Here is a 57,671-nt window from a genome sequence, read left to right as displayed (position 1 = left end):
CGCCGGGTTGTCATCCCACAGCACGATGTCGATACGCTCGTTACCACCCAGTTCGTTGGTAACAGCCTGAACACGCGCACCACGCATACCAACACAGGCACCAACAGGGTCGATACGCTTGTCATTGGTCTTAACGGCGATTTTCGCACGTGAACCCGGATCACGGGCAGCACCCTTGATCTCAATAACGTCTTCAGCAATTTCCGGCACTTCAATGCGGAAAAGCTCAATCAGCATTTCCGGACAAGTACGGCTCAGCATCAGCTGCGGACCACGATTTTCCGGACGTACCGCATGCAGAATGGCGCGAACACGATCACCCATACGCATGATCTCACGACCAATCAGCTGATCTTTTGGCAGCAGACCTTCAGCGTTATTGCCGAGGTCTACAATAATGTTGTCACGTGTCACTTTTTTAACAGTGCCGTTAACCAGTTCGCCAACGCGATCTTCGTACTGATCTACGATCTGTGCGCGCTCTGCTTCACGTACTTTCTGCACGATAATCTGCTTCGCAGCCTGGGCAGCAATACGGCCGAAATCAGGGTTATCAATCTGCGTCTCATAGGTGTCACCAGGTTGCAGATTGGTATCGATTTCGTGTGCTTCCTGCAGGGTAAGCTCGTCACCCAGGCCCGGAACCACATCGTTGCTGACAACCAGCCAGCTACGGAATGTCTGGTAGTCACCGGTGCGACGATCGATATCAACGCGAATGGTAGCTTCTTCGTCTTCGTAACGCTTCTTGGCGGCCGCGGCCAGGGCTGACTCAATCGCTTCAAAAATAATTTCTTTTGAAACACCCTTTTCGTTGGAAACCGCTTCTGCGACCAGGAGAATTTCTTTGCTCATCTTCTAGCCTCGCTCTGCACCTTAGTCCTTGAATTGTGGAACAACATTAGCCTTTTCAATCAGCTCAATGGGCAACAGATATTCGTGATCGTCGACGACGAGTACGACATCTTCCTGCTCAACACCGATTAATTGGCCTTTAAATTTACGACGCCCGTCGAAGGGCATACGCAGACGCAGCTCTACAATGTGATTTGCATACTGCTGAAACTGTTCGAGTGTGAATAAAGGGCGATCCATCCCAGGAGAGGAAACCTCAAGGGTATATTCCTGAGCGATAGGATCTTCAACGTCCATTACGGCGCTAACCTGACGGCTCACCTGAGCGCAGTGGTCAACATTAATACCGTCGGCGTGATCAATAAAAATACGCAACATAGAGCGTTTGCCCTGCGGCATAAACTCGAGCCCCCAGAAGGTGAACCCCATGGACTCAACCACTGGTGCAATAAGTTCGGTCAACTGCGAATTTTTAGACAAATAATTACCCTCTCCACAAACAAAAACTGGGCAACAATGTGCCCAGTCCGCTACTGCCTGACGCAGACCGGAATCAACGCCTGCGCTGATTCCTTGTCAGCCGCTCCACCCGGGAAGCGACTACTAAAAAGCCCCTGACATGAGGGGCTTTTTACAGTGCTCTATAAAAGCACGCGCATTATAGGCGCTTTAAACAGAAAAAGCGAACCATGTTCGCTTTTCCGTAATAATTGGTGCGGATGGCGAGACTCGAACTCGCACGAGCTTAGCTCACCACCCCCTCAAGATGGCGTGTCTACCAATTCCACCACATCCGCACGACTACTGACTGAGCTTAGTTGGCAGGCTTTTCGACTGCTGGCTCGTCAGAAACAGATGCATCCAGTTCAGGTGCATCTGAAGACGGCGCGTATTCTTCCACAACTGGGGTGTCCTGCTCAAGCTTTTCTATCACTTCTTCGCTTGGAATACCCAGATCAGTAACGCTTTTTGCTTTCTGACTGGCATAAACCGCCAGCGCCAGGCTGGTGATAAAGAAAACGGTTGCCAGAATTGCCGTGCTACGGCTCAGGAAGTTGCCGGAGCCACTGCTGCCGAACACGGTCTGGGACGCGCCACCACCGAAGGAAGCACCTGCATCAGCACCTTTACCCTGCTGCAGCATCACAAAACCAATGATGCCTAAAGCCAGCAGAATGTGAACAATCAGAATAATAGATTCCATAACGTACCTTACGCCTGACAAATTCCTGTAAATTCATTTGCGTCCAGGGAGGCACCGCCCACCAGTCCGCCATCGATATCCGGCTGAGCAAACAGCTCGGCCGCATTGGCAGCTTTTACACTACCACCGTATAAGATACGGGTTTTCTCAGCCACCGCGGCGCTAACCTGCTGCAGTTGACCACGAATAAAGGCATGAATTGCCTGAGCTTGTTCCGGTGTTGCTGTTTCACCAGTACCAATAGCCCACACAGGCTCATACGCCAGAATAATGCGATCCCATTCATTTTCGCTCAGCTGTTCAATCAGCAGTGCGAGCTGCTGAGAAACAACAGCTTCTTCACGACCGGCTTTACGCTCTTCCAGCGTTTCACCAATACAGACAACAGCCGTCAGGTCATTAGCCAGCAGCTGACGCGTCTTCTGCAGCACAACAAGATCGGTTTCACCGTACAGGGTACGACGCTCGGAATGTCCGACAAGTGCCATAGAACAACCGACATCAGTCAGCATGGGCGCAGACACTTCACCGGTAAAGGCACCCTGATCATCAGTGGCAACATTTTGTGCACCAACCTGAACAGGAGTCCCCTTCAGCTGCTCAGCAACCTGAGCGATATATGGGAATGGAGGAAACACCGCCATATCACAATGATCGTTTAGTTGCGCGGTGACGTCCTGCAACAACTGTGCGGCAAATTCCGCAGAGCCATTCATTTTCCAGTTACCGGCTACTAACAAACGACGCATGAGGGTCCCCAAAATTCAAAGAGCGCAGATACTATCTAAGAAGCCATGCCGAAACAAGCGCACAGACCATCATCCGATGGCCTTGCCAACCACCTCAGACAGTTCTTCTGCAACATTCTGAATCAGTGCGGCATCCTCACCTTCAACCATGACCCGTACAACCGGTTCGGTTCCCGATGGGCGCAGCAGAATACGACCGCGCCCTTTCAGCAGGTCTTCTGCCTTGCCAACAGCCGCCTGAATACCGGCATCGGTGGAGACATCCACCTGGCGGTTACGGCGAACATTGATCATAACCTGTGGCATTTTCATCATGCGCGACTGCCACTCGTTCAGCGACACACCGCTGTCCTGCACTGCCTGCAGAACCTGCAGGGCGGCAACAATGCCGTCGCCTGTCGTGTTGGCGTCCAGACACAGTAAATGGCCGGAAGACTCACCACCGTAACGCCAGCCATTTTCATGCAGCATCTGATGTACGTAGCGGTCACCAACCTTGGCACGCAGGAAGTCGATGCCTTTATCTTTCAGACCCAGCTCAAGGCCAAGGTTGCTCATCAGCGTACCAACAACCCCGCCATTCAGACGGCCCTGTTGTTGCGCATGAACCGTAATAATGAACAGCAGCTGATCGCCATCGAGTAAGTTACCCAGATGATCAACCATCATTACCCGATCGCCATCACCATCAAAGGCAATCCCCAGATCAGCGCCCACTTCAAGCACTTTATTGCGCAGCGCTTCCGGTTCCGTTGAGCCAACACCATCGTTGATATTGAGACCATCCGGCTGGGTGCCCATCGCGATCACGGTCGCACCAAGCTCGCTGAATACTGCCGGCGCAATCTGATAGGTCGCACCATGAGCGCAGTCCAGCACAATCCGCATGCCACGCAGGTTCATGGTATTAGCAGTAGCCTTACAGAACTCAATGTAACGACCCGCTGCATCATTAATACGACGCGCCTTACCCAGCTCAGACGAGCCGACACAGGTCATTGGCTTATCCAGCCACTCTTCAATGGCCAGCTCAGTCGCATCCGGCAGCTTTTCGCCGACACCGGAAAAGAATTTAATGCCGTTATCGTAATACGGGTTATGAGAAGCACTGATCACAATACCAGCGCTGGCTCGGAAGGTTCGGGTCAGATAGGCAATACCCGGTGTCGGGATAGGCCCCAGCAGACCAATATCAACGCCCGCTGCCGACAGGCCTGCTTCCAGTGCCGATTCGAACATGTAGCCGGAGATTCGGGTATCTTTACCGATCAGAATCTGGCTTTTGCCCTGCTCGGCAAAAACCTTACCGGCCGCCCAGCCAAGCTTCATTACAAAATCCGGAGTAATCGGATACTCACCCACGCGGCCGCGAACACCGTCCGTGCCAAAGTACTTTCTAGTCATGACCTTCCCTTAAGGTGGCATGTGCAACTTTAATGGCTTCCGCCGTTTCTTTTACGTCGTGCACACGCAAAATTCTGGCACCCTTCATCACGCAGATAACGGCGCCGGCCACACTGCCGGTCACACGCAACGCTGCGTCACTGATGCCGGTTGCTTCACCGATCATTCGCTTGCGCGACAGGCCCGCCAGAATTGGCAGCTCCATACTCAGCAAAGCATCCAGTTGATTTAACAGTCGGTAATTATGCTCGTGATTCTTGCCAAAACCAAAGCCCGGATCGATAAGAATGCGACTCCGGTCAATACCCGCCTGTATACATTCGTCAATTCGTTGCTCAAGGTAGAGGATGACAGCCTGCTCTATGGGTTCATCATAATGCGGCGCGTTCTGCATGACCTGCGGCTCACCATTCATGTGCATAAGGCAAACAGGCAGCGAGGTTGCGGCTGCAGCGGCCAGCGCTCCGTCGCGAGTCAGAGCACGCACATCATTCAGCAGATGGGCACCCGCCGCTGCGCTGTCGCGCATTACCGCAGGTGTACTGGTATCTATCGAAATAGTGACATCAAATTCTCGCGCCAGCGCCTCAACAGCAGGCACCACCCGCTGTAACTCTTCCTGCTCAGAGACAGGTTCAGCCCCCGGACGGGTCGATTCTCCGCCGACATCAATGATGGTCGCGCCATCCGCAATCATCTGCTGCGCATGGCGCAATGCCGTATCCAGCGAATTAAAACGACCACCATCAGAGAAAGAATCCGGGGTGACGTTAAGAATACCCATTACATGGGGGGTTGATAGGTCCAGCTGGCGGTTACCACAAGTCAGCTTCACACAAGTCTCCGGGTAGTGCGGAATCAGTTAACGAAAAAAGCGGCCGAAGCCGCTTTAGTAGTCTGAGCAGGGGGAGTTATGAGTTCTGCTCTCCGGCGGCATCACCAACCGAATCATCCTGCCCATTGTCAGCCATGTCGTGGCTGGCCTCTGCCGGCGCCGCCGGGCCAGAGCCGTTACTGTCAGACCAGGACTTCGGCGGACGAGGCTTGCGCCCTTCCATAATGTCATCAATCTGACTGATGTCGATGGTCTCATATTCCATCAGAGCATCTTTCATCAGCTCCAGCTTATCGCGGTTGTCTTCCAGCAACTGCGTAGCGCGCTGATAGCAACGATCCAGCAGATCCTTAACCTCAGAGTCGATCAGACGTGCAGTCTCATCCGACAGGTGAGAAAGCTGACCACCACCTGAGCTGCCCAGATAACCGTTCTGTTCCTCTTCGGTGTACAGCTGAGCACCGAGTCGCTCAGACAGACCCCATTTGGTCACATAGTTACGGGCATACTTGGTTGCACGCTCAATGTCGTTGGAGGCACCCGTGGTGACACCGTCTTTACCCAGTGTCATTTCTTCAGCAATACGACCGCCGTACAGCGAGCAGATGTTACTCTCGATACCGCGCTTGCTGATGGAGTGACGATCTTCTTCCGGCAGGAACATAGTCACACCCAGGGCACGACCGCGCGGAATAATAGAAACCTTGTAAACAGGATCGTGCTCCGGCACCAGACGACCAACAATAGCGTGACCCGCTTCGTGATAGGCCGTGTTCTCTTTTTCTTTCTCGGACATCACCATGGTCTTACGTTCGGCGCCCATCAGGATCTTATCCTTGGCCTTCTCGAACTCTTCCATGGTAACCAGATTACGATTGGCACGAGCCGCAAACAGTGCAGCTTCGTTCACCAGATTCGCCAGATCGGCACCGGAGAAACCCGGTGTACCACGTGCGATAACCGAAGCATTCACATCGTCCGCTACCGGCACTTTACGCATGTGAACACCCAGAATCTGCTCACGACCGCGAATGTCTGGCAAACCAACCACGACCTGACGGTCGAAACGACCCGGACGCAGCAGCGCAGGGTCCAGTACGTCCGGACGGTTAGTTGCAGCAATCACGATGATGCCGTCGTTAACCTCAAAGCCGTCCATTTCAACCAGCAGCTGGTTCAGGGTCTGTTCACGCTCATCGTTGCCACCGCCGATACCTACACCACGGGAACGACCTACAGCATCGATTTCGTCGATGAAGATAATGCAAGGAGCCTGCTTCTTAGCCTGATCGAACATGTCACGTACACGGGATGCACCAACACCAACGAACATCTCAACGAAATCAGAACCGGAGATAGAGAAGAAAGGTACGCGCGCCTCACCAGCGATCGCTTTTGCCAGCAGCGTTTTACCAGTACCCGGCTGACCTACCATCAGTACGCCGCGCGGAATCTTGCCGCCTAAGCGCTGGTATTTACCCGGATCACGCAGAAACTCGACCAGCTCTTTAACGTCTTCTTTGGCTTCATCACAGCCCGCAACGTCTTCGAAAGTGGTTTTGATCTGATCTTCGCTGAGCAGTTTGGCTTTACTCTTACCAAACGCCATAGGGCCGCCCTTACCACCGGCTCCGCCCTGCATCTGACGCATAAACAGCATAAACACGGCGATAATGATCAGGATCGGCAGAGAGGCCAGTAACAGCTGGGTAAAGAAGCCCTGCTTCTCTGGTTTTTCACCCACTACCTGAACCTGATTGTTCAGCAGCGTATCCATCAGCTTGTCGTCATAGACCGGCAGCACCGTTTCAAAGCTTTCACCACTGCTGCTCTGACCGGTAATGGACTGCCCGGAAATGGTAACCCGCTCAACCTGACCGCTTTCTACAGCGGTAATAAATTCAGAGTACGACAGCTCTTTACCACGGCCGACGTTCTGAAAGTTGTTGAACACCATCATCAGGACAGCGGCAATCACTGCCCACAGTATGAAATTCTTTGCCATATCCGGCACTACCTCACTGGCTTGGTCGTCTGCTGCCCATGTGCGGCAGACCCTTTAATTCATTAGCTTAGCAAGCATTGGCTAAGCGCGGAAACCTTTCCCGACCACATACACTTCCCGCGATCTTGCCCGGGAAGCCTTGGGCTTACGGATCAATACCTTAGAGAAGGATTCACGCACATCACGAATGTACTCATCGAAGCCTTCTCCCTGAAAAACCTTAGCCACAAACTGACCGTTAGGTTTTAACACCTGACGAGCCATATCCAGCGCCAGTTCCACCAGATACATGGATCCGGGCTGATCAATTGAGGCTACTCCACTCATATTGGGGGCCATATCGGAAATTACAAGGTCTACTGGTCGACCATCGACCACCGCCATGAGTTCATCGAATACTGATTCTTCCGTAAAGTCGCCCTGAATGAAATTCACATCAGCTATCGGATCCATAGGCAAAATATCTGAGGCAATAATCACACCGCCGCCATCGAGCTTGCGAGCAACCACCTGAGACCAGCCACCCGGTGCGGAACCAAGATCAATAATGGTCATTCCCGGCTTGATCAGCTGATCTTTCTCGTCCAGCTCAATCAGCTTATAGCTGGCGCGGGTACGGTAGCCATCCTGTTGGGCTTTGTGGACATAGATGTCGTCAACATGCTCGCGCAACCAATCTGCGCTGCTTTTTGAACGCGCCATGCAGGCTCCTGCTTCAGGGTGAGGTATAATGCCGGAAAGGTCACTGCAAAACCGGCAGAAAGACCCATTCTATCACTGAATATACGAGCTACCGAACCAATATGGCGCTGACAAACGAACAGAAAAAGGCCTACCGGGCCATTGGTCATACCCTGAACCCGATCGTGACCGTTGCAGGTAACGGCCTGAGTGAAGGCGTTATTGATGAACTGAACCGCGCACTCGATGACCACGAGCTGATCAAAATTAAGATCTCAGTGGGCGACCGTGAGGTTAAGAAGGCTGTGATTGCTGAAATTCTGCGTATCACTGGTGCTGAGATGCCACAGCAAATTGGCAATACCGCCCTGCTGCTGCGTAAGAACCCGAAAGCCAAGGCTAACCTGTCTAACCTGCAGCGCTAAGCCCCTCAGGTATCGGCTATGCCCGGTACCTGTCCTTTCGCACAACCAGCGCCGGCGCCTTCCACAGCCAGATGACGCCCAGTACAGACATCGCGTGCACCACGATCATCTGTAACTTCCACCAGGGCAGCAGCCCGAAATAGCAAAACGACAGCAGCACCATAACCAGTAGTAGCTGCAGCGGCGACTCAGACCAGAGCAACGGCCCCGACATACGTGCCAGCAGGAAAATCAGAATTCCGCATACGGCACCAATCCCCACCACAGCATGCATGACCTCCAGCCCGTGTTGAGGAAAGAATCCCCGGTGCTCAAGCAGGGGCCGCACCAGGTAGGCTGCACTCCACAAGCCACCCAGCCAGAATGTGCGCAGCAGTATCAGATACTGACGAATCATGCTTTCACTCTCCGCAGAACGGTTTCAGCTTACACCAAGGTTGGCTGACAGGAAGACCCGTTTCCGGTAATAATGAGGAAAACAGAATCGAGTGCTGAAGCGGCGACTTCTGCACCATGCCAGTCACGACAAAGGTTTTATCATTCATGTCCAACATTGTTATCTCAGGTACCGGCCTTTTTATTCCTCCTCATGTTATTACCAACGAGGAACTGGTCGCAGCGTTTAACCAGTATGTTGATAACTTCAATGAAAAGAATGCAGCAGCTATCGAAGCGGGCGAAGTCGAAGCACTGACGCATTCCAGCCCTGAGTTCATCGAGAAAGCGTCTGGCATCAAAGCACGTTACGTCATGTACAAAGACGGTCTGGTAAACCCTGACATCATGCACCCTGTATTTCCGATGACCCAGGAAGGCTCGACTCCGGAAATGGTAACCATGGGTGTTGCAGCCGCACGTAAAGCAATGGAACAGGCAGGAAAAACAGCGGATGACATCGACATGGTCATTGTCTCCAGCACCTTCCGTCAGCGTGACTACCCTGGCATGTCGGTTGAGATTCAGCGTGAACTGGGCATCAACGGTTTTGCTTACGACATGGGCATCGCCTGCTCATCCGCGACCTTTGGCCTGATCAACGCCTATACAGCACTGAAAGCTGGCACAGCAAAATGTGTGTTATTCGTTAACCCTGAGTTCACCACACCGGGTCTGAACTTCAAGGATCGCGACAGCCACTTCATTTTTGGTGATGTGGCCACAGCGGCGATTCTGGAGCCGGAAGAAACAGCAAAGCCAGAGCATGCATTCCGCATTCTGAACACCAAACAGTTCACTCAGTACTCCGACAACATTCGTACCGATCAGTCTTACGCTGATTACTGCTTTGACAACGTGCCGGAAGACCGTTACGCGTTTAAACAGCGCGGCCGTAAAGTATTCAAGGAACTGCTGCCACTGGTGACCAATTTCCTCGAGCAGCAACTGAGCGAAACACATCAGGATGCTGCGGCCCTGAAACGTATGTGGCTGCACCAGGCAAACGTTAACATGAACATGTTTGCCGTGAAAAAACTGCTCGGCCGCTTACCGGAAGCTCTGGAAGCTCCGGTTGTTCTGGACGAATTTGCCAACACAGCCTCCTCTGGCTCTGTGATTGCATTCCACCGCTATCAGGATGACTTCCAGTCCGGCGACCGGGGCATTATCTGCTCCTTTGGTGCGGGTTACTCCATCGGCAGCCTGCTGGTCGAGAAAGTCTGATTGCCTGTGGGTGCCGGCTTCTGCGGCACCCATTTGTTCCCCCAGTTCAAAAAACCTTCATTAGCCAACCCAGTGCAAATATGTCACTGTGCAGGCATACTCACTACTGACAGATAAAAAGACAGAGGATCGCATGACCCGCCAAAGCAGTTACACCCGCGAAGAATTACTGGCCTGTGGCCGTGGCGAATTATTTGGCGAAGGCAACGCCCGTCTGCCACTGCCTAACATGCTGATGATGGATCGTATTACCCTCATCGCAGATGAAGGTGGTAAGTACGGCAAAGGCGAAATCGTTGCAGAGCTCGATATCAACCCGGACCTGTGGTTCTTCGCCTGTCACTTTGAAAGCGACCCGGTAATGCCTGGCTGTCTGGGTCTGGATGCCATGTGGCAGCTGGTTGGTTTCTACCTCGGCTGGCGTGGCAACCCAGGACGCGGCCGTGCACTGGGCAGCGGCGAAGTGAAATTCCGTGGCCAGGTACTGCCAACAGCGAAAACGGTTACTTACCGCATCAGCATTAAACGCGTAATGGAACAGAAGCTGGTAATGGGCATCGCCGATGCCGTTATGGAAGTGGACGGCAAAGAAATTTATTGGGCAAATGACCTGCGCGTTGGTCTGTTCACCTCAACCGAAGACTTCTGATCAAATATCGGACAGTATCGTCATATTTGTCCTGTTTCATGCAAAGAAGCACCACGATGGTGCTTCTTTTTTTCATTTTAAGTCATCAATAATCCGTTAGAATACGCCCCTGTTAGCCCTCATACCCCAGGCCATCACCCGGCCCGGAAATGACATTCCCAACCAGCCGATACACGGGCAAAACCCGATTCTGGTTCAGAGGTAAAAGCGCAATGCAAAGTATTCAAACCGAGATGACTGAACTGGTCACTCCGGATATGGCCAATTTTTCAGGGAAGATGCACGGCGGCGAGTTACTGAAACTGCTCGATAAGGTCGCCTACACCTGCGCAATGCGCTACAGCGGTTTTTACGCCGTAACCCTGTCTGTGGACAACGTACTTTTCAAAGAGCCTATTTATATCGGAGAGCTGATCAGCTTTCTGGCGACGGTTAACTTTACCGGCAACACCTCGATGGAAATTGGCATCAAGGTCGTTGCTGAAAACATCAAGAATAAAACCGTACGCCATACTCACTCCTGTTACTTCACTATGGTGGCGATGGGTGATGAAGGCCGACCAGTAAAAGTACCGAAGCTGGAACTGCGTGACGAAGATCAGATTCGTCGCTGGAATAAAGCCCTTAAGCGTCGCGAAGCTCAACGCAAACTGCAGGCCATGCTCAAGGCGATTGAACAGGATGACGACAGCGATGATTTCGATTTTGACGACCTGCCGCTGATTCCGTGTCCTTAAACACTAAACAACGGCCATAAAAAAACCGCGCAAAGCGCGGTTTTTTTATGGCTGATACTTAAGATCAGAGGTGCTGAACCTCATCAATTTCGTATTCAACAACGCCACTCGGAACCTTAACAGCAACCACATCACCCTCTTCTTTACCAATCAGCGCACGCGCAATTGGTGAAGACACAGAGATACGATTGTTTTTAATATCCGCTTCATCATCACCCACAACTTTGTACGTAACGCTTTCGTCCGTATCAAGATTGATGATGGTTACAGTGGTACCGAAAATCACTTTCCCCGTATGAGGAATAGCTTTGATATCGATAACCTGAGCGTTAGACAGCTTGCCTTCAATTTCCTGAATACGGCCTTCAATAAAACCCTGCTGTTCACGCGCAGCGTGATATTCAGCATTTTCTTTCAGGTCACCGTGTTCACGGGCCTCTGCAATTGAAGCAATCACAGTGGGACGCTCAACAGTTTTCAGGTGCAGCAGCTCGTCTCGCAGAGCTTTTTCACCTTCAACTGTCATTGGAAACTTCTGCATTTCACTCTCCTGTTAATTAACACGCGACTTATACAGTCGCGTGTAATTCCTGCAGACGACGAACTTCTTTCAGACCTTCTGAACGCAGTGCTTCAACAACAGCTTCTGCACCCGCCAGCGTGGTGGTGTAGTAAACCTTGTGCTGCAGCGCGCTGCGACGAATATCCGCTGAATCAGAAATCGCCTGTGGACCTTCTGTCGTGTTAACGATCAGAGAGATCTCATCGTTTTTAATCATGTCGACGATGTGAGGACGACCTTCAGTCACTTTATTCACACGCTCAACAGCAACGCCTGCTTCCTGCAGCACCTTACAGGTACCTGCGGTAGACACCAGGCTGAAACCACATTCGATCAGACCCTTAGCCATAGCCACTACGCCCTGCTTGTCAGCGTCACGCACAGAGACGAAGGCAGTACCGCTGGTTGGCAGACCCGCACCGGCACCCAGCTGAGCTTTGAAGAAAGCCTCACCAAAGGTTGCACCTGCGCCCATCACCTCACCGGTGGATTTCATTTCAGGGCCCAGAATCGGATCCACAGTCGGGAATTTATTGAACGGGAATACCGCTTCTTTCACCGAGTAGTAAGATGGAATGACTTCACTGGTAAAGCCCAGTTCAGCCAGAGTCTTACCGGTCATCACCTTGGCTGCAATCGCCGCCAGAGAGGTACCGATACACTTGGACACGAACGGTACAGTACGGGATGCACGAGGGTTAACCTCAATCACGTAGATTTCACCATCCTGCCAGGCCAGCTGGGTATTCATCAGACCGACAACACCCAGTTCTTTTGCCATGGCTGCAACCTGCTCACGCATCTGATCCTGCACGTCTTTCGGCAGGCTGTATGGTGGCAGAGAGCATGCGGAGTCACCGGAGTGGATACCCGCCTGTTCGATGTGCTGCATGATGCCGCCGATCACAACCTGCTCGCCATCACAGATAGCGTCGATATCGACTTCTACTGCGCGATCGAGGAAGTAATCCAGCAGAACCGGAGAATCGTTGGATACCTTAACGGCTTCGGTCATGTAACGACGCAGTGCAGTCTCATCGTTAACAATTTCCATCGCACGGCCACCCAGTACGTAGGAAGGACGCACAACCAGCGGGTAACCGATTTCAGCTGCTTTCACCACCGCTTCCTCAGCGGAAGTTACGGTCGCATTCTGAGGCTGCTTCAGGCCCAGACGCTGAATCATCTGCTGGAAGCGCTCACGGTCTTCCGCACGGTCAATCGCTTCCGGAGAGGTACCAATGATAGGCACACCGGCAGATTCCAGTTCGTCGGCCAGTTTCAGTGGCGTCTGGCCACCGTACTGTACGATCACACCTTTTGGCTGCTCTTTGTCGACGATTTCCAGCACGTCTTCCAGGGTTACTGGCTCGAAGTACAGACGATCGGAGGTGTCATAGTCGGTGGATACGGTTTCCGGGTTACAGTTAACCATGATGGCTTCGTAACCTTCTTCCTTCGCCGCCAGTGCTGCGTGTACACAGCAGTAGTCGAACTCGATACCCTGACCAATACGGTTAGGACCACCACCCAGAACGATGATTTTTTCACGATCGCTTGGATTCGCTTCACACTCTTCCTCATAGGTTGAGTACATGTAAGCGGTATCGGTGGCAAATTCAGCCGCACAGGTATCCACACGTTTGTAAACCGGACGCACGCCCAGCTTCTGACGGTGCTTACGGAATGACTTCTCAGTGATACCCAGCAGTTCAGACAGGCGCGCGTCAGAGAAACCCTTACGCTTCAGACGGAAGACGGTATCGTAGTCCATCGCTGCCAGGCTCAGCTCAGCAACGCGCTGCTCGTCTTTCACCAGATCTTCGATCTGCACCAGGAACCAGCGGTCAATCTTGGTGTAGTTGAATACATCTTCAACGGTCATACCCAGACGGAAAGCATCGGCAACGTACCAGATACGTTCAGCTTGTGGCGTTACCAGCTGTGCAATCACAGTGTCACGAGCCGTTGCGTCAGCCGGATCCACTTTAGGGTCGAAGCCAGTCGCACCAACTTCCAGACCACGCAGAGCTTTCTGCAGGGATTCCTGCTGAGTACGGCCAATCGCCATCACCTCACCAACAGATTTCATCTGAGTGGTCAGACGACCATCAGCCTGTGGGAATTTTTCGAAGGTGAAACGAGGAATCTTGGTCACAACGTAATCGATGGACGGTTCGAACGACGCCGGGGTTGCACCGCCAGTAATGTCATTCTGCAGTTCATCCAGGGTGTAACCCACTGCCAGCTTGGCCGCTACTTTCGCAATCGGGAAACCGGTTGCTTTGGATGCCAGTGCAGAAGAACGGGATACACGTGGGTTCATCTCGATCACGACCATACGGCCAGTGTTCGGGCAGATACCGAACTGCACGTTAGAACCACCGGTTTCTACGCCGATTTCACGCAGTACCGCCAGAGAGGCGTCACGCATGATCTGATATTCTTTGTCAGTCAGAGTCTGAGCAGGCGCCACAGTGATGGAGTCACCAGTGTGGACACCCATCGGATCGAAGTTTTCGATAGAACAGATGATGATGCAGTTGTCGTTCTTATCACGCACAACTTCCATCTCGTACTCTTTCCAACCGATCAGGGATTCGTCGATCAGCAGTTCATTGGTTGGAGACAGGTCCAGACCACGAGTACAGATTTCTTCAAACTCTTCTTTGTTGTAAGCAATACCGCCACCGGAACCACCCATGGTGAAGGATGGACGGATGATGCAAGGGAAACCCAGAGTTTTCTGAACTTCACGAGCTTCTTCCATGCTGTGCGCGATACCAGCACGAGGACATTCCAGACCAATCGCTTTCATGGCTTTGTCAAAGCGATCACGGTCTTCTGCCTTGTCGATAGTGTCGGCATTAGCACCGATCATCTCAACGCCGAACTCTTTCAGTACGCCAGCGGATTCCAGACCCAGCGCACAGTTCAGTGCAGTCTGGCCACCCATGGTAGGCAGCAGCGCATCAGGGCGTTCTTTTTCGATGATTTTGGCAACCGCTTCCACTGTGATTGGCTCGATGTAAGTGGCATCGGCCATGGATGGGTCAGTCATAATGGTGGCTGGGTTAGAGTTCACCAGAATTACACGGAAGCCTTCTTCACGCAGGGCTTTACAAGCCTGGGCACCGGAGTAGTCAAACTCACAGGCCTGACCGATAACAATCGGGCCAGCGCCGATAATCAAAATACTTTGTATGTCAGTACGTTTTGGCATAACTCAGTCAGTCCTGTTATTGGCCAGCTTTGGCGGCTGTCATCAGATCAATAAAACGGTCGAACAGTGGGGCTACGTCTTTCGGGCCCGGGCTGGCTTCAGGGTGACCCTGGAAGCTGAACGCTGGCTTATCAGTACGTGCGATACCCTGCAGAGTGCCGTCGAACAGTGACTTGTGGGTAGCTTTCAGAGTGGCTGGCAGCGTTGCTTCATCAACCGCGAAACCGTGGTTCTGAGAAGTAATCATTACCTTACCGCTTTCCAGATCCTGTACCGGGTGGTTACCACCGTGGTGACCATGTGGCATCTTCACAGTTTTTGCACCGGAAGCCAGCGCCAGCAGCTGGTGACCCAGGCAGATACCAAACACAGGGATATTGGTTTCCAGAACTTCCTGGATAGCCTTAATGGCGTAACCACATGGCTCCGGGTCGCCAGGGCCGTTAGACAGGAACACACCATCGGGATTCATTGCCAGAACGTCGGCTGCCGGTGTCTGTGCAGGCACAACCGTCAGATCACAACCACGCTCAGCCAGCAGGCGCAGAATATTACGTTTTACACCGAAGTCATAAGCAACGACTTTGAATTTCGCGTCAGTCAGCTGACCGTAACCCTGACCCAGAACCCAGTCAGACTCAGTCCATTTGTAGGATTCTTTGACAGTCACTTCTTTCGCCAGATCCATGCCCTTCAGACCAGGGAAACTCTTGGCTTCAGCGATGGCCTTAGCCACGCTCTCTTCAGAGTGCGCATCAGCGGCGGCGATCAGACAACCATTCAGAGAGCCTTTCTCACGCAGAATGCGGGTCAGGCGACGGGTATCAATATCGGCAATACCCAGAATATTGCGCTGTTGCAGGTAGGCATCGAGAGCCTGTTCGCTGCGGAAGTTGGAAGCAACCAGTGGCAGGTCGCGAATGATCAGGCCTTTGGCATGAATGCCATCAGACTCTTCATCTTCGCTGTTGGTACCGTAGTTACCAATATGTGGATAGGTTAAGGTAACAATCTGGTTGGCATAGGATGGATCGGTCAGGATCTCCTGGTAACCGGTCATAGAGGTGTTAAACACGACCTCTCCTACGGACAGACCTTCAGCACCAATACTGGTACCTTTGAAGATGCTGCCGTCCTCAAGCGCTAGAATGGCTGGCGTAGACAAAGCTATATCCCCGAACAAAGAACAAACTGCGAGTTCGGCACCGGTAAGAAGGGACTCTGCAGTCGTAAAAAAGCGGAATGGCGACTAAGAGACTCCATCCCGCTTCATTTCGTGCTGATTCCGGCGGCAAAAAAAGGCCGCTCCGGTGCGTACTTAAACTAACCCTAAATGATACTGAAAACAGGGTCTTATGTCCATTGAACTTACCGCCAGATTGTTCCTTTATGCCCAGCTCGCCTCCACCACCAGAAAAAGTCAGGAATAACTCACACTTTGAGGCCAAACCCGACTCTTTACAGTCTGTTACGCTTGGTTACATACAAAATAACACTTAATATCACTTCACTCAGCCGCCATTGCAGCTTTTCATGTCTTACTGAGAAGGTAATCTACTAACAAGCCCGTTTGTAGTGCACATTATTCTCAGAGAGAGCTGTCATTTTCACCCTGCGGTGGGTGCTGAAAAGCAACAGATCGGAATAAGAAAGAAAAGAGCCAGAGAGGTTTGCTCATGCCTGTAGCCGTAGATGGTCGTCGTCGCCTGCAACCGGAAGAACGGAAACGCCTGTTACTCACCAAGGCGGTAGAAGTTTTTGCCAACCGGGGCATTGGTCGTGGCGGTCACACTGAGATTGCTGAAATTGGCGGTGTCTCCGTCGCCACTGTATTTAACTACTTCAAAACCCGTGAAGCCCTGGTAGAAGCCGTGCTGAGCGAAGTGGAAAGCTATCTGCTGAGCCTGGCAGAGTCGGTGTACGCCGAAGTAGATAATCCGATGGAAGCTATCTTCACTCACATGAAAGCCTTTATGCAGGCCTGTGAAGACAACCCGAACTACATTAAAGTCTGGCTGGAATGGAGCGCCTCAGTGCGTGACGAGACCTGGCCGAGCTACATTGATTTCCAGAACAAGCTGCTGGATATCATCACCAAGCAGATCGATAAAGGCATCAAGACCGGCGTTCTGGAGCAGGGACTGGCACCGCGTGAACGCGCTCGCTGGGCTCTGGGTAACGCCCAGATGCTGGTATCCATGATCTTTGACCCCGCCGGCAAACCGCGCGGCATGGAGAAAATGGTCGAACGCGGCCTGCACCATATGCTGGGCGTCAAAGCCTGACAGCAGCCACAAAAAAGCCGCTCATTGAGCGGCTTTTTTGTAGTCAGCAACGAACTCAGAAGCCGAGTACGTCCTGCATGTCGTACAGACCGTTTGGCTGCTCGTACACCCACAGCGCCGCGCGCACAGCACCTTTGGCAAATGTCATACGGCTCTGTGCCTTATGAGTGACCTCAACACGCTCGCCTTCGGTGGCAAACATGACCGTGTGATCGCCAACAACATCACCACCACGAATGGTTTCGAAACCAATCTGCTTCTGCGGACGCGCACCTGTGTAGCCTTCACGGCCGTACACTGCCACTTCCTTCAGGTCCCAGCCCAGTGTTTCAGCAACGACTTCACCCATACGCAGCGCAGTGCCGGATGGCGCATCGACTTTGTGACGATGGTGCATTTCAACCACTTCAATATCACTGTCTTCACCCATCACCGAGGCCGCCATACGCAGCAGGTTCAGACACAGATTCACACCGACAGAATAGTTAGGCGCGAACACGATACCCATATCGCCAGCAGCGACTTTCATCTCGTCTTTCTGCTCATCGGTCAGACCCGTAGTGCCAATAACAATGCTCTTGCCATTAGCGCGGCACAGTTCGATGTTGGCCATGGTCGCGGCCGGAGCAGTGAAATCAATCAGTACATCGAACTGATCCACTACATCAGCCAGACTGGTGGTTGCAGCGACATTCAGCGCCTTCCCCATACCTGCGATAGCGCCGGCATCGACACCCGCCATCGGGTCATCAGCCAGCACCACAGCAGCACCGAGTTCAGCTTTTTCTGCTGCACATACAGCTTCAATCAGGACGCGGCCCATACGGCCTGCAGCACCAGTAATTGCAATACGAGTCATGAATCTGTCCAGATAAAATCAAAAACGGCGCCTAGGATACCCAATTACACCGCCGATAGGAAAACAAAGCCGGCCGGGATTTTCATCCGGGCCGGCTCGTTTAGTAATTACCCCAAAGAGGAATTACATATCTTCGAAGAACTTCTTAACACCTTCGAACCAGCTCTTCTTCTGTGGCGAATGTTTTTCACCAGTCAGTGAAGCCTGGAACTGCATCAGCAGCTCTTTCTGTTCGCTGGTCAGGTTAACAGGTGTTTCTACCTGCACGCGGCAAAGCAGATCACCAGCCGGACCACCACGTACCGGGGTTACCCCTTTACCACGCAGACGGAACAGCTTACCGCTCTGGGTTTCTGCCGGAATCTTCAGTTTCACCCGACCATCCAGTGTCGGTACTTCCAGCTCTCCGCCCAACGCCGCATCAACAATACTGATTGGCACGTCGCAGTAGAGGTTACGACCGTCACGATGGAACAGGTTGTGCTCACGCACACTGACCTGAACGTACAGATCACCGGCTGGGCCACCCATGGATCCCGCTTCACCCTCACCCGCCAGGCGGATGCGGTCACCGGTATCAACACCCGCCGGAATTTTCACCGACAGAGTTTTCGTTTCTTCTTTTACGCCACGGCCATGACAGCTGTTACACGGATCTTCAATGATCGTGCCCTGACCACGACAGCTCGGACAGGTCTGCTGCACAGAGAAGAAACCCTGTTGCATACGGATCTGGCCCTGGCCATGACAGGTCGTACAGGTTTTAGGCGTCGTTCCGGGCTTGGCACCAGAGCCATCACAGGTCTCACACGACACCAGTGTTGGAATACGGATTTTCTTCTCAACACCGCGCACCGCTTCTTCCAGCGACAATTCCAGCGTGTAACGCAGATCGGAACCGCGTTGCGGGCCACCACGGGAACCGCCACGACCACCACCGCCGCCAAAAATATCGCCGAATACATCGCCGAAAATATCGCTGAAGTTAGCGCCACCGCCACCGCCAAAACCACCGGCCTGACCGTCTACGCCGGCATGACCGTACTGATCGTAGGCTGCACGCTTCTGCTCATCACCCAGTACTTCGTAGGCTTCGGTCGCTTCCTTAAACTTGGCATCAGCATCTTTATCATCCGGGTTGCGATCCGGGTGATATTTCATCGCCAGCTTGCGATAGGCCTTTTTCAGGTCTTTCTGCTCAACGTCACGGCTGACACCGAGGACTTCGTAATAATCTCGTTTAGACATAGGCTTTTGCGTTCATTCACGTAGTCATTTTCTAAACAGATAAGCGCGACCCAGGCCGCGCTTATCTGTACATCAGACAATGGGTCTGACGTCCGACGTCTGACGTCCGACGCAATTACTTGTCTTTTACTTCTTCGAACTCAGCATCTACAACGTCATCATCCTGACCGCCAGCTGCCTGTTCAGCACCTTCGGCACCAGCCTGCTGAGCCTGCGCCTGTTCAGCATACAGACGCTGAGCCAGAGAGCTGGACGCTTCAGTCAGAGCGTTGGTTTTCGCTTCGATCTCTTCTTTGTCAGTACCTTTCAGAGCCACTTCGAGGTCAGCAATCGCTGCTTCGATAGCGGTTTTCTCTTCGTCAGTTACCTTGTCTTTGGCATCTTCCAGAGTCTTCTTGGTTGCGTGAACCAGGCCATCAGCGGTGTTACGCGCCTGTACCAGCTCTTCGAACTGACGGTCAGCTTCTGCGTTAGCTTCCGCATCGTTAACCATTTTCTCGATCTCTTCATCGCTCAGACCAGAAGAAGCCTTAATAACGATGGACTGCTCTTTACCGGTTGCCTTGTCTTTCGCGCTTACGTTCAGAATACCGTTAGCATCGATATCGAAGGTTACTTCGATCTGTGGCATACCACGTGGAGCTGGCGGAATATCGGCCAGGTCAAAACGACCCAGAGATTTATTCTGCGCAGCCTGCTTACGTTCACCCTGAACCACGTGAATGGTTACTGCAGTCTGGTTGTCATCAGCTGTAGAGAACACCTGAGATTTCTTGGTAGGAATCGTGGTGTTTTTCTCAATAACCGCAGTAGCAACGCCACCCATGGTTTCGATACCCAGAGTCAGCGGGGTAACGTCCAGCAGCAGTACGTCTTTCACGTCGCCAGACAGAACCGCGCCCTGTACCGCAGCACCAACCGCTACAGCTTCATCCGGGTTAACGTCTTTACGTGGCTCTTTACCGAAGAAGTCAGCAACTTCTTTCTGCACCATTGGCATACGGGTCTGACCGCCTACCAGAATTACTTCGTCAATTTCACCAGCGCTCAGGCCAGCATCTTTCAGTGCGATGCGGCATGGCTCCAGAGAACGCTGTACCAGTTCTTCCACCAGAGACTCCAGCTTAGCGCGGGTCACTTTAACGTTCAGGTGCTTAGGACCAGTTGCATCTGCAGTAATGTACGGCAGGTTAACGTCAGTCTGCTGTGAAGAAGACAGCTCAACCTTGGCTTTTTCTGCCGCTTCTTTCAGACGCTGCAGAGCCAGCGGATCGTTATGCAGGTCGATACCGCTTTCTTTCTTGAATTCTGCTGCCAGATACTCGATCAGACGCAGGTCAAAGTCTTCACCACCCAGGAAGGTGTCACCGTTGGTAGCCAGTACTTCGAATTGCTTCTCACCGTCAACGTCAGCTACTTCGATGATGGAGATATCGAACGTACCACCACCCAGGTCGTATACCGCGATGGTACGGTCGCCGGATTCTTTATCCATACCGTAGGCCAGAGCCGCTGCGGTTGGTTCGTTAATGATACGTTTTACTTCCAGACCCGCGATCTTACCGGCATCTTTGGTCGCCTGACGCTGCGCATCGTTGAAGTAAGCAGGTACAGTAATTACCGCTTCAGTGACCGCTTCACCCAGGTAATCTTCTGCAGTTTTCTTCATTTTCTTCAGAACTTCTGCAGACACCTGTGGTGGTGCCATTTTGTTGCCTTTCGCTTCAACCCATGCGTCACCGTTGTCGGCCGCTACGATTTTGTAAGGCACCATAGAGATGTCTTTCTGAACCACGTCGTCTTTAAAGCGACGACCAATCAGACGCTTAACGGCGAACAGAGTGTTGTTCGGGTTAGTCACTGCCTGACGTTTTGCAGACTGACCTACCAGCACTTCGTCGTCGGTGTATGCGATGATGGACGGGGTAGTACGATCACCTTCAGAGTTTTCGATAACCCGGGTCTTCTCGCCATCCATGATGGCTACACAGGAGTTAGTTGTGCCCAGGTCGATACCAATAATCTTACCCATGTCTTGAATCCTCATGTTTGCAGTACAACTGCGTGAACATTAAAACCGTTGTATTTGTGTTGCTTTCTATATAAGTCCGGGGAAACAGCTTTCAAGGCCCGGATGCAATTTAATTCAGGCGTTTTCGTTGATCGTAGGTGCGCCTTTACTCACCATCACCATTGCCGGGCGCAACAAACGACCCTGCAGGGTGTAACCTTTCTGCATGACAGCAATGACAGTGTTCGGCGCTACATCGCCGTTTTCCACCATCGACATTGCCTGATGCAGTTCCGGATCGAACGGCTGACTAACCGGATCGACCACTTCTACCTTAAATTTCGCCAGACCTGACAACAGGCCTGACAGTGTCATTTCGACACCTTCGCGAATCGCCTGAGTTGCTTCGTCTCCGGCAGTAAAAGCCGCCAGAGCACGCTCCAGGTTATCCACTGTACCCACCATTTCGTTGGCGAATTTCTCAACACCAAACTTATGGGCCTTCTCGACGTCTGCTTCCGCGCGGCGGCGAACGTTCTGCATTTCTGCCTGCAGGCGCAGCATCTGTTCTTTCAGGTCTGCAATTTCCTGAGTCGCGGCAGCCAGTGCATCACCCTGCGCGTCGCCGGAATCAGCAGCTTCGGCCTCAGCACTTGCTTCAGTTTCCGCTTCTACCTGCTCGTGCAGCTCTTCCTGTACTTTTTGCTCGTCCGACATCTGTCTTTCCTCGGTCAATATCATTGCAACTGGCCTCTATCTGGGGGCGTTATCATGGGTTTCAAGGGCTTTTTTCAAGATTCTCTTGACAGAGTCGGATACTGTATATAAAAACACTGTATATACATTCAGATATGGAGTATCCAATGCTGGCACATCTGTCCATTCATCAGTTTGCGCTCGTCGACCACCTGGAGCTGGAGCTGCACCAGGGAATGTCCGTCATCACCGGTGAGACCGGTGCTGGTAAGTCCATTATGCTGGACGCTCTGGGTCTGACACTGGGTGATCGCGCTGATGCCGAATGTATACGTCGTGGCGCCGACAAAGCCGAAATTGCCGCCACCTTCACCAGTAACGAACGAGCCAGCCTGTGGTTACAACAGCGTGATATTCCCGCCGACCACGACGGCATTATCCTGCGCCGCGTGGTGTCTGCCGAAGGCCGCTCGCGCGGCTACATTAACGGCCGTCCGGCTTCTGCCAGCGACCTGCGTGACATCGGCCAGTTACTGATTGAAATTCACTCCCAGCACGCCCATCAGCGTCTGCTGCAGAAAGATACCCCGCGCCAGCTGATTGACGCCTTTGGTGGCCTGCAACTGCAGGCCGATGAAGTCAGCCTGGTATGGGAAGAATGGCAGCAGGCGGCCCGTCGCCTGGCGCGCCTGCAGGAAGAAAGTGCCGAAATTACCGCCCAACGCCAGCTGCTGACCTATCAGGTGGAAGAGCTGCGTCAGCTGGCACCCGGCGATACCGAACTGGATGAACTGGAAGCTGAACATAAACGTCTGGCTAACGCCGAAAACATGCTGCTTAACGGTCAGTATGCACTCGCCGCCAGCAGCGGTGACGACTCCGGCGAACTGGCTGCTATGCAGCTGACACACCAGGCCATGACGCGCCTGGACAATATCGACGACCAGCACCCACTACTGAACGAAGCGCGCGAGTTGCTGCAGCAGGCACATATTCAGCTGGAAGAAGCAGGCCATTCCTTACAGCGCTACCTTGACATGGTAGACATCAATCCACACCGACTGCAGCAGGTTGAAAGCCGTCTGAGTGATCTTTACAGCATGGCTCGCAAACACCATATATCACCATCCGCCCTGCCCGATTACTGGAAAGAGCAGGAAGCTGCACTGGCTGAGCTGAACCTCAGCGACGATGATCTGGAAGCGCTGCAACAACAAGCAGTACAACTGGAACAGGAATATCAGGCAGTGGCCAGCAACCTCAGCCAGCAACGTCAGGCGGCTGCAGCGCGTATGGATACTCAGGTAGAAGAACATTTTGAAGCACTGGCTCTGGGCCGGGCGCGCTTCGTTACCCAGATTGAAACCGACAGCACAAAAGCCAGCCGTCATGGTATCGACCGCATTGGATTCTACGTACAGACCAACCCAGGTATGCCAGCAGGCCCGCTGGCGAAGGTCGCTTCAGGTGGGGAGCTGGCACGCATCAGTCTGGCCATTCAGGTGGTTACTGCCGCAGTGTGTGATACGCCAAGCCTGATCTTCGATGAAGTTGACGTTGGTATCGGCGGCGGTACTGCCGAACGGGTTGGTCGTTTGCTACGCACCCTGGGTAAAGACAGCCAGGTGCTGTGTGTTACGCACCAGCCGCAGGTCGCAGCTCAGGCCCATAACCATTACCAGGTGAGTAAAATCAGCGGTGACAGCGCCACCCATACGCAACTGCGCCAGCTGAACGACAAACAGCGCTCAGAAGAGATAGCTCGTATGCTGGGCGGTGTGGATATTACTCAGCAAACCCTGGCCCATGCACAGGAAATGCTGTCACTGGTGCGCTGAATATATCCGCCAGCCTGAATGACAGACACAAAAAAGGGCAGCTTGGCTGCCCTTTTCATTGCACTAACGCTTACTTGCGCTTGCGTACGTACAGCACCAGGCTGTGCTCAACCAGATCAAAACCGTGCTGCTCTGCGATGTCGTGCTGCAGTTTTTCGATCTGTTCGTTAGTGAACTCAATCACTGTACCGTCATCCACGTCCACCATGTGATCGTGGTGCTCACCACGCGCCAGTTCAAACACAGAATGGCCGCCATCAAAGTTGTGACGAGTCACCAGACCGGCGGTCTCAAACTGAGTCAGAACTCGGTAAACCGTCGCCAGACCAACGTCTTCACCGGCCTCAATCAGAGACTTGTAAACATCTTCCGCACTCATGTGCGCTTCAGAGTTGGTTTCCAGGATGCTCAGAATTTTGACACGTGGCAGTGTTACTTTAAGACCAGCTTTACGCAATTCCTGGTTCTGATCGGACATGGGCTTCCTCGAAGATTTCACAGTAACTTGAATTATCGGTATTATCGCCGCTCTAAGCTGTAGCGCAACGTATAGGACCAAAAAGTTGATTAAAAGAGCGTCGATTCTGACTGTTTTGCTCGGATTTGCAACCCTGACGGGCTGCTCATTCCCTGGCGTCTACAAGCTTAATGTACAACAGGGCAACATTGTGACGGCCGATATGCTGTCTCAGCTAAAGCCCGGCATGACCCAGCGCCAGGTGCGCTACGTCATGGGAAACCCGGTGATTCAGACTCCGTTTGACAGCAACCGCTGGGATTACATCTACACCCTGGAGAAACGCGACGAGATCGTCGAGCAGTACCATATCAGCGTGTTCTTTGATGCTGCAGGGAACTACAGCCACTACACTGGCAGCCTGCCAGCAGACAAGGCGACTGAAGACGACACATCATCAGTGCCACAGGAAGAACGCTCTAACGACAGTGTCGTGAACCCGGAATCCTGAGCAGTCGCCAGAACGCAAAAAAGCCAGCATCATGCTGGCTTTTTTATTGGCTTAAGAAACGCTTACCTGGCCGCCTTTGCCGCGCGATTAGCCCGCGCCTGCTTAGGGTCGATGATTAACGGGCGATAGATTTCCACCCGATCACCAGCGCGCAGCACATCGGTTTCCGGGGTGCGGGTCGCTTTACCAAAAATACCAAATTTGGCTTCCGCCAGATCCAGCTCGGGGAACTCCTGCTCAATACCGGAAGCTTTGACCGCATCCAGCATGGTGGTGCCTTCCTCCACTTCCACGGTAAGAATCTTCTGCTTTTCCGGCAATGCGTACGCTACTTCTACTTCAATCATGTCAGCCATAAATCTCTTTCGCCCGCTTTACAAAGGAATCCACCATCATGCCTGCCACCTGCTTGAACACTGCCCCCATGGCAGCGCCAGCCAGCTTGTTGCCCATTTCGAATTCCATATCGAGTGAGACCTTACAGGCTTCATCAGACAACGCCTGAAAGCGCCAGATACCCTCAAAGCGGGTAAATGGTCCGTCCAGCAGACGCATTTCCATACGTTCCGGGCGCACCAGATTGTTGTGTGTACTGAAACTCTGGTTAACACCAGCCTTGGAGATGGTGAGGGTCGCTTCGATAAAATCGTCGCCCTCATTCAGCACCTCGGTGGCCTTACAGCCCTGCAAAAATTCAGGGTAGCGGCGTACATCATTAACCAGATCAAACATCTGCTCAGCAGAATGCATCACCAGCGCACTACGGGTAATGGTTGTCATCAGCTACTACTCAGCCCGGTTTACCCCAAGCCTTTGATAAAAATATACAGAATCGCCAGCGGCGAGATGTAACGCAAGGTGAAGCGCCAGGCGCGGAACAAGCGCTTGTCTTTCATCTTCACTTCGCCAGCCACATCCTTACGACGCATAAACCAGCCGACGAAAACTGCAATCGCTACGCCGCCGAGCGGCATCATAATGTTCGAGGTCAGAAAGTCCAGATTATCGAACACTGTACCCTTCAGGAACTTCACATCGCCCATCACGTTGAACGACAGCACAGTTAGGATACCCACCAACCAGGCCAGTAAGCACACCAGGAAGGTCGCACGACCACGTGGAATGCCCTTCTCCACCGCCCAGGCAACCGCTGGTTCGGCAATGGATATCGCTGAACTCCATGCCGCAATGGCAACCAGCACAAAGAACACAGTACCAATCAGACTACCGGCCGGTAACGCTCCAAAAGCAATAGGCAGAGTCTGGAACATCAGGCCCGGACCCGCGGCCGGTTCCATATTATTGGTAAATACAATCGGGAAGATAATCAGGCCGGCAATCAACGCCACCAGAGTATCGAGAACAGCAACTGTTACCACCGTACTGGTGAGCGAGGCTTTGCCCGGCATATAAGCACCGTAAGCCATCATCGCGCCCATCCCCAGACTCAGGGTAAAGAACGAATGCCCCAGGGCAACCACAATGCTATCGCTGTTGAGCTTGCTGGCATCGAAGGAGAACAGGAAGTTAAAGCCCTGCATAAAGCCCGGCGTGGTCAGTGCATAGCCAAACAGCACCAGCAGCATAATAAACAGCGCTGGCATCAGCAGACGCACACCATCTTCCAGGCCATGCTTCACACCGCGGGCAATAACAGCACCCGTCATCACCATAAATAAGGTATGCAGCCCAAGTAACATCCACGGGTCAGCCAGCAATGCAGAAAACGATGCTTCCGCCACATCCGCCGTGGCCTGGGTGAATTCACCAGACGCCATTTTGCCGATGTAGGCCAGCGTCCAGCCGGCAATCACACTGTAGAACGACAGAATAAAGAAGCCTGCGACCGCACCCATCCAGCCCAGCCCGGCAAAGATCCCGGGCGCTTTCTGCTCTTTGGTCTCATGCTCCATGGTGTGAATCGGACTCATGCGACCACGGCGACCCAGCAGAACTTCGGCCATCATAACCGGAATACCCGCCACCAGAATGCAGGCCAGATACATCAGAACAAAAGCACCACCACCGTTCTCACCGGTGATGTACGGAAACTTCCAGATATTACCCAGCCCTACAGCGGAACCGGTAGCCGCCAGAATAAAGGTCCAGCGGTTCTTCCATACCCCATGAATTCCCTGATTTTTCGCAGTCATGACAATGCCCTGTTCTTGTTTGCGGGTATTGTCTGCAATTTGACCCCGCCACTCAAGCCGCAGCCCGCCGTGATAGTGCCTTTTCCGCCATTGCTCAGTTATACTGGCCGCCATGAGTAAATCGAAAAAATCCAAAGCCCCAAGCGGCAGCATCGCGCAAAACAAAAAAGCGCGGCACGACTACTTCCTTGAAGACAAAATCGAGGCTGGTCTGGCACTGACCGGCTGGGAAGTGAAATCGCTGCGCGCCGGTAAGGTGCAGCTGGTCGATTCCTTCGTTGAATTCCACCGTGGCGAAGCCTGGCTGCATGGTGCATTAATCACACCACTGGCCGAAGCCTCCACGCACACCATCTGCGAGCCGCGCCGTGAGCGCAAGCTACTGATGCATCGCCGCGAACTGGAACGCCTGCAGCAAAAAGTTCAGGCCAAAGGTTACACCTGCGTATGTACCGCCCTGTACTGGAAAGGCCCATACGTAAAAGCCGAAGTCGCCCTGGCCAAAGGTAAACAGTCACACGACAAGCGTGACACCGCCCGCGACCGCGACTGGGCCAAACAGAAAGAACGTGTCATGAAACATGCCGTGCGTTAACGCCCGGCGCTGTGATACACTTTCTGCAGTCTGTCGCCCTTGAAATCCACAATCAGGGCACCATATACAGACTAACACCACAGACTTGTGGTTGACCGGATTCGGGGATGATCAGGATTCGACGTCGATTACAAAGCTATGGGTGCATGCCGAGAGGGTATAGCGATCTCGTAAATCCCCGTTATACATTTAAATAGTCGCAAACGACGAAACTTACGCACTAGCGGCTTAAGCCCGCTTACCTCTGAACCTAGGTGCCTGTAGCTAGGGGACGAGGGCGCTGTCTTACAGGCTCGCCCGGATGCTTCGCTCGTAGCTGAACGGTTAAACTTAATCGAGCTCGTTCCGAACGGCCTGCCCCTCGGCCCGTGACGAACTAAACCAATAGAGACGGCTAAGCATGTAGATCCTCTAGTGGAGGATTGGCGGACGGGGGTTCAAATCCCCCCATCTCCACCAAATAAAAGAAAAAGGCCCGACGCGAAAGCGCCGGGCCTTTTTCTTTTACCTGCTGAAGCGGGGATTCTGAACCTGCCAAAGTTGGGTTCACAAACGGCAGGACAGCCGTTTTACACTGCGAAGCAGCCCGAAGGGCGAGGTACATGGATGTACCGAGTGCAATCCCCCCATCGAACTCGCATCAGGGGCTTTTTATTTGGCCGACGTTCGGGATTCTGAACCTGCCACAGTTGGGTTCACAAAACGGCAGGACTGCCGTTTTACACTGCGAAGCAGCCCGAAGGGCGAGGTACATGGATGTACCGAGTGCAATCCCCCCATCGAACTCGCATCAGCGCTTTTATTTGGCCGACGTTCGGGATTCTGAACCTGCCACAGTTGGGTTCACAAAACGGCAGGACAGCCGTTTTACACTGCGAAGCAGCCCGAAGGGCGAGGTACATGGATGTACCGAGTGCAATCCCCCCATCTCCACCATCTTGTAAATAGCCCTAATGAGCCCTCAACAGCCATTAAGGCTTTTTATTAACCCGCAGCTTTACTATCAGGAAGTTAGGGCTGATGCGGGAAGTTGCGTACTAACTCACCATCAAACAGCTTCAAAAGTACTCTTTCTTAAGCAACTGGCCTAATACTCCAGCACATCCTCTCGTCTGTACCTGACTTGGCCACCCAATTTTACATAAATCGGGCCTATACCCTCTGAACGCCAGCGCTCCAGTGTCGCTTCGCTTACCTGCCAACGATTACATAGCTCTCTTTGCGTCATAAGCGCTTGATATTCATTCATATTGATTCTCCTGTATATTTCAGTTGAATAAGTCCCATTCTGGGACTACCATTAACTCTATGAGAATCATTGCCCTATCGACACTGAAAACTTTCTGGGAAGAAAACCCAGAGTACATGGATGCGAAAGAGCCTACGCTTGCTTGGTATCGACATACCTTAGCGGCTGACTGGAGCGCTCCTGCCGAGGTTAAGCAGGATTTCAGAAATGCCAGTATCCTCAAAGATGGGCGAGTGGTTTTCAATATTGCGGGTAACAAGTACCGTTTGGTCGTATGGATCAACTATGCCTATCGCGTGGTCTATATCCGGTTCATCGGTACCCATGCGCAATACGACAAAATTGATGTACAAACTATTTAATTGCCGGAGGAAACATTATGGACATCAAACCGATTAAAACTGATGCCGACTACCGAGCGGCATTAAAAGAAATTGAAAGCCTGATGATGGCTGGCCCTGACACACCAGAAGGCGAAAAGCTGGATGTCATGGTTACGCTTATCGAAGCTTATGAGGCCAAGCATTTCCCTATGGAACTTCCTGACCCTGTTGAAGCCATCAAGTTCGAGATGGAACGTAAAGGTTTAACAGTGAAAGACCTCGAGCCCATGATTGGTAAAAGCAACCGAGTCTATGAAATTCTCAATCACAAACGCTCGCTCACGCTAAAAATGATCTGGAAGCTGCATGAAGGTTTGGGTATTCCTGCTGAATCCTTAATCAAACCACCTCAAGCGCATGCTTAAGAATGATGGATTTCAAAGCACAGCCGAGATTGATGCTCGGCTCGCAGAGCTTGAGCAAGAGAAAAAGCAACTTTTAGCTCTCAGAGAACAACTTCAACAACCCCCATCAAATGTTCTGGTCAACAAAACCGGACACATTAATTTGCTAATTTCTCGTACTCCACAGGCGATAAATCACCGTTCGTAGAGTGCAAGCGATCCAGGTTGTAATACTTCATGTAAGCCGCTACGTCCTCCTTCATATGAGTACGTGTTGGTTGATGCACTTTGAACAACCAATCGTGTTTCAGACTGCCAAAGAAGCGTTCAACAACGGCATTATCCCAGCATGCGCCAACGTCCCCCATTGAGGCTCGTATGTCATAACCCTTCAGCAGTGTTGCGAAGGCTTTACTGGTGTACTGAGACCCTCTATCGCTGTGGAATACCAGGCCTTTCGGCGGTTGGCGGAGGTTGTAAGCCTTGATCATGGCCCGGCTGATCAAGCTCGTTGTCATGCGTTTGTCGATGGCCCAGCCAACGATTCTGCGCGAGTACAAATCCATGACGATGGCCAGGTACATCCAGCCTTCGCCTGTTTTCAGGTAGGTGACGTCTCCTGCCCAAACCTGGTTCATGCCCACCGGGTTGAACTGCTGATTTAGCAGGTTATCCGCTACCCGGTCGCTGTGTTTACGCTTGGTCGTGACTCTATAAGCCATGCGCTGCGTGACTTTCAGCCCCAGCTGCTGCATAACCATTCGTACTCGATGACGAGTCACCCTGACGCCTTCCTCGTTCAGTTTTTTGACTAATTCACGGCTTCCAAGGCTGTTTCTGGAGGCTTTGAACAGGGCTTTGGCACGTCGGTACAGGTGCAGCTCTTCCGCAGTGATCACTTTGGCTGGACGGGCTTTCCACGCGTAGAACGCCGACTTACCGACGCTCATCACTTGACAGAGCAGGCGTACCGGGTAGCTCTGTCGGTGCAGGTCAATGAAGTGAAATTTCACTTCATTTCTTTCGCGAAGAAAGCGGAAGCCTTTTTTAAAATTTCTTTCTCCATTCTCAAAGTCTTCACTTCCTGGCGAAGGCGTTTCAGCTCTTCTAGCTCAGTTTCTGCTGGCCTCGATTCGCTGGCTGACTGCTCCTGTTTTTCTTTCCACCGATAGAGCAAGTTGGTGGCAATCCCCAAGGACTTAGCGGCTTCTGGAACCGAGTACCCTTGCTCAGTTACGAGAGCAACGGCTTCTTCTTTAAATTCTGGCGGGTATTGCTTGTAACTGCGTTTCTGACTCATAACTGGCACCTCTGTTGGTGAAGAGTTTATCTCTTCTTGAGGTGTCCGGGTTATTCAACCAGAACATCCAGATGAGATATCAGCAACGCTTAAAGGGGTTATTCATTCTTTATCTCATTTGGAACACTTGAGCATATATATCGGTAAAATGTTAATATGAGGCCAGACTGCCTCGATGAAAGACAACTATGAAGTTACTAAATACATATGAAGACCGTGAATCAGCAGAAAAAGCCGCACAATTAATCACTGGAAGCAAACGCCTTGCAAGCGAACGTGATAGCACGGAAGTTATCTACAACTTATTTGGCGAGCCATCATGGGGGAACTTCTATCGATTAGGAATGTTCAACCTTCCCGTGTTGCAACAACTACTGGATGCAAGAAAAGCCGGCCTCCCCTACGATCAAAATAAGCATGCGGAGATAATCTCTATGCTCAAATATGCTGCAAAGCAATTTGAGATAGAGATTCCTCAACACTGGCTTTGATTACTTAATCCGATCAAACATCTTCTTCAGATAGGTACCCCCACCATCTTCCATAAACAGCACATGCTTGTCTTCCAGCTCTTGCTTTTTCACCTTATCACCAACATTAAGCAAATCAGCATATTTTGTTGGTGACAGCACAAACGCATTCAGTGTCAGCGCTGGCTCGCCAGCTACAGCCTGCCTGCTTAAGTCTGCCTCAATCTTTTTGATTTCGGTATAAAGCCCCAATTTAGGATGATTCAGTTCCATGTGCTTTAAACCTTTTGGATCAACAAAGGAAAGCCATTGCTCACCGCTTGCATCATCCACCAACCAAAGTAGAAAATCGGGATAAAAATTACCCGCAGTGGCGAAACCAATGCCTTTATTTTTTGAGTCGGCATTACGCAGTAAATACAGGCTACGCGCACCTATCGCCTCTCGGCCAGCAGGCGAATCATAAAATGCCTGCAAATCTTCTACAAATTGCACTTCACTCGGCGCGTCGAACGCCAGTGGGCGCATTTTTAATGGCACCGCGTCTTTATCTTCCAAAGACAACAACGGATAGAACAAATGCCGATCAAAGCTGATGGCGACCATGTGCGGTGCATTCCATTTGCTGGCTTCCCCCAAGTCTCCCTTAGCAACCAGAGCTTTCAGCACTTCCAGTTTCTTCAAATATTCATGACCATCATCGCTGTCATCAATTTCGAAGTGGTAGAGCTTGAGCATGGAGCCGTGCTCATCATGCATGGGAATCACTTCGTAAAACTGGCCTTCATAGCCTGTCTTTAGAGCTTTGTAGAAACGATCGGTGTAGTCGCACAGCAAGCGAATCAGAATATCTTCCAGGCGTTTGATATCTGCAAAGCTTCTTGCTTCAAACTCCGGCTTTGGCATATACAGGTTGTACCAGCTTTGGTCCCCCTGGCAGAAATCCATCAACCGTTGTTTGTCTAAACGCAAGTTGCTCCAGCTACGCTGTTGTTTGAATGCCTGCAGCGCCAGATAAATTCGGTCAAAATCAAATAATGCAAAATATGCCTGATTGAGTTTGCCTTCATGGCGCACATTCAATTGCAGTGCTGCACTGCCTTCTGTTGTACTGATCGCCTCTAGTCTTGGGTACAAATCCAACGCGATGTGAGGCGTTTTGATCTTGCCGTCAAACTCTGCCGGGATTTCATACAGCCAAGGATAGTGGGTGCGTTTAAAGCCCAACTTTTGGTTGTCTTTGTAGCCATCCTTTAGCGCCAATGTCTTTAGCTTTTTGGTTGGCAAATTTGGTTGTGTCGGGAAGTCCAGTTCGATGATTTCATCACTTGGTGTAATACCTTCTTCCTTCAGATAATCTTTGAACGCTGCCATATAACTGGCGCGCACTCCAAATATATTCAGGGTTTCCAGCTTATCCAAGTGCAGGCCTTTTGGGCGCTGATTTGGCTCTGTACGCTTTAACGAGAAGTCTTTGCCTTTAAGGCGCACGCCACGACCAAACAGCTGAATGATCTGTGAACCTTCCCCTTGCCCCATGTTAAGCAAGCCCATGGTGGAAACACGCCAGCTGCTCCAACCTTCGGTAAACTTGCGAGAGCCAATCAGTACATTTAATTTGCTGTCTTTGTTGTTCAGTGTGCCGAACAGGGCACCGCCAAAATCGTCGGCTTCACTGTCGAAGCTATCCAGTTCCTCTGCGGTTTTATAAAAGCCACTGTCATCACCAATCGAAATCAGGCCAAACGGTTCGGCGTCGCCCACACGCAGTGCCAACTCGCCTTTGCTGTTTTTAATATTCACCAGCTTTAAACGCTGCCGAGCATTGGCATTGAACAGTTTGTGCAATATGTCAGCGTACAGGCCATCGATGTTATCGCTGAAGCTCATCAAGGGATTGAAACGCCCCTGAAAGATATTGTTGCCCTTTGCGTCCAACAACTGGGCTTTGTCATCGACCAGCTCTTTAAGCCAAGTTTTTATGGTTTGCTCATCATTCAGGAAGAAACTTAAAAACTGCACGACTTCGAGAATGTCGGAATCCTCGCCGGACACCGTATTACCCACAAACACCCATAGAGGCTTTTCAATATTGAAGTCATGCAACTTGCCTTGATGGGTCTGCCAAAGCCAGGTTTGCTGGTAAAAACTCAATAAACAGGCTGTGAAATACTTTTGTGCATTATCGGCTTGTTCGTAGGCCTCACCATTCATATTCAAAATGAGTGATTCCTTGCCATAGCCATCGTCGTAAAAATATTTGTACGAATAGTCAAACAGAATGCACTTCGCGTAGATCTCGCGGGTAGCAGTCACGCGCGCTTGGCGCTGCTCGGCTTGTGTCAATACCAGCTGCGCTCGTTGGGCGTCATCCAGCTTCTTTAACGCGCTTGTCTCAAACAGGGTTTTCGCTTTCTTTTTCAGAATTTCTTCTTCGGCCTTAGCAACGGTATTACCCTTGGCAACCGCCTGACCAAAAGTCGCCGAGTATTCAAAGGCAAAACCGCCACGCACCAAGGCATCACGACGCTGCATCCAGGCGCCTGCGGCTGTACCGGTACCCCGATGCCCTTCATCCACCAGTACCAGGTTATTGCCTTCAAAGGCTTCAACGGCAACCGTTTTATCGCCCATGCTGTCACCGAGCTTGTTGATGTCGATAATCTCGATGGTGCCTTTAAAGGTGTTGGTGCGGTTCTTATCGAAGAAGCGACTGAAACTGAAACCTGAAAGCTCTAACTCCTCCAGATGCTGCTTAGATAAGCCTTCGTTCGGTGTTAGCAGAACGATCTTGTCCGGGTACAAGCTGCCATTTCCAGCTTGGAAATAATGTAAATACTGTTTGATATTTACATGCAACAGAAGGGTTTTACCGCTGCCTGTCGCATTCCAAAATGCGATCTTATTCAAGTCGCTGGCGAGATAGGGCTGGAAAGTTTCTGCGCCTTGTTCTTTGCTGTAGTTAGCCAGTTCTTCATTTAAACCGTCTAATAAAGCTTGAGGCTTGGTGAAGTACCAATCCAGATAGATTTCTGTAAACAATAAGGATAAATACTGGAAGTACTTCATGTTCAGCACATGGCCTTCCAGTTGGTTGCGGTGTTTGGTAATGACCTGCCAGTGCTCAACGATATGCAGGTCGTAACGGCGTAAATCGGCCTCGGAAATCCAATCCACTTCAAACAGATTGCGTGTTAGCTCGTGGAAGAACAGGGTTTGCCCATCTTCATCAATGCCCTCATGTTGGTCATCACCTAAACGCAACTTGAGTGCGGCAAGCGCATTCCCTTTAAAGAAGCGCATCACCCAACGGTTAAGTACCAACTCTTGGTGAAAGCTGCGCTTTTTAGCTTTAATGCGAGGTGGCATTACGCATCCTCCTCGGCAAACATACGTTCCAAAAACTCAGGTTCAATCTGGCGCAGTTTCAATACACGCGTTTCGCCGCCTTCTTCGGCTGTTTGCGTCAATACCGTGGGAATATTGTGGTCGCCATTGATGTAGACGACATCAAACTCATTATCCGCCGGGTTTAGCGCCAGCTTATCGCACAGCTCGTTCAGGCCTTCATAATCGATTTTTTCGCAGTCGCGCCATAAGACCAAACAGGTTTCACCACTGGGCAGGGTGCCAGTTACCGTCACAAATCCGCGCGCAGGCTGGGCATCAATATGCTTTACCGTTAAGCCGATCAAATAGTTAAAGGTTTCTACCAAATCGACTTTTTGCTCTTCAAAGGCGCCAGCTGAATCCACAGCTATCTTCATGGTGTAGTCAAAGGGCTTTTTGAAATCGTCAGTTGAGAGTAGTGAGCCACGACTTTCGACGTCGAGCATGTAGTTGAGCAGGTAGTCGTCGTTGAGTTCGGGATTATTGTCGAATAGGTCGGCTTTTGGCTTTTTAAGCTCAAGATTGTTAAGGGCATCTTCGTAACTTTCAAGCTTAACTATTTTAACTATATTAGATTGCCCAGAATTTTTTGTAGCTGGACGACCCTTTTTCCAATCCGATGAAAAAGCAATTTTTTGAACCCTAGGCTTTATGACGGTATCACAATGTTCCCCCATCTCAACAATCATATACTTTCTATTTGATGAATATTTTCTGTTCAGATTAATAACAGCATGCGCCGTAGTGCCAGACCCCCCAAAGAAATCTAATATAAAACTTTCTGTTCCGGAGGTCATATAAACAACATCTTCTACTGCAAAAATGCTTTTAGGGTAGTCAAAAACATTATTGGGAATTATATCCTTTAATAAATTAGTACCTTTAGTAGAAGCATCATATCTGTTATCAAACCATAACGATTTAGCTAAGTATGAACTATCTGCAAAGTCCTTAACGTAGATTGTAGGTTTGTCCCTTCCTCGAACAAAGAAAACTTCTTTAGAAATATGTTCTGCACATCGTTGATAGCCCCAGCGCCATCGACCTAGTGAATCATCGTCTCTAACAGGCAATATAAATATCAAGCCTAATGCTTCATATTTTATTTTTAGCTGATCGACATATTCATCATCGAATTTTCTATTTCTATAAATAAGCTCATATTCTTCAAATGGTATTACAGATATATCACCATTGCTTTCGTTGTATAGGAATGGAAAATACATAAATGGACGATCTTCTCGTGCAGGTGACGACCCTCTGCGACGCAATGGTAGTTCCCTATAACTAGAACCACCAGCGTCCACCTTTGGATATTTGTCAGTTACCTTTGAATCAGAAAGCTTAAGCCTATTCGTTTTCGCATTGGATTTATTCTTAGCGAACATCATTGTGTATTCATGCGAGGAAGCAATATATTTCTGATCTCTTCCTTTTGGATTATGCATTATTGCCAAATTACCAAGATGATTGACCTCACCAAATACTTGATTATTTAATCCTTCCAATCGGTGAAATTCTACATCATCAATTGCGGTGCTAATTATTCCTTGCTCTGACAGAAGATTGAGAGAAACTTGATATCTAGACGCCATCAACGACAACCAAGATGAGTGCTTATACTCATTTTTGTAAAGAATTTCTGAGGCGGCACTATTGTATGGCGGATCAATATATATGCTATCGATATTTGAACAGTATCTATTTTCTAGAAATCGCAATCCTTGATAATTATCGGAGTTTACGATTATTCCATTTGTACTATTATCAATTTCGTCTAAGCATTTAAGAAGAATGTTATTAAAGCGCTCGCTATATAAGGAGGTGTCGACAGATAAATATTTATTATCTCTAATATATTCGACGGTCCTTTCTGGTTGATCATCATAAATCCCTAAATTGCGCCAAGCCTTCCACTGTTCATTATTGTTCAATATTTCAGAAATCAAATAATCTTGAATTTCTCTGACTTTTTCTTGTTGGATTGCATTGTTAACTTGATCAGTCATTGAAAATATATGGTCTAGAGTTATGCAGTAGTGACTGCTAACAACAAACTTCTTCTTCGTCCATAGCTTCTTCTGAAAGTCCTCCAGCTGCGCCAGGAACTTAATTAAATCCAGCGCAATACTGCGCAAGCACTGAATCATGCGCAGATTTTTTTCAATATCACGAAAGGCTTCGGCGTTCTGCACATCATCCAGGTGCATCACTTCGTTTTTAATATAAAAATCCAGCTCGCCACGCAGGAACTTGCCGAGGTTTTTATGGATAAAATAGTCGGCGGTATTTTTAGTTGTGTAGTTGGTTAAGTGCTTTTCAAGCAGTGTGCGCTTGGGGTTCTTTTCCGTCGGTTCACGCTTGCTTAAGTCCAGCCAACGGCTGGCGACAGCACCATCGGCTAGCACAGCATTTACAGCCGCTTCGACTAACTTATCCTGCTTGCTGCCCTTGGGCATAGTTTTGTATTCGAAGCGGATAATCAGCTCTTTTGTTTCGTTGCCTTCGGCATCGGTTTTAGAAATTTCCTCTACCGGCAGAATTTCGTCCTCATACTCATCGCCTTCGTCGTCGATGCGGTTAATGATTTTGTGTTCTGCCAATACAAAGCGGCGCTCTTTGTCGTTGTCTTTGCGGTTGTCTTTGGCGGTATCGGCGGCCACCAGGCGGAAGTGCACTACACGACCGTCTTCAAGCTTGAAGGAATAGTTGGAAAAGTTTTCGCCACTTTTGATGTAGTACTGGTCTTTATTGGCCCAATGCAGCATGACTTCTTCGCCGGCATAAGGAATGGCATAGGTATCACCTTTATAGCGACGCTGGCTGATAAAATCACCGTTGTCGTAATAACGGGAGAAGAAGGTCAGCAAATGGCTGAATACGGCGTTTTCATGTTCGGCGTTGCCGCTGCTGGCCTGGGTAATTTTGGCCTTGAGCTCTTTAACCTTGGGTGACTCTGCTGGGTCAAATCCTGCATCAGCTGCGGCCTGTTCAGCCTTTTTCAAATCGTCTTTGATCTGGTCAATGTTGGCAGCATTACCGGATGCAAGCGCCTGCTCAACTTTTTCTTTAAGGCGTTTTTCCAGATATTCATTGATCTCATCGGCACGCGCATTCAGGATGCGATAAACACCAAAATCCAGTTCGGGACGATCAATCTGAAAAACTTCTCTTAGTTTGGTGACTAGCTCGTTAAACTTGCTCATTGGGGATTACCTATTGTCTCTTTTTAGAATCAGATGCAAAGATCTTCATCTAACTCTTGTTCTTCGTTCGCCATTGGGGATTTTGGCGTGTAATAATTGTTAGGGTTCCAGGCCTTTATTGCATAGCTTTTCATATGCTCATGCCGAGCCTGAACGGCTTCGATATGCCACTGCAACTGCTCGCCTTCCGGCTCCGCCCAGCGGATTAACTCACCCTGACTTAAAAATGTGGAGTAATTACTGAGGCTTTCCAGTTTGTCAGTAAAGTCGTATTTGCCTTTGGATGAATTTGCCGATTTTGAATCCAGCACCAGGTTACCCAGGCGATGCAAGGCAACCTCACTGAACAGCTTTATGTCCCCCTCGTTCCACTCTACCTCTGTGCTAGCGATGGGGTTATTCTGTGCGGCAATATGCTCGATAGAGAGCCGTGATGCATCGTTGGCCGGAAACATAAACTGCTTCCACGGTAGAGCGCCCACCTGTTTACCCGGCTGGCTGCGCAGATGGTTTTCGTAGCGCCATAACAGATAGCGCGTGTCACGCTTATTGATTTTGTAAAGATTGGGGCGGTCTAAACCTGCTAGGAATCGCTCCTCGATATCATACCAATAGCTCATAGAGTGGAGATGTGAAAATAACGCGTCAAAGTCCTCATTGAACTCTTTTGCCTTTAAATAAAGCGTGCTTAAGCCAGCATCAGCTCGAAGATTAGAAATACCGAATCCTCGCATGGCATACACTTCCATCAAGCGGCAGGCCAGATGGAATTTATGCTTATAAGCAGATTTATCTTTTTTATAGGTTTTCAGTACCAAAGGCCAAAAAACTGCCATTCTATCCAGCACAAACAGTTCGGCAAGTGCTGCGTAGTTATCCAGCTCGCTCAACATGCTTAATGTTGATTTATAGGTTTCATGCAGTTCTGCAACAAATGTCAGAATCCAGTCGGTGACGGCTTTTTCCGATTTTCCTGCCAGATTTTTCTTGATCAGTGCTTTCGGGTTACGCCATTCGTCACCCACCCAGCTTAGCCAGGCCACAGCATGATACGCCAAGATAGCATCTTCACTCGGGGCTTTGGCCACTGCATCCAGCTTTTCGACACATCGGTAGATTTTGGAAAACTGGGTTTGGATCTCGCGTAGCGAATCATCCGGATTTTTGGCGTTTAGATAGACCAAATGCATCAGATAGCTTTTCAGGGATTCCAGGTCCGTCAGCCGTTTACCCCGATCATTTTGCAACTCGAAGATAAGAGTCGCATCTGCAGCTGTGCTCACCGCATAAATCATAACTTGGGCATTGATCAGGGTTTCTAGCAAAGCGCCCCACTCTTCATCACCAACGTTTTTAAGGAAAAAATCAAATGCTGATTTTAGCCTGCGGGACGACGGCGATTCATCCGAGATATCAGCTGAATGGATACCCAATACCTGCGATCTGAAAAACGGATCATCTTCTTTAATGGTTTGAAATTTTTGCCTGTCTTCGACTTCGCTATAAATAAAGTATTCACGTAATTTTTTTTCCTTTATAACTTCACTATTGAATACTTGGCGCTCTTTATACACAGCAAGCGCTGCTGCAATAAAAATTACAGAAGTGGTCAACCTTTGCTGACCATCGACAATATGGATCTCGTCTGCTCCTGAATCATGCAGCAATAAGGTACCAAGAAAGTAGGTTTTATCCGGGTTGGTTTTACTGGCAAATACTTGCTGCCTTAAGTCATCCAGAAACGTGGCGACTTGTTTATCGGCATCCCATGCGTAGGCACGCTGATATTGCGGAATCGCAAAAAAGCTGAGCTTAAACAAGTTTTGCAGGGAATGAATACTATTTTCCATATTAGATTACAGCCCATCGCACTGTGAATAGGTGCTCAGTTTCAGTAGTTTGTGTGAGCCGCTCATGCAATGCTTCAATTAGCTCGTCGCGCTTGGCCATGATCTCGTCTTCCACATCAAAGATCTGCTGCCGCTGGCGCCGCTGTTGGCGCTCCAGATCGCGCAACTGATTTTGCAGTTCGGACTGCTCTTCAAGGGTAGGTGCCTTGCGTGCGTCGCGTTTAATTTGAGCAATTTTGGCTTTGGTGTCTTTTAACGCCTCTTCACTGGCCAGCAGTTTGTCATCGGCCCAGCGTTCCAGCTTTTCCCGTTCAGCATCAAATAAGCGCTGGTTGTCTTCCATAAATTGAGCTAACGCAGCCTCTATACGACGCTTCTGGTTATCAGCCAGTGTTGAAGGTGGTTCAGCTGATCCTGTTTGCGTAACCTGCCTGGCTTGTACAACAAACAACCGTTCAGTGGCTTCCTGATCCAGTGCTTTGCCGTCGTCGGTCATTGCCGAAAACAATAAATTTTCAACAGTATCGAGCGCGCTGACCGTTAGTTTATCCAAACGTAACCAGCCACTTTTTCCAACCAGGTCAGCTATCACACTCAATTTGGTTTCATGGTTGCTGTAGTCAAACACCACTTCTGCGTTGGGTGTCGGGCAGTTTTTAGCAGTTTCTAAGGCCCACTCCCCTAGCGGATGGTTTAATCGGTAGGCATGCGCCATAAAGTCTTGCTGACGTTTCTGGTTTTGCTGAGCGCGTACCAGCTGATAACGGCCAACCGGTGCATAAGTGATTGGTGATTGAATGAGGGAGAAACTGTAGTTAGCTTCATCGAATTGAGCTTTTGCGCCAGATGCTTTGGCACTGGCTTTGTCACCCAGTGCAAACTGAGTTACTCCCCAAAACCAGCGGCTGACTTTATCTAACCGGGCTTGTGTAGCATCCAGTTGTAGCTTGAGCTTATCGTGCACATCTTCATCGAAGTGCTCAATCAGCTTACTTTGGGTTTGTTTGAGCTTGTCATTGATATCGGCTTCCAGCTCTTTTTGCAGAGCTGCAAAGGCGTTTTCGATGTCCTCCGGTTTGCGGCAGGTATCGTAAATGCGGGCAATCCGCTTCTCAAAATCGATACCGGATTCGATACGTCCTAACACTTCATCCGATGCACCGAATACGCCGGAGAACAGCTGAAATTTCTCTGTCAGCAGTTCCAACACGCGCTGATCTGCCTGATTGCGGGTATTCAGAAAGTTGATAACGACAACATCGTGCTTTTGCCCATAACGGTGACAACGACCAATACGTTGCTCTACACGCTGAGGGTTCCAGGGTAAATCGTAGTTAATCAATAAGGCACAAAACTGCAGGTTTACACCTTCGGCAGCGGCTTCAGTAGCAATCATGATCTCAGCATGATCACGAAACTCATCAATTAATGCGGTACGCTTGTCGACCTGTACTGAACCTGTAATACGATCACTGCCTTCGTATTGCTGCAACCAGCGCTGGTAAATGGCATTGGTTTCTGCCCCTGCATTGGTACCACTGAACGTAACGATTTTATCCTGATAGCCATGGCTGGCCAGGTAATCCGCCAGAAACTGCTGGGTTCGCTTGGATTCTGTGAAAATAATGGCTTTGCGCGGGCCATTATGCTCGGCCATTTTTGCGAAGCCTAAATCCAATGCCGTTATCAGCGCCTCGGCTTTGGTATCTTTGGTTAATGCTTGTGCCTGATGAATGAAAGACTCAATTTCAGCAATTTCAGCTTCTAGCTCTTTAGTTTCATTACGTTCATTACGTTCATTAGCTACATCAGCCAATACAGCCTGAGACTGTCCCTCACTCTCACCTTCTGAAAGTTCATCAGAATCTTGAGCCTCCAGATACTCCTCTTCAAGATCATCTTGCTCGATCAACCGGGCTGCCAGGTCTTCATCCGAAGGATCATCGCCATTCAGCTTTTTTTGTAAACGTTCGAGAATAGTTTTTAGTGTACCAGTGATCGCATAGGGGCTGGATGCCAGTAGTTTCCGCAGAATCAAACCAGTTAAATGGCGCTGGCGCTTAGGCAATGCAAAGGAAATTTCACGCTGTAAAAAACCGGAAATGCGCTCGTAGAGTGCTTGTTCTTCATCCGTGGGATTGAATGGCTGCGTGATGGCCTGCCGTTTAGTGTAACGAACATACTCAAGAACCTGACTGCGCAAAGTACGTTTGGCAAAGCCCGCTAAGCGCTTTTTCAGTTCATCAGTATCACTTTCTCCGTGCAGAAACTGTTTCCGGAATGCTTTTTCATCACCGAATAAATGCTCGTCCAGCAAAGTGGAAAGTCCATACAGTTCCATAAGGGAGTTTTGCATCGGGGTAGCTGTCAGCAACACCTTTCGACGGCCGTTAAACGCCAACTTAAGGGCTTGGCCCATGCGATTACTGGCTCGATGGGCATTCCTTAGCTTGTGCGCCTCATCGATGACCACCAGATCCCAAGGAACAGTAACCAGCTCGTCTGCCATTTTGGCCGCGAAGTGATACGACATGATCACAACCTGCTTCCCTGCCATATTGGACATACAGGTTTGTGCTGAAAGGCCGGATTGCTTTATCGCTGCTGCATCCAGAACCATACAGGGAAGAGCGAACTTTTCGGACAGTTCTTGCGCCCATTGCTTGCGTAATGCCGCTGGACAAACAATAACCAAGCGCCTGCGCCGTTCGGCCCAGTGCTGGCAAAGTACGAGTGCCGCTTCAATGGTTTTGCCCAAGCCCACTTCGTCAGCAAGCAATACCCCCTGTTGCAGAGGATTACGCAGTGCAAACAGGGCAGCTTCTATCTGGTGAGGGTTCAGGTCTACCGTTGCATCGAACAGAGACTGCGAAAGACGATCAACACTGTCAGCAGCATGCAGACAAGTGAGCTCGTTTGCGTAGTACTTGGCGTGATAGGGCGAAATCATTTTCCGCCCCCGGTTTCCTTGGTTTGTTGGACAATCCACGTTTCAATATCGTGTTTCTTGAAACGCCAGGCATTACCCACTTTGAAAGCAGGTATCTTTTTGGCCGAAGCCAGACGATAGACGGTGCGCTCGTTTACTTTCAGAAAGCCAGCGACTTCTTTGATTGTCAGTATTTCTTCCGCCATCAGCCTTCCACCATGCCTTATTGATTGAACTTCAAAAGTGTCAAAAAAGTACAATTTAGTGCATATTAGTACATCCATCAATATTGATATTTGAGTTAAGTGCTCTGTTCGAATTTGATTGTCATTTGGGAGGCGCAACTGCACTCGAAGGTAAATCAGGAGCTTCTAATAGCCATAATAACCATTCGAATAAAAACCAATAGTACATAACTATAAGAAGCATGATCGACTGAGCAAGCCAAGAACTACTTGAAAACACCATCCCTCACACCCATCTTTCATTGAACAACAGCCCATCCAACAAGGAAGACCAAATGAAGAAGGTATTCATCAGCTACAAGCACGACGACGACCGCTACGTTAACGACGTTCGTTCCATTCGATCAAATTCCAACCACCCTCTAAGTTTCAACGACAGGTCCTTAGAAGAAGCAATATTGAACGAATACGGTGATATAAACAGAAGAAGTCCAGCCGACGCTGCGTCTCTGCCGGTCCAAGATAAGATCCAGCTACTCTTACAGGATTCTGACAAACTGGTTGTATTGATCGGTGACAATACCCACAGCAGTTTATGGGTGCAGTGGGAAATGGACACGTTTAGAAAGTTTAGAGGAGAACGAAATATCCTGATGATGCGCTTACCGTACAGTAACGGTGGCGTACCATCAGGATACAACAGTCATGATATCAGGAGCTGGAGTCTCCAATACCTTAGCGACTGGATTAATACTTAATCCTTTTTCTGATTAGGGTTTAGTTGCTTGCCGCGATTACCGTGAACCTGAGAATACTGCTTATTGACACCTGGGGTGCCTTTATTAGCATTTTGCATATTCGAAGTATTGTCGGCAGGTTTTATTTTCTTAGCCATTGCTTTTCCTCATAAGTCGTTTTGAAAGTACAGACACTTTAAGACGACTAGAGTTACTGAGATAGGGAAAGCAGTGGCGAAAGTGGCATGTATTTGGGGAAAGTTGTGAGCAAAAAAAAGACGACCTTTGACGTTCTCGAAAAGCTTGTACTTGAGCAATTTCCAAGTATGAGAAGTTTCCTTGATGAATATTACCGACAGAAGGTCTATTCGGGTGCAGACAAGGACGAACTAGACAAACATGAAGGCCGGTACAGTAAGGGAAAAACCAGAGCTCACGAACGAATTGCCTCATTATTCGAGTTTTTCAATGAAGAATATCGGAAAGATGGCATTCATACGCCTGCCGACAGAGATGCCGCCTGGTCTATGTATGTCGAACTCGACTCACGCATAGCCACGCAAGACTTCCTTTATGGCGACGTAAATTCAGCATTATCAAGCCTGGCCGCCCTTTTTAGCCTGAACCGAGAAATCAGCAAGCAATATGGGCACAGATGCAGAAGGTACTACGCACTGACTAACGATCAGTTCAATGAGCATTTACGCCCCTTCACGAGCAAGTACCATGAGAAAATCAGTAAAGGCGAAGGCATTGCCCCCGATGAATTCAAAGCAGAATTAACAATCGTTCAAGGAAAACTAAAGGAACTGAAAGACGAGCTCTTTGAGATCGCCCGGTGATTCTTTGATTACTTTCCCCAAAAGGTCGCTACTTTCCCCAACTCCTTCCCTTCTGAAACCAGAAGCAGTTTTATAGATTGATCATGTCTTCCAACTACCAATAAAGGAAACAAGACATGATAAAACTCACTACATCTACTTTTAGTTCTGCCGCCAGAAACTTCACCGCTGAATCATTATCACCTACAGTCCAATGCCTGGACTTCTCGCGCTTGCGACATAAGTACACCACTGGCCATGAAGCGGAAATGACCGAAGTTGAATGGGATAAAGCAGAGCTGGAGTACCGACGATTCCTGCACCTGAAACAGCTGTACCCTGGTATTTCATTAGTACCCAGCAAACAAGTCGACCAAATCTGGCACGCCCATATCCTCGACACCAAAGCCTATCGTGAAGACTGCCAGAGTCTCTTTGGCCGGTTTATTGATCATTACCCCTACTTTGGCATTTATGGCAAAGAAGACTACGCCAACCTGGTTTCTGCCTTCGATCAAACCATAGAGCTTTATGAAAAGCACTTTGGCTTATACCCAAGCAAGTCGCCACTAAGCGCTGCACGCTGCGCGGAGCACGCTTGCCATGTTCCCTCAGAGTGCGCCTGTCGTGTTCCTGGGGCTTGTAGGTGATGGAGGCATTTCAATGAAGAGTTCCAGCTGCTATGGAAAAGAAACCAAGCAACCTTTGAGTGTCTTTCAATCGGAATTCATGGCTACTGAGGCTTGTCAGCATATAGAAAGGACGCACCATAAACAGTTGACGCCATACCAATGCGACACCTGTGGGCTCTGGCATTTATCTCCCATAACCAGACAAACGCCCAGTCATAAATGTGAGGACTGCTGCGATAGTTGCGGAAATGCGAAGGCCAGCTATCAGAGTCGCTCTGAAGCTGAGCTCCGAGCAGATATCATTTACAACGAGGACGGTGTTCTATTAAGGGTTTATCCATGCCCATTTGGAGATGGCTGGCATCTAACCAAGAACCTGAACTACTAAGAAAACGGTGGGAGAGATCTCTCTCCGAAGCACCTGGGGACTGGTTCTCAACCAGCCCCCCGGCCACTGATGCTAAACCTCTTTGAAATCCCCCCGACCTCCAGAGTCAAACCCACCGTCCTTTACGGTCAAGCCAAAGCCCGGCACACTGCCCTATCCTGTGCGATAACAATAATAAGCACCCTGAGGATTCGGTATGTCTACGCATATTCAAGCGGATGCCCTGATCATTGGCGGCGGTATCGCCGGCATTGTCACGGCGGTCGAGCTGCTGCGGGCAGGTAAGAGTGTGACTCTGGTCGACCGCGATACGCCCGAGCGTCTGGGCGGGCTGGCATTGTGGGCGTTTGGTGGTATGGCGCTGGTTGGTACGCCGCTGCAACGTAAGATGGGCATTCCCGATAACCCGGAGCGTGCGCTGAAAGACTGGATCAGCTTTGGCGAACTGGATACCCGCGATGAGCATTCGCTGGCCTGGGCCAGATACTATGTTGAAAACTCTCGCACTGAAGTACACGACTGGCTGCAAAACGAAGGCATTAAGTTTATGCCAGCGGTTAACTGGGTCGAGCGTGGCATGTACGGCGAAGGCAACAGTGTGCCACGTTACCACGTGGTATATGGCACCTCGCGCGAGCTGACCCGCACCCTGATTGCCGCCATGCACGCGGCCAACCGCGATAACCGTTTAACCCTGCTACACCGTCACAGTATTACCGCCCTGGAACAGAGCGGCGACAAAGTCACCGGCGCCATCGGTGTGAACGATGCCACGGGAGAGACTGTCCGTTTCAGTGCATCCACCGTAGTGGTCGCCACCGGCGGTATTAACGGCAACCATCAGCAAACCCGCGCTAACTGGCCGAAGCACCGGGCCCTGCCGGATACCATGCTCAATGGCGCGCATCCGTTTGCCGACGGCAAACTGCATCACGAAGTCGCCGATAAACTCGGTGGCCATATCGTTAATGCCGGTGAAATGTGGAATTACGCTGCTGGTTTCCCTCATCCGTATCCGCATTTTGACGGCCACGGATTATCCACCATTCCATGTAAGTCGGCGCTGTGGCTGGACCACAAGGGCAAACGTATCGGGCCAGAGCCATTAGTCACCGGTTTCGATACGCACTGGTTGTGTCAGCGCGTTGCCAGGCAGGAAAAACCCTGGACCTGGCATCTGCTCAACTGGCGTATAGCCGCTAAAGAATTTGCCATTTCCGGTGCTGAACATAACCAACGTATTCGCGATAAACAATTCGTGCGTTTTGTTGTGGAAACGCTGCTCGGCAACCACCGCCTGGTGAAACAGATGGCACGTGAAAGCGACGATTTTATTGTCGCCGATACACTGCAAGAGCTGGCTGAGAAAATGAACGCGTTAACCTGCTCTCACGATATTGATGCAGCACAGTTACAAGCCACTGCCGATGCGTTTGACGCCAACTTTGTCGCCGGCAGCAAGCTTGAGAACGACGATCAGATTCGCCGTATTCTGCACGCCCGCCAGTGGGGGCCAGACCGTTTACGCACCTGTAAACCTGCACCATTACAGAAAAAAGGTGCCGGACCATTTATTGCTATTCGTATGCAGTTAATTACCCGTAAGAGCCTGGGTGGTTTGCGCACCGATTTAAGCAGCCGCGTACTGGGCCACAATAACCAGCCGGTTGCAGGGCTGTATTGTGTGGGCGAGGCAGCAGGCTTTGGCGGCGGTGGCTGTAATGGCAAACGCTCGCTGGAAGGTACATTTTTGCCGGGCTGTATTATGACTGCCCGTGCAGCAGCAAAATCCATTATTGCCGGCGAATAAGCCACGGCATCAACGAATGTTTGAGCGAGGAGAATAACAATGCCAAACGGCGCACAAGCTCTGATGAAAACTCTGGTGGATGCTGGCATCGAAGTCTGCTTCACCAACCCCGGTACCAGTGAAATGCATTTTGTTGCGGCGCTCGACAGCGAACCGAAAATGCGCGCAGTTCTGGCGTTATTTGAAGGTGTCGCCACTGGTGCCGCCGATGGTTACGCGCGCATGGCGGACAAACCTGCTGCCACCCTGCTGCACTTAGGCTGTGGCCTGGGTAACGGTCTGGCCAACCTGCACAATGCCCGTAAAGGTAAAGTGCCGGTGGTGAATATCGTCGGCGACCATGCCACTTACCATGTGAAATACGACGCCCAGTTGCAATCGGATATCGAAACCGTAGCCCGTAACGTATCACCGGGTTTTGTGCGCACCTCGCAAAGCACGGAAGCCCTGTGCCAGGATGCCGTCGAAGCCATCGTTACTGCCAAAGGCCTGCCGGGCCAGGTGGCTACGCTGATTCTGCCTGCGGATGTTTCCTGGGGTGAAGGCGGTGTACCGTGCGCCATGCCACAGCAGGCCCCCGCACAGGTAGCCGATGACAGTGCTGTTGCTGCGGTGGTCAGTGCCATTCAGTCGGGTAAGAAAACCGCCATCCTGCTCGGCGGGCATGGCTTGCGTGAACCGTCGCTGCAGGCTGCTGGCCGTATCGCTGCTCATAGCAAGGTGAAGCTGTTCGGCGAATGCTTCCCGACCCGGATTGAACGCGGCGCAGGCCTGCCACCGGTAGAGCGTATTGCCTATCTGGCCGAACTGGCCGGCGTACAGCTGGCGGATATCGAGCACCTGATTCTGGTCGACTGTAAAGCACCGGTGTCTTTCTTCGCCTATCCGGGTAAGCAAAGCTATCTGGTTCCGGATGGTTGTACGGTTCATACCCTGTCTACGCCTGAACAGGATGCCGCCGCCAGCCTGGAAAAACTGGCTGCCGCGCTGGGAGCCAGTAATGCCCAGCCAGAATTACAGCCGGCTCAGCGTCCGGGTGCACCCCGTGGCCGCTTAACCGCACCGAAAGTCTGCAAGGCCGTGGGCCATTATTTGCCGGAAGACGCCATTATCGTTGACGAAGCCATTACCTCTGGTCTGATGCTTAACGCGCTCACCGCAGGTAGCCCGCGCCACGACATGATCACCCTCACCGGTGGTGCCATTGGCCAGGGTCTGCCCAACGCCATTGGTGCAGCGATTGCCTGCCCTGAGCGCCCGGTGGTGGCTCTGATCGGTGACGGCACCGCCATGTACACCAACCAGGCACTGTGGACCATGGCGCGTGAACAGCTGAACGTCACCTCCATTATCTTCAACAACCAGTCCTACTCGGTGCTGAACATCGAACTGGAACGCGTCGGCGCAGAAGAAGTTGGCCCGAAAGCCAAGTCTCAGCTCGACCTCAACGGCCCGGTGCTGAACTTTGCCCAGCTGGCGCAGGGGATGGGCGTGCATGGTGTGCGCGTATCCACCGCCGAAGAGTTCAATAAGGCGCTGGAATACGCACTGTCTCACCCGGGGCCACATCTGATTGAAGCCATGGTGCCGGAGTCGATGAACGGCGTTAAGCGCAAGGTACTGCCGTGGGTTCTGCGCTCGCTGCCAAGCCTGCCGCTGTCACTGACCCGCGCTCTTAAGAAGAAGATCGCCCCCTGAACCTGTCGCACCTCAGCCCCCTGCTCCTGTGAGCAGGGGTGCTCACCTTAACCACGCCATCCCTTTCCCGACCCTATCTCTTAGCGGCGCGTCCACCCGACCAAAGCAGCAGACGGTTTAAGCAGTTGTGCGGATAGACTGCAGGGTAGTTTCTGCAGCGCGGACGGCGGCATGAAAAGCACTCGCCTGGTTACCCGGTTCTTCGGGGTCATTATGATGATCGTCGCGGTAATTTTTATTACCGTGTACTTCTATTCCGTGCCGCTGGTGCAGAATGAGGTGTACGCCATCGAAAAAAACTCGGCGCGGCTGGCACTGAATAATGTCTTTCAGCTGGCGAATAAAATGTACGCCAATATGGAAGGCTACCGTCAGCAGGCAGTCGATTCGCACAAAGAACGCTTACGTAACGTCATTGATATGGCCGAAGCCCATATCCACAATCGTCTGCAGCTGGCTGTACGCCAGGGCCTTAGCCAGCAAAGCGCACTGAACGACATTCTGCGCGATCTGCAGTCGTTCCGTTATGGCCGCGATGGTTACCTGTGGGTGGCCGACAAAAACACCATGCTGTTATCCCACCCCGATCCGACCTTCAGTGGCAGGCCGCTAAAAGACGTACCCGATCAGGCCCGCGCTGTCGTGCTGGAAAATATGGTGCTGGAAGCCATCGAAGCCGGTGACGGCTTTTATGAGTATCGCTGGCAACGACTGGATGAAGGTGAACCCATTGATAAATTGTCGTACCTGAAATACTTCCCGCAGTGGGGTTTCCTGATTGGTACCGGCTTGTATCTGGATGATCTGGAAAGCGAAATCCAGCAACGGCGTCAGCGTGCCATCGACACCATGCGCGAAGCCATGAACGACATTCGCGTGGCGAAATCCGGCTACCTGTTTATCTTTGATAAAAGCGGCCACATGATCGCCCACCCCAACGCCAACATCGATGACACCAACGCTCTGGATCTGATCGACCCCGCCTCCGGGCGGCCAATTCTGGAAGAACTGATCGAAGTTTCCGACAGCAATAAAGAACTGCATTATCTTTGGGACCGGCCGAGTGATCCGGGTAATTATATTTACGAGAAAATATCCGTTGTACGTTCGCTGCAAGGCTTCGACTGGTATATCTGCTCGTCGGTGTATGTTGATGAACTGCAGCGCAGTTCTCTGCAACTGGGCCAGCGTATTCTGGCCATTGGTTTGTTCTCAATCATGCTCGCGGCGGTGCTCGGCATTCTGTTTGTTAACCGTATCGTACAGCCGATCAAACAGCTGGCGTTAACCGCCGAGCGCGTGAACAATGGCGACCTGCGTGCCGAAAGCGGCATCCGGCGTGACGATGAAGTCGGCACGCTGGCCCATGTATTCGATACCATGGTGCGCCAGCTGCGGCGCAACATCACCAACCTCGACCGCCGCGTACGTGAGCGCACCGAAGAACTGGCACAGATGGAAGAACGCCAGCGTCTGATTCTGGATGCCCTGCCCGCGCAGATTGCCTACCTCGATAACCAGCTGACGTATATTTTCGTTAACCAGGGCTACGCCGATTTATTTGGTGGCGACAAAAGCCAGGTAACCGGCAAGCGTCTGGCGGATTTATCACCGCATATGCTGCGCGATATTCAACAGGAAGTGGATCGTTGTCTGGCCGGTGAAGAAGTGCATTATGAATATCGCTTCCAGCTGCACGGCCGCGAGATCATCACCCGCCGTTTATTGCTGCCGGACCTGAACAGCGATGGTGAAGTGATCGGCCTGCTGAATCTGTCGATGGATATTACTAACGAAAAAGAAGCCGAACGCCGCTTAATGGAAGCCCAGCGCATGAGTGCCGCCGGACAACTGGCCGGTGGTCTGGCGCACGATTTTAATAACCTGCTGTCAATTATTCAGGGCAATCTGATGGTACTGCGCGAACGCCAGCAGCACGATGATACACAGCAGGCTTTTATTGCACCGGCCATTCGCGCTACTCAGCGCGGTGCCGAATTAACCTCACGCCTGCTGACCTTTTCCCGTAACCAGCAGCTGACGCCCGGCAACACCGACCTCGAACAATTAATGAAAGACTGTATCGATCTGATCAGCAGTTCGCTGCCAAAAAATATTCAGCTGCACTACCAGGTCGACACTCATCAGCCACTGTTCGTTGACGTTGCGCAACTGGAAAATGCGCTGGTAAACCTGGCACTGAACGCCCGTGATGCGATGCCCGATGGCGGTGATATCAGCTTTAGCGTCAGTCAGCGCAGCATCAGTTATCTGCGCCTGGACGAACAGGTAGCGCCCGGTGACTACATTGAAATCAGCGTGGAAGACAGCGGCAGTGGCTTTTCCGCCGAGGCACTGAATCAGGCTTACGAGCCATTCTTCACCACCAAAAGCCGCGGCAAAGGCTCCGGTCTGGGTCTGAGTATGGTGTACGGTTTTATTAAACAGTCGCGCGGCTATATTCAGCTGAGCAATCGTGCACAAGGTGGGGCCTGTGTGCAGATTTTGCTACCGGCCGATTCAATACCAGCAAAAAATGAATTATCCACAAGCAGCCAGCAGCAACCGGAACCGACCATGGATTTCGGCGGCGGGCAACTGATTCTGCTGGCAGAAGACGAAGACGACCTGCGCGAACTAATCCGCCATCAGTTAACCGATCTGGGTTTTCGCGTGCTGGACGCCAGCGATGCCGACGAGGCGCAACAATTAATTGCCAGCGTCGATGCCATTGATGGTCTGGTCAGCGACATTGATATGCCGGGCAAACTCAGCGGCTTTGAACTGGCGCACCTGTTTAAGCAGGGCAAACCACAGGGCTTTACCCTGCTGATCAGCGGCAATCCGGATTACAGCAGTGACGACGCCACAATACCGCTGCTGCGTAAACCCTTTACCTGCGAGGCACTGGCCAGCGCATTACAACACCTGAGCCATGAGCCACAATCAGGAGAACAGAATGAGCAATAAAGGACTGATTTATATTGTTGATGATGAGCAGGATATCTGCGCGCTGATTGCCGCAGAACTCAACAGCTTTGGCTTCAGTACCCGCACCTTTCACAGCGCGCAGCAGATACTCACGGCCATTAAAGACAGCACGCCGGATATCTGCGTGGTCGACCTCGGCCTCCCGGATATGGATGGCACTGCACTGGTACGCCAACTGAGCGACACCACCGATGCCGGTATTCTTATCTTATCCGGACGCGGAGGACTGCCAGACCGCATTCTCGGACTGGAACTGGGGGCCGATGATTACCTGACCAAACCATTTGAACCACGCGAACTGACCGCACGTATTCACAGCCTGTTAAGACGCCTGAATAAACACAGCGAACCTGTCAGTCAGGAAGCCCCCACGGTTGCCCGTTTTGCCAACTGGCAGTTCAACAGCGCGACTCTGGGTCTGACCAGCCCGGACGGCAGCCGTGAAGATCTCAGCACCGCCGAAGGGCGCTTGCTGATGACACTACTACAGGCACCGCAACAAATCGTATCGCGCGAACGCCTGCTCGGTGATCAGGACATTGCATACGATCGCAGCATCGATTCGCGCATGTCACGTCTGCGCAAAAAACTGGGCGACGACCCGAAAAAGCCGAAGCTGATCAAAACCGTGTACGGCTCCGGCTATATGCTGGCTGCCGACGTACACTGGCAGCACGAACAGCACAAGGCCTGAAGCGCCTTCGACCAATGGCTACCCCGAAATCTGCGTGCTGCAAGATTTCGGTGCAATTGGCTGAAAATCCTGCAAGGTTTTATCGCTAGTCTGGCTGTAATAACAACAACACAGCGCGCTATTGGGGCGCTGGTTAAAGTATTACAGAGAGCGGACTATGACGCAGGATCACATTCTCGAAACGAGAAATCTGACCAAAGGCTTTAAAGGTTTCATTGCCGTCGATGACGTCAACCTGAATATTCGCCGCGGTGATATTCACGCCTTAATCGGCCCCAACGGCGCGGGAAAAACCACCGTATTTAATCTGCTGACCAAATTCCTGCAGCCAACTTCCGGCCAGATTTTATTTAACGGCCAGGATATTACGCCACTGAAACCGGCAGCGATTGCCAATAAAGGCATTATCCGTTCATTCCAGATTTCAGCCGTATTTCCTCATCTGAGTGTGCTGGAAAATGTACGCATTGCCCTGCAGCGCCAAGAAGGCAACAGCTTCCATTTCTGGCGTTCTGACAAAGTGCTTGAGCACCTGAATGATCGCGCCCTGGAGTTACTGAAATCGGTAGGGCTGGAGTCCTTTGCCCACAGCGTCACCGTCGACCTGCCCTACGGCCGCAAACGCGCACTGGAAATTGCCACCACCCTGGCACTGGAACCGGAGCTGATGCTGCTCGATGAACCGACCCAGGGCATGGGCCACGAAGACGTCGGCATGATCGCCGAACTGATAAAGCAGGTATCGGCTAACCGCACCATTCTGATGGTGGAGCACAACCTGCACGTTGTATCGAAACTGGCCGACCAGATCACGGTATTACAGCGCGGTGCCATTCTTACCGAAGGCGATTACGCCACGGTATCGGCCGATCCCCAGGTACGTGAAGCCTATATGGGCTCGGAAGCCGACGCTGTGGAGGTTGCATCATGAATGCCAGCCATCGCGAAAAAATCCGCATTAATAACCTGCATGCCTTTTATGGTGAGTCGCACATTCTGCACGGTATCGACCTGACGTTAATGCAGGGCGAACTGGTCACCCTGCTCGGACGTAACGGCTCCGGTCGTTCCACCACACTGAAAGCCATTATGAACATGGTCGGCAAACGCAGTGGTCAGATTGTCGTCAACGGCAGCGACACCATGCCGATGCAGGCGCACCGCATTGCCCATCTGGGGGTTGGTTTCTGCCCGGAAGAACGCGGCATTTTTTCCAGCCTCAGCGTGGAAGAAAACCTGATGCTGCCGCCCACTGTGCGCTCCGATGGCATGTCGGTGGAAGAAATCTATCAGATGTTCCCCAACCTGCTGGAACGCCGTAACAGCCAGGGCACCCGCCTCTCTGGCGGCGAACAGCAAATGCTGGCACTGGCGCGCATTCTGCGCAGTGGCGCCAACATTCTGCTGCTGGATGAAATTACCGAAGGCCTGGCACCGGTGATTGTGCAGAAACTGGCCGAAGTGCTGGTGCAACTGAAACAACGCGGCTTAACCATTCTGCTGGTTGAACAGAATTTTCGCTTTGCCGCACCGATTGCCGACCGTCATTACGTGATGGAACACGGCCATATCGTTGAAGAAATTGCCGCCAGCGAACTGCAGCAAAAAACCGAACTTCTTAATTCCTATCTGGGTGTCTGATTTCACTGGGAAATCAGCCGGATAACGACGCACACTCACGCGGAGCAAACACGATGACATTAAAAAAACAAATCCTTACCGCTGCGATCGCAGGCACTCTGGCCAGTGCGGCCATGGCAACCACTGATGGCAAAGTTAAAATCGGTGTACTGGCCGATATGAGTGGTACCTATGCTGATATCTGTGGCCCTGGCTGTGTCGTTGCCACCCAGATGGCGATTGATGACTTCGGCGGCAAAGTACTGAATAAGCCGATTGAGCTGATCAGTGCCGACTCCCAGTTGAAACCGGATATTGCCTCAGCCATTGCCCGTCGCTGGGTAGAAAGTGAAGACGTCGATACCATCGGCGGCCTGGTATCTTCCGCCGTGACCGGTGCTGTGACTCAGGTAACCAACAACAGCAAAAACATTGCGCTTATTACTGGTTCGGCGTCCAACGGCTTTACCACCAAAGCCTGTTCGCCTTACATCGCTCACTGGACTTATAACGTGGTGGCACTGGCTAACGGCACGGTGAAAACCATGGTCGGTGAAGGTAAGAAAAAATGGTTCTTTATCACCGCCGATTATGCCTTTGGTCATGCGCTGGAAACTGTGTCCAGCAATGTCATTAAAGCCAATGGCGGTGAAGTGGTCGGCAGCGTACGCGCGCCTCTGGGTACCACAGATTTCTCCTCCTATGTTCTGCAGGCTCAGGCATCCGGTGCCGATGTGGTGGCACTGGCCAACGCCGGTAACGACACCGTTAATGCGCTGAACGCCGCTACCGAATTTGGTCTGACCGAAAGCATGGATATCGCCGGCCTGCTGGTGTTTTCGCAAAACACCAAAGCAATGGACGGCAACGTTGCTGGCGGCATGAAACTGACCACCGGTTTTTACTGGGATCTGAATGACGAAACCCGTGCCTGGAGCAAACGCTTTAAGGAAAAACACGGCGAAATTCCATCCATGGCCCACGCTGGCGCTTACTCGGCAACCATGCATTACCTGAATGCGGTACAGAAAGCCGGTACCGATGATGCTGATGTGGTAATGAAGCAGATGAAGACAACTAAGCCGAATGACTTCTTCGCCGTTAATGCCGAGTTCCGTGGCGATGGCCGTATGGTGCACGACATGCTGCTGGTGCAGATCAAAAAACCTGCTGAGCGCAAAGATGAGGATGACATCTACAAGGTTCTGAAGGTCATTCCGGGCAGCGAAGCCTATAACCCTATGCTGGACGAATGCAATTTTTCCCGATGAAAGACCTCTTTGGGGCACGTATGTGCCCCCTTTTTTCTTTCCGGTTTCTGAATGGTTGATGTGTTATGTCCGGACTTCTCGATATTAATTTCTTTGCTCTTTCCGGCCAGCTACTGGTTGGTCTGATTAACGGTTCTTTTTATGCGCTACTGAGCCTTGGGCTGGCCATTATTTTTGGTCTGCTGCGCATTATTAACTTCGCCCAGGGCGCGTTGTACATGGTTGGTGCATTTGCAGCCCTGCTCGGACTGAAATACCTGTCACTCAGTTACTGGCAGGCACTGATTTTTGTACCCATTATGGTGGGTATTTTCGGCATGCTGATTCAGGTATTTCTGATTCGGCCGATCGCCAATCAGGATCACCTGTACAGCCTGCTGCTGACCTTTGGTCTGGCACTGATGCTGCAGGGCATATTTACCCACTTATTCGGTTCTTCCGGTTTATCCTACCCGACACCAGAGGCACTGAAAGGCGGCACCCGCCTGCCGTTTATGTATCTGCCCAATTACCGTGCCTGGATTATCGCCGTGTCGGTCGTTGTCTGCGGCCTGACCTGGTGGGCAATTGAGAAAACCAAACTCGGTGCGTATCTGCGTGCCGGCACCGAAAATCCGCAGTTACTGCAGGCCTTTGGCGTCAACGTACCACTGATTATCACCCTCACCTTCGGCTTTGGTGTGGCGCTGGCAGGTCTGGCTGGGGTACTGGCAGCGCCGGTGTACTCGGTCTCGCCGGATATGGGCTCCAATATTCTGATCGTGGTATTCGCCATTGTGGTGATCGGTGGTATGGGCTCGATTGGCGGTGCGATTATTACCGGCCTGGCCATGGGTGTGATCGAAGGCCTGACCAAATACTTTTATCCACAGGCATCCAGCACCGTGATTTTTGTGGTGATGGTCATCGTACTGATGATTAAACCGTCCGGCTTATTCGGGAAGGAGGCGTAACATGATAAATCGCAAACTGTTGATTGCTCTGCTGGCTATCGGCCTGCTTGCGCCGCTGGCGGTGTACCCGGTATTCCTCGCTAAACTGCTGTGCTTTGCCTTGTTTGCTGCGGCCTTTAACCTGCTGCTGGGTTTCGTTGGCATTCTGTCCTTTGGTCATGCTGCTTTTCTTGGCACCGGCGGCTATGTTACCGGCTGGCTGATGCTGAACTCCGGTCTGACACCAGAACTTGCGATTATTGCCGGTACGCTGGCCGGGGCGTTACTCGGTGCTGTGTATGGCAAGCTGGCAGTTAAACGCGAAGGTATTTATTTCGCTATGGTAACGCTGGCGCTGGCACAGTTGACCTTCTTTATCTACCTGCAGGCACCTTTTACCGGTGGCGAAGATGGTATGCAGGGGATTCCGCGCCGGGCACTGTTCGGCCTGATTGATCTCAGCAATAACACCGTGATGTATTACCTGGTGCTGGCCATTTTCTGCTTTGGCTTCTGGCTGATTAACCGCACCATTCATTCGCCGTTTGGTCAGGTTCTGAAAGCCATCCGCGAGAATGAACCGCGTGCCATATCGCTCGGCTACGATGTGGAAAAATACAAATGGCTGGCATTTGTTATTTCTGCTGCGCTGGCTGCACTGGCCGGTGGTACCAAGAGTCTGGTGTTTGAGCTGGCGTCGCTGACCGACGTGCACTGGCATATGTCTGGCGAGGTCATCCTGATGACACTGGTCGGTGGTGTCGGCACCCTGTTCGGGCCGTTAGCTGGTGCGGCACTGGTGGTGACCATGCAAAACTACCTGTCAGGTGGTGAGCTGGGTAACTACCTGCACATCATTATGGGCGCGGTATTTGTTATCTGCGTACTCAGCTTCCGCAGTGGTATTGTTGGACAGCTGCAGAAATTCAAACGCAATAATTTCTGAGGCTGGAAAGAGCCTCAGCCGGGCACTGCTGTCCCACAGTTTTAAAGGTATCTGTTTTCTATAAACGACTTTTAAATCCGCAGTGCCTACTGCCTCCCAGGGGAACTTATCCCCTTGCCGGCGGGCCGACCCCAGCTTCGCGCTTTCTGGGCCGTATTCCTTGAAACCTTGATATTTACTG

General features: G+C 51.2%; 51 protein-coding genes, 1 tRNA gene and 1 other RNA gene (1 of these 53 running past the window's edge). 24 read left to right on the top strand and 29 right to left on the bottom strand.

The window, feature by feature from the left end; all coding sequences use genetic code 11:
• The 9 genes from nusA to rlmE all read right to left on the bottom strand — a co-directional run.
• A protein-coding gene (gene nusA, locus I9W95_RS13300; RefSeq protein WP_225675681.1) for a transcription termination factor NusA crosses the window boundary here: on the bottom strand, window positions 1-855 show its 5' portion. It extends 642 nt beyond the left edge of the window; only the first 855 of its 1,497 coding nucleotides appear in the window; its start codon is at window positions 853-855; its stop codon lies beyond the left edge, outside the window.
• A 21-nt stretch (window positions 856-876) separates the two neighbouring features.
• A complete protein-coding gene (gene rimP / locus I9W95_RS13295; protein WP_225675679.1) occupies window positions 877-1,335 on the bottom strand; it encodes a ribosome maturation factor RimP in 459 nt (152 codons plus the stop codon).
• A 231-nt stretch (window positions 1,336-1,566) separates the two neighbouring features.
• Window positions 1,567-1,652: transfer RNA gene (locus tag I9W95_RS13290), tRNA-Leu, on the bottom strand.
• A gap of 17 nt (window positions 1,653-1,669) precedes the next feature.
• Window positions 1,670-2,059 carry a preprotein translocase subunit SecG gene (gene secG, locus I9W95_RS13285; protein ID WP_225675677.1) on the bottom strand — a complete coding sequence of 130 codons (390 nt, stop codon included), beginning with the start codon at window positions 2,057-2,059 and terminating at the stop codon, window positions 1,670-1,672.
• Window positions 2,060-2,067: 8 nt separating this feature from the next.
• Window positions 2,068-2,808 carry a triose-phosphate isomerase gene (gene tpiA / locus I9W95_RS13280; protein WP_225675675.1) on the bottom strand — a complete coding sequence of 247 codons (741 nt, stop codon included), beginning with the start codon at window positions 2,806-2,808 and terminating at the stop codon, window positions 2,068-2,070.
• A gap of 69 nt (window positions 2,809-2,877) precedes the next feature.
• Window positions 2,878-4,212 carry a phosphoglucosamine mutase gene (glmM, locus tag I9W95_RS13275; protein WP_225675673.1) on the bottom strand — a complete coding sequence of 445 codons (1,335 nt, stop codon included), beginning with the start codon at window positions 4,210-4,212 and terminating at the stop codon, window positions 2,878-2,880.
• Entirely contained in the window at window positions 4,205-5,047 is an 843-nt protein-coding gene (folP, locus tag I9W95_RS13270; RefSeq protein ID WP_225675671.1) for a dihydropteroate synthase, read from the bottom strand. The genes glmM and folP overlap by 8 nt, the downstream gene beginning before the upstream one ends.
• Before the next feature lie 76 nt (window positions 5,048-5,123).
• Window positions 5,124-7,052 carry an ATP-dependent zinc metalloprotease FtsH gene (ftsH, locus tag I9W95_RS13265; protein ID WP_225675669.1) on the bottom strand — a complete coding sequence of 643 codons (1,929 nt, stop codon included), beginning with the start codon at window positions 7,050-7,052 and terminating at the stop codon, window positions 5,124-5,126.
• Window positions 7,053-7,133: 81 nt separating this feature from the next.
• Entirely contained in the window at window positions 7,134-7,754 is a 621-nt protein-coding gene (gene rlmE / locus I9W95_RS13260) for a 23S rRNA (uridine(2552)-2'-O)-methyltransferase RlmE (protein ID WP_225675667.1), read from the bottom strand.
• Window positions 7,755-7,855: 101 nt separating this feature from the next.
• On the opposite strand from rlmE, the gene I9W95_RS13255 reads away from it, so the two are divergent.
• On the top strand, window positions 7,856-8,158 hold the full coding sequence (locus I9W95_RS13255; protein ID WP_225675665.1) for a YhbY family RNA-binding protein: 303 nt from the start codon (window positions 7,856-7,858) through the stop codon (window positions 8,156-8,158).
• A 16-nt stretch (window positions 8,159-8,174) separates the two neighbouring features.
• Here I9W95_RS13255 and I9W95_RS13250 read toward each other — a convergent pair whose 3' ends face one another.
• Window positions 8,175-8,555, bottom strand: coding sequence for a hypothetical protein (locus tag I9W95_RS13250; protein ID WP_225675663.1), 381 nt, complete (start codon window positions 8,553-8,555; stop codon window positions 8,175-8,177).
• Between the two features lie 146 nt (window positions 8,556-8,701).
• On the opposite strand from I9W95_RS13250, the gene I9W95_RS13245 reads away from it, so the two are divergent.
• The 3 genes from I9W95_RS13245 to I9W95_RS13235 all read left to right on the top strand — a co-directional run bounded on the left by I9W95_RS13245 (window position 8,702) and on the right by I9W95_RS13235 (window position 11,206).
• A complete protein-coding gene (locus tag I9W95_RS13245; RefSeq protein WP_225675661.1) occupies window positions 8,702-9,820 on the top strand; it encodes a beta-ketoacyl-ACP synthase III in 1,119 nt (372 codons plus the stop codon).
• Window positions 9,821-9,953: 133 nt separating this feature from the next.
• On the top strand, window positions 9,954-10,469 hold the full coding sequence (gene fabA, locus I9W95_RS13240) for a 3-hydroxyacyl-[acyl-carrier-protein] dehydratase FabA (protein ID WP_225675659.1): 516 nt from the start codon (window positions 9,954-9,956) through the stop codon (window positions 10,467-10,469).
• A 212-nt stretch (window positions 10,470-10,681) separates the two neighbouring features.
• A complete protein-coding gene (locus I9W95_RS13235; protein WP_225675657.1) occupies window positions 10,682-11,206 on the top strand; it encodes an acyl-CoA thioesterase in 525 nt (174 codons plus the stop codon).
• Window positions 11,207-11,270: 64 nt separating this feature from the next.
• Here I9W95_RS13235 and greA read toward each other — a convergent pair whose 3' ends face one another.
• Genes greA through carA form a run of 3 tightly spaced genes read right to left on the bottom strand, consistent with a single transcriptional unit; the run spans window position 11,271 to window position 16,156 of the window.
• Window positions 11,271-11,747 carry a transcription elongation factor GreA gene (gene greA / locus I9W95_RS13230; protein WP_225675655.1) on the bottom strand — a complete coding sequence of 159 codons (477 nt, stop codon included), beginning with the start codon at window positions 11,745-11,747 and terminating at the stop codon, window positions 11,271-11,273.
• Between the two features lie 28 nt (window positions 11,748-11,775).
• Window positions 11,776-14,991 (bottom strand): carbamoyl-phosphate synthase large subunit, encoded by a 3,216-nt coding sequence (gene carB / locus I9W95_RS13225; protein ID WP_225675652.1) that lies wholly within the window; start codon window positions 14,989-14,991, stop codon window positions 11,776-11,778.
• Window positions 14,992-15,007: 16 nt separating this feature from the next.
• Window positions 15,008-16,156, bottom strand: a complete 1,149-nt coding sequence (gene carA, locus I9W95_RS13220) for a glutamine-hydrolyzing carbamoyl-phosphate synthase small subunit (protein WP_225675650.1) — start codon at window positions 16,154-16,156, stop codon at window positions 15,008-15,010.
• Window positions 16,157-16,667: 511 nt separating this feature from the next.
• Between carA and I9W95_RS13215 the strand changes: the two genes are divergently transcribed.
• Window positions 16,668-17,276 (top strand): TetR/AcrR family transcriptional regulator, encoded by a 609-nt coding sequence (locus I9W95_RS13215; RefSeq protein ID WP_225675648.1) that lies wholly within the window; start codon window positions 16,668-16,670, stop codon window positions 17,274-17,276.
• Window positions 17,277-17,331: 55 nt separating this feature from the next.
• Here I9W95_RS13215 and dapB read toward each other — a convergent pair whose 3' ends face one another.
• The 4 genes from dapB to grpE all read right to left on the bottom strand — a co-directional run bounded on the left by dapB (window position 17,332) and on the right by grpE (window position 22,111).
• Entirely contained in the window at window positions 17,332-18,135 is an 804-nt protein-coding gene (gene dapB / locus I9W95_RS13210; RefSeq protein WP_225675646.1) for a 4-hydroxy-tetrahydrodipicolinate reductase, read from the bottom strand.
• A gap of 123 nt (window positions 18,136-18,258) precedes the next feature.
• Window positions 18,259-19,383 carry a molecular chaperone DnaJ gene (dnaJ, locus tag I9W95_RS13205; RefSeq protein ID WP_225675644.1) on the bottom strand — a complete coding sequence of 375 codons (1,125 nt, stop codon included), beginning with the start codon at window positions 19,381-19,383 and terminating at the stop codon, window positions 18,259-18,261.
• Between the two features lie 115 nt (window positions 19,384-19,498).
• The gene (gene dnaK / locus I9W95_RS13200) at window positions 19,499-21,415 is read right to left on the bottom strand and encodes a molecular chaperone DnaK (protein ID WP_225675642.1); all 1,917 of its coding nucleotides are present in this window, start codon (window positions 21,413-21,415) and stop codon (window positions 19,499-19,501) included.
• 114 nt (window positions 21,416-21,529) lie between these two features.
• Complete coding sequence (gene grpE, locus I9W95_RS13195) at window positions 21,530-22,111, bottom strand: nucleotide exchange factor GrpE (protein ID WP_225675640.1); 582 nt, start codon at window positions 22,109-22,111, stop codon at window positions 21,530-21,532.
• Between the two features lie 146 nt (window positions 22,112-22,257).
• Here grpE and recN point away from each other — a divergent pair, with 146 nt between their 5' ends.
• Window positions 22,258-23,928, top strand: coding sequence for a DNA repair protein RecN (recN, locus tag I9W95_RS13190; RefSeq protein ID WP_225675638.1), 1,671 nt, complete (start codon window positions 22,258-22,260; stop codon window positions 23,926-23,928).
• 70 nt (window positions 23,929-23,998) lie between these two features.
• Here the strand turns inward: recN and fur are convergent, their stop codons facing one another.
• Window positions 23,999-24,406: a ferric iron uptake transcriptional regulator gene (gene fur / locus I9W95_RS13185; protein ID WP_225675636.1), complete on the bottom strand. Its 408-nt coding sequence runs from the start codon at window positions 24,404-24,406 to the stop codon at window positions 23,999-24,001.
• An 85-nt stretch (window positions 24,407-24,491) separates the two neighbouring features.
• Between fur and I9W95_RS13180 the strand changes: the two genes are divergently transcribed.
• Window positions 24,492-24,896 (top strand): outer membrane protein assembly factor BamE, encoded by a 405-nt coding sequence (locus I9W95_RS13180; RefSeq protein WP_225675634.1) that lies wholly within the window; start codon window positions 24,492-24,494, stop codon window positions 24,894-24,896.
• Between the two features lie 62 nt (window positions 24,897-24,958).
• Here I9W95_RS13180 and I9W95_RS13175 read toward each other — a convergent pair whose 3' ends face one another.
• From I9W95_RS13175 to I9W95_RS13165, 3 genes are read right to left on the bottom strand one after another with little or no spacing between them, the layout of a single operon-like run.
• Window positions 24,959-25,252, bottom strand: a complete 294-nt coding sequence (locus I9W95_RS13175) for an RnfH family protein (RefSeq protein ID WP_225675632.1) — start codon at window positions 25,250-25,252, stop codon at window positions 24,959-24,961.
• Window positions 25,245-25,676, bottom strand: a complete 432-nt coding sequence (locus I9W95_RS13170) for a type II toxin-antitoxin system RatA family toxin (protein ID WP_225675630.1) — start codon at window positions 25,674-25,676, stop codon at window positions 25,245-25,247. The genes I9W95_RS13175 and I9W95_RS13170 overlap by 8 nt, the downstream gene beginning before the upstream one ends.
• A 20-nt stretch (window positions 25,677-25,696) precedes the next feature.
• Window positions 25,697-27,049 carry a sodium-dependent transporter gene (locus tag I9W95_RS13165; protein ID WP_225675628.1) on the bottom strand — a complete coding sequence of 451 codons (1,353 nt, stop codon included), beginning with the start codon at window positions 27,047-27,049 and terminating at the stop codon, window positions 25,697-25,699.
• Between the two features lie 112 nt (window positions 27,050-27,161).
• Between I9W95_RS13165 and smpB the strand changes: the two genes are divergently transcribed.
• Both smpB and ssrA read left to right on the top strand, forming a co-directional pair.
• Entirely contained in the window at window positions 27,162-27,644 is a 483-nt protein-coding gene (gene smpB / locus I9W95_RS13160) for an SsrA-binding protein SmpB (protein ID WP_225675626.1), read from the top strand.
• 103 nt (window positions 27,645-27,747) lie between these two features.
• Window positions 27,748-28,103: a transfer-messenger RNA gene (gene ssrA, locus I9W95_RS13155) on the top strand.
• A gap of 628 nt (window positions 28,104-28,731) precedes the next feature.
• Here the strand turns inward: ssrA and I9W95_RS13150 are convergent.
• On the bottom strand, window positions 28,732-28,872 hold the full coding sequence (locus tag I9W95_RS13150; protein WP_225675909.1) for a helix-turn-helix transcriptional regulator: 141 nt from the start codon (window positions 28,870-28,872) through the stop codon (window positions 28,732-28,734).
• Between the two features lie 80 nt (window positions 28,873-28,952).
• Here I9W95_RS13150 and I9W95_RS13145 point away from each other — a divergent pair, with 80 nt between their 5' ends.
• Both I9W95_RS13145 and I9W95_RS13140 read left to right on the top strand, forming a co-directional pair.
• The gene (locus tag I9W95_RS13145; protein WP_225675624.1) at window positions 28,953-29,255 is read left to right on the top strand and encodes a type II toxin-antitoxin system HigB family toxin; all 303 of its coding nucleotides are present in this window, start codon (window positions 28,953-28,955) and stop codon (window positions 29,253-29,255) included.
• A gap of 17 nt (window positions 29,256-29,272) precedes the next feature.
• Complete coding sequence (locus tag I9W95_RS13140; RefSeq protein ID WP_019606330.1) at window positions 29,273-29,641, top strand: helix-turn-helix domain-containing protein; 369 nt, start codon at window positions 29,273-29,275, stop codon at window positions 29,639-29,641.
• A 137-nt stretch (window positions 29,642-29,778) separates the two neighbouring features.
• On the opposite strand, the gene I9W95_RS13135 is transcribed toward I9W95_RS13140, so the two are convergent.
• A protein-coding gene (locus tag I9W95_RS13135; protein WP_225675623.1) for an IS3 family transposase occupies window positions 29,779-30,920 on the bottom strand; the annotation gives its coding sequence in 2 pieces (ribosomal slippage) (window positions 29,779-30,659 and window positions 30,659-30,920; 1,143 coding nt in all).
• 188 nt (window positions 30,921-31,108) lie between these two features.
• On the opposite strand from I9W95_RS13135, the gene I9W95_RS13130 reads away from it, so the two are divergent.
• Complete coding sequence (locus I9W95_RS13130) at window positions 31,109-31,411, top strand: hypothetical protein (RefSeq protein WP_225675621.1); 303 nt, start codon at window positions 31,109-31,111, stop codon at window positions 31,409-31,411.
• On the opposite strand, the gene I9W95_RS13125 is transcribed toward I9W95_RS13130, so the two are convergent.
• The 5 genes from I9W95_RS13125 to mads1 are packed head-to-tail and all read right to left on the bottom strand — an operon-like array spanning window position 31,412 to window position 42,971.
• Window positions 31,412-34,759 carry a DEAD/DEAH box helicase family protein gene (locus tag I9W95_RS13125; RefSeq protein ID WP_225675619.1) on the bottom strand — a complete coding sequence of 1,116 codons (3,348 nt, stop codon included), beginning with the start codon at window positions 34,757-34,759 and terminating at the stop codon, window positions 31,412-31,414.
• The gene (locus tag I9W95_RS13120) at window positions 34,759-37,986 is read right to left on the bottom strand and encodes a site-specific DNA-methyltransferase (RefSeq protein WP_225675617.1); all 3,228 of its coding nucleotides are present in this window, start codon (window positions 37,984-37,986) and stop codon (window positions 34,759-34,761) included. Before I9W95_RS13120 ends, I9W95_RS13125 begins: the two co-directional genes overlap by 1 nt.
• A gap of 29 nt (window positions 37,987-38,015) precedes the next feature.
• Window positions 38,016-39,836, bottom strand: a complete 1,821-nt coding sequence (locus tag I9W95_RS13115) for a DUF262 domain-containing protein (RefSeq protein ID WP_225675615.1) — start codon at window positions 39,834-39,836, stop codon at window positions 38,016-38,018.
• Between the two features lies 1 nt (window position 39,837).
• Window positions 39,838-42,825 (bottom strand): SNF2-related protein, encoded by a 2,988-nt coding sequence (locus I9W95_RS13110; RefSeq protein ID WP_225675613.1) that lies wholly within the window; start codon window positions 42,823-42,825, stop codon window positions 39,838-39,840.
• The gene (mads1, locus tag I9W95_RS13105) at window positions 42,783-42,971 is read right to left on the bottom strand and encodes a methylation-associated defense system helix-turn-helix domain-containing protein MAD1 (protein WP_225675611.1); all 189 of its coding nucleotides are present in this window, start codon (window positions 42,969-42,971) and stop codon (window positions 42,783-42,785) included. Before mads1 ends, I9W95_RS13110 begins: the two co-directional genes overlap by 43 nt.
• A gap of 314 nt (window positions 42,972-43,285) precedes the next feature.
• Between mads1 and I9W95_RS13100 the strand changes: the two genes are divergently transcribed.
• Window positions 43,286-43,708 (top strand): TIR domain-containing protein, encoded by a 423-nt coding sequence (locus I9W95_RS13100; protein WP_225675609.1) that lies wholly within the window; start codon window positions 43,286-43,288, stop codon window positions 43,706-43,708.
• Here the strand turns inward: I9W95_RS13100 and I9W95_RS13095 are convergent.
• Window positions 43,705-43,845 carry a hypothetical protein gene (locus tag I9W95_RS13095; RefSeq protein WP_225675607.1) on the bottom strand — a complete coding sequence of 47 codons (141 nt, stop codon included), beginning with the start codon at window positions 43,843-43,845 and terminating at the stop codon, window positions 43,705-43,707. The genes I9W95_RS13100 and I9W95_RS13095 overlap by 4 nt on opposite strands.
• 105 nt (window positions 43,846-43,950) lie before the next feature.
• Between I9W95_RS13095 and I9W95_RS13090 the strand changes: the two genes are divergently transcribed.
• From I9W95_RS13090 to I9W95_RS13040, 11 genes are all read left to right on the top strand, one after another.
• Window positions 43,951-44,529 carry a hypothetical protein gene (locus tag I9W95_RS13090; RefSeq protein ID WP_225675605.1) on the top strand — a complete coding sequence of 193 codons (579 nt, stop codon included), beginning with the start codon at window positions 43,951-43,953 and terminating at the stop codon, window positions 44,527-44,529.
• Between the two features lie 116 nt (window positions 44,530-44,645).
• Window positions 44,646-45,158 (top strand): glycine-rich domain-containing protein, encoded by a 513-nt coding sequence (locus I9W95_RS13085; RefSeq protein ID WP_225675603.1) that lies wholly within the window; start codon window positions 44,646-44,648, stop codon window positions 45,156-45,158.
• Between the two features lie 566 nt (window positions 45,159-45,724).
• The gene (locus I9W95_RS13080) at window positions 45,725-47,338 is read left to right on the top strand and encodes an FAD-dependent oxidoreductase (RefSeq protein WP_225675601.1); all 1,614 of its coding nucleotides are present in this window, start codon (window positions 45,725-45,727) and stop codon (window positions 47,336-47,338) included.
• 39 nt (window positions 47,339-47,377) lie between these two features.
• Complete coding sequence (locus I9W95_RS13075; RefSeq protein WP_225675599.1) at window positions 47,378-49,036, top strand: acetolactate synthase large subunit; 1,659 nt, start codon at window positions 47,378-47,380, stop codon at window positions 49,034-49,036.
• A 171-nt stretch (window positions 49,037-49,207) separates the two neighbouring features.
• The gene (locus tag I9W95_RS13070; protein WP_225675597.1) at window positions 49,208-52,006 is read left to right on the top strand and encodes a cache domain-containing protein; all 2,799 of its coding nucleotides are present in this window, start codon (window positions 49,208-49,210) and stop codon (window positions 52,004-52,006) included.
• Window positions 51,996-52,721 (top strand): response regulator transcription factor, encoded by a 726-nt coding sequence (locus tag I9W95_RS13065; protein ID WP_225675595.1) that lies wholly within the window; start codon window positions 51,996-51,998, stop codon window positions 52,719-52,721. The genes I9W95_RS13070 and I9W95_RS13065 overlap by 11 nt, the downstream gene beginning before the upstream one ends.
• Window positions 52,722-52,878: 157 nt before the next feature.
• Window positions 52,879-53,652, top strand: a complete 774-nt coding sequence (locus I9W95_RS13060; protein ID WP_225675593.1) for an ABC transporter ATP-binding protein — start codon at window positions 52,879-52,881, stop codon at window positions 53,650-53,652.
• Window positions 53,649-54,362, top strand: a complete 714-nt coding sequence (locus I9W95_RS13055) for an ABC transporter ATP-binding protein (RefSeq protein ID WP_225675591.1) — start codon at window positions 53,649-53,651, stop codon at window positions 54,360-54,362. Before I9W95_RS13060 ends, I9W95_RS13055 begins: the two co-directional genes overlap by 4 nt.
• Window positions 54,363-54,415: 53 nt before the next feature.
• Window positions 54,416-55,612: an ABC transporter substrate-binding protein gene (locus tag I9W95_RS13050; protein WP_225675589.1), complete on the top strand. Its 1,197-nt coding sequence runs from the start codon at window positions 54,416-54,418 to the stop codon at window positions 55,610-55,612.
• Window positions 55,613-55,677: 65 nt separating this feature from the next.
• Entirely contained in the window at window positions 55,678-56,565 is an 888-nt protein-coding gene (locus I9W95_RS13045; protein ID WP_225675587.1) for a branched-chain amino acid ABC transporter permease, read from the top strand.
• A 1-nt stretch (window position 56,566) separates the two neighbouring features.
• Entirely contained in the window at window positions 56,567-57,490 is a 924-nt protein-coding gene (locus tag I9W95_RS13040; RefSeq protein WP_225675584.1) for a branched-chain amino acid ABC transporter permease, read from the top strand.
• Window positions 57,491-57,671 lie beyond the last annotated feature (181 nt).

Source organism: Thalassolituus marinus, from assembly GCF_020320395.1.
GTDB classification, from domain to species: Bacteria; Pseudomonadota; Gammaproteobacteria; order Pseudomonadales; family Oceanobacteraceae; genus Venatoribacter; species Venatoribacter marinus.
The sequence above is the reverse complement of the archived record's forward strand: the minus strand, read 5'-3'. Positions and strand labels throughout refer to the sequence as shown.

Coding starts and splice junctions, on each gene's coding strand:
- grpE (WP_225675640.1), bottom strand. CDS start 22,111: ATGTCGGACGAGCAAAAAGTACAGGAAGAGCTGCACGAGCAGGTAGAA.
- I9W95_RS13060 (WP_225675593.1), top strand. CDS start 52,879: ATGACGCAGGATCACATTCTCGAAACGAGAAATCTGACCAAAGGCTTT.
- glmM (WP_225675673.1), bottom strand. CDS start 4,212: ATGACTAGAAAGTACTTTGGCACGGACGGTGTTCGCGGCCGCGTGGGT.
- ftsH (WP_225675669.1), bottom strand. CDS start 7,052: ATGGCAAAGAATTTCATACTGTGGGCAGTGATTGCCGCTGTCCTGATG.
- I9W95_RS13170 (WP_225675630.1), bottom strand. CDS start 25,676: ATGACAACCATTACCCGTAGTGCGCTGGTGATGCATTCTGCTGAGCAG.
- carB (WP_225675652.1), bottom strand. CDS start 14,991: ATGCCAAAACGTACTGACATACAAAGTATTTTGATTATCGGCGCTGGC.
- I9W95_RS13255 (WP_225675665.1), top strand. CDS start 7,856: ATGGCGCTGACAAACGAACAGAAAAAGGCCTACCGGGCCATTGGTCAT.
- I9W95_RS13075 (WP_225675599.1), top strand. CDS start 47,378: ATGCCAAACGGCGCACAAGCTCTGATGAAAACTCTGGTGGATGCTGGC.
- I9W95_RS13050 (WP_225675589.1), top strand. CDS start 54,416: ATGACATTAAAAAAACAAATCCTTACCGCTGCGATCGCAGGCACTCTG.
- I9W95_RS13235 (WP_225675657.1), top strand. CDS start 10,682: ATGCAAAGTATTCAAACCGAGATGACTGAACTGGTCACTCCGGATATG.
- recN (WP_225675638.1), top strand. CDS start 22,258: ATGCTGGCACATCTGTCCATTCATCAGTTTGCGCTCGTCGACCACCTG.
- I9W95_RS13055 (WP_225675591.1), top strand. CDS start 53,649: ATGAATGCCAGCCATCGCGAAAAAATCCGCATTAATAACCTGCATGCC.
- dnaJ (WP_225675644.1), bottom strand. CDS start 19,383: ATGTCTAAACGAGATTATTACGAAGTCCTCGGTGTCAGCCGTGACGTT.
- I9W95_RS13095 (WP_225675607.1), bottom strand. CDS start 43,845: ATGGCTAAGAAAATAAAACCTGCCGACAATACTTCGAATATGCAAAAT.
- I9W95_RS13165 (WP_225675628.1), bottom strand. CDS start 27,049: ATGACTGCGAAAAATCAGGGAATTCATGGGGTATGGAAGAACCGCTGG.
- I9W95_RS13145 (WP_225675624.1), top strand. CDS start 28,953: ATGAGAATCATTGCCCTATCGACACTGAAAACTTTCTGGGAAGAAAAC.
- mads1 (WP_225675611.1), bottom strand. CDS start 42,971: ATGGCGGAAGAAATACTGACAATCAAAGAAGTCGCTGGCTTTCTGAAA.
- I9W95_RS13120 (WP_225675617.1), bottom strand. CDS start 37,986: ATGAGCAAGTTTAACGAGCTAGTCACCAAACTAAGAGAAGTTTTTCAG.
- I9W95_RS13080 (WP_225675601.1), top strand. CDS start 45,725: ATGTCTACGCATATTCAAGCGGATGCCCTGATCATTGGCGGCGGTATC.
- tpiA (WP_225675675.1), bottom strand. CDS start 2,808: ATGCGTCGTTTGTTAGTAGCCGGTAACTGGAAAATGAATGGCTCTGCG.
- I9W95_RS13115 (WP_225675615.1), bottom strand. CDS start 39,836: ATGGAAAATAGTATTCATTCCCTGCAAAACTTGTTTAAGCTCAGCTTT.
- fur (WP_225675636.1), bottom strand. CDS start 24,406: ATGTCCGATCAGAACCAGGAATTGCGTAAAGCTGGTCTTAAAGTAACA.
- rlmE (WP_225675667.1), bottom strand. CDS start 7,754: ATGGCGCGTTCAAAAAGCAGCGCAGATTGGTTGCGCGAGCATGTTGAC.
- I9W95_RS13130 (WP_225675621.1), top strand. CDS start 31,109: ATGAAGTTACTAAATACATATGAAGACCGTGAATCAGCAGAAAAAGCC.
- I9W95_RS13175 (WP_225675632.1), bottom strand. CDS start 25,252: ATGGCTGACATGATTGAAGTAGAAGTAGCGTACGCATTGCCGGAAAAG.
- I9W95_RS13065 (WP_225675595.1), top strand. CDS start 51,996: ATGAGCAATAAAGGACTGATTTATATTGTTGATGATGAGCAGGATATC.
- dnaK (WP_225675642.1), bottom strand. CDS start 21,415: ATGGGTAAGATTATTGGTATCGACCTGGGCACAACTAACTCCTGTGTA.
- smpB (WP_225675626.1), top strand. CDS start 27,162: ATGAGTAAATCGAAAAAATCCAAAGCCCCAAGCGGCAGCATCGCGCAA.
- I9W95_RS13045 (WP_225675587.1), top strand. CDS start 55,678: ATGTCCGGACTTCTCGATATTAATTTCTTTGCTCTTTCCGGCCAGCTA.
- secG (WP_225675677.1), bottom strand. CDS start 2,059: ATGGAATCTATTATTCTGATTGTTCACATTCTGCTGGCTTTAGGCATC.
- I9W95_RS13150 (WP_225675909.1), bottom strand. CDS start 28,872: ATGACGCAAAGAGAGCTATGTAATCGTTGGCAGGTAAGCGAAGCGACA.
- fabA (WP_225675659.1), top strand. CDS start 9,954: ATGACCCGCCAAAGCAGTTACACCCGCGAAGAATTACTGGCCTGTGGC.
- greA (WP_225675655.1), bottom strand. CDS start 11,747: ATGCAGAAGTTTCCAATGACAGTTGAAGGTGAAAAAGCTCTGCGAGAC.
- I9W95_RS13040 (WP_225675584.1), top strand. CDS start 56,567: ATGATAAATCGCAAACTGTTGATTGCTCTGCTGGCTATCGGCCTGCTT.
- dapB (WP_225675646.1), bottom strand. CDS start 18,135: ATGACTCGTATTGCAATTACTGGTGCTGCAGGCCGTATGGGCCGCGTC.
- I9W95_RS13070 (WP_225675597.1), top strand. CDS start 49,208: ATGAAAAGCACTCGCCTGGTTACCCGGTTCTTCGGGGTCATTATGATG.
- I9W95_RS13085 (WP_225675603.1), top strand. CDS start 44,646: ATGATAAAACTCACTACATCTACTTTTAGTTCTGCCGCCAGAAACTTC.
- I9W95_RS13245 (WP_225675661.1), top strand. CDS start 8,702: ATGTCCAACATTGTTATCTCAGGTACCGGCCTTTTTATTCCTCCTCAT.
- I9W95_RS13140 (WP_019606330.1), top strand. CDS start 29,273: ATGGACATCAAACCGATTAAAACTGATGCCGACTACCGAGCGGCATTA.
- I9W95_RS13125 (WP_225675619.1), bottom strand. CDS start 34,759: ATGCCACCTCGCATTAAAGCTAAAAAGCGCAGCTTTCACCAAGAGTTG.
- I9W95_RS13215 (WP_225675648.1), top strand. CDS start 16,668: ATGCCTGTAGCCGTAGATGGTCGTCGTCGCCTGCAACCGGAAGAACGG.
- I9W95_RS13250 (WP_225675663.1), bottom strand. CDS start 8,555: ATGATTCGTCAGTATCTGATACTGCTGCGCACATTCTGGCTGGGTGGC.
- I9W95_RS13100 (WP_225675609.1), top strand. CDS start 43,286: ATGAAGAAGGTATTCATCAGCTACAAGCACGACGACGACCGCTACGTT.